This is a genomic window from Frankia sp. Mgl5, from assembly GCF_023242985.1.
In the GTDB taxonomy this organism is placed as follows: Bacteria; Actinomycetota; Actinomycetes; order Frankiales; family Frankiaceae; genus Parafrankia; species Parafrankia soli.
In genome coordinates this window covers 1-48,274 of the sequence record NZ_JALKFY010000638.1, presented here as the reverse complement: position 1 = coordinate 48,274, position 48,274 = coordinate 1, and the positions used below count along the sequence as shown (strand labels likewise).

General features: G+C 71.7%; 72 protein-coding genes. 60 read left to right on the top strand and 12 right to left on the bottom strand.

What is annotated here, in order from left to right; genetic code table 11:
• Window positions 1-147 precede the first annotated feature (147 nt).
• From MXD62_RS19610 to MXD62_RS19505, 22 genes are all read left to right on the top strand, one after another.
• Window positions 148-651, top strand: coding sequence for a hypothetical protein (locus MXD62_RS19610; protein WP_248830973.1), 504 nt, complete (start codon window positions 148-150; stop codon window positions 649-651).
• Between the two features lie 403 nt (window positions 652-1,054).
• Entirely contained in the window at window positions 1,055-2,170 is a 1,116-nt protein-coding gene (locus MXD62_RS19605; RefSeq protein ID WP_248830972.1) for a hypothetical protein, read from the top strand.
• Window positions 2,167-3,036: a hypothetical protein gene (locus MXD62_RS19600; protein WP_248830971.1), complete on the top strand. Its 870-nt coding sequence runs from the start codon at window positions 2,167-2,169 to the stop codon at window positions 3,034-3,036. Before MXD62_RS19605 ends, MXD62_RS19600 begins: the two co-directional genes overlap by 4 nt.
• Window positions 3,033-3,224 (top strand): hypothetical protein, encoded by a 192-nt coding sequence (locus tag MXD62_RS19595; RefSeq protein WP_248830970.1) that lies wholly within the window; start codon window positions 3,033-3,035, stop codon window positions 3,222-3,224. Before MXD62_RS19600 ends, MXD62_RS19595 begins: the two co-directional genes overlap by 4 nt.
• Complete coding sequence (locus MXD62_RS19590) at window positions 3,221-3,454, top strand: hypothetical protein (RefSeq protein WP_248830969.1); 234 nt, start codon at window positions 3,221-3,223, stop codon at window positions 3,452-3,454. Before MXD62_RS19595 ends, MXD62_RS19590 begins: the two co-directional genes overlap by 4 nt.
• Window positions 3,454-3,870: a hypothetical protein gene (locus tag MXD62_RS19585; RefSeq protein WP_248830968.1), complete on the top strand. Its 417-nt coding sequence runs from the start codon at window positions 3,454-3,456 to the stop codon at window positions 3,868-3,870. Before MXD62_RS19590 ends, MXD62_RS19585 begins: the two co-directional genes overlap by 1 nt.
• Window positions 3,871-3,922: 52 nt before the next feature.
• A complete protein-coding gene (locus tag MXD62_RS19580; protein ID WP_248830967.1) occupies window positions 3,923-4,366 on the top strand; it encodes a hypothetical protein in 444 nt (147 codons plus the stop codon).
• On the top strand, window positions 4,363-4,620 hold the full coding sequence (locus MXD62_RS19575; protein WP_248830966.1) for a helix-turn-helix domain-containing protein: 258 nt from the start codon (window positions 4,363-4,365) through the stop codon (window positions 4,618-4,620). Before MXD62_RS19580 ends, MXD62_RS19575 begins: the two co-directional genes overlap by 4 nt.
• Entirely contained in the window at window positions 4,617-4,877 is a 261-nt protein-coding gene (locus MXD62_RS19570; RefSeq protein ID WP_248830965.1) for a hypothetical protein, read from the top strand. The genes MXD62_RS19575 and MXD62_RS19570 overlap by 4 nt, the downstream gene beginning before the upstream one ends.
• The gene (locus MXD62_RS19565; RefSeq protein ID WP_248830964.1) at window positions 4,874-5,092 is read left to right on the top strand and encodes a hypothetical protein; all 219 of its coding nucleotides are present in this window, start codon (window positions 4,874-4,876) and stop codon (window positions 5,090-5,092) included. Before MXD62_RS19570 ends, MXD62_RS19565 begins: the two co-directional genes overlap by 4 nt.
• Entirely contained in the window at window positions 5,089-5,433 is a 345-nt protein-coding gene (locus MXD62_RS19560; RefSeq protein WP_248830963.1) for a hypothetical protein, read from the top strand. Before MXD62_RS19565 ends, MXD62_RS19560 begins: the two co-directional genes overlap by 4 nt.
• On the top strand, window positions 5,430-6,119 hold the full coding sequence (locus MXD62_RS19555; RefSeq protein WP_248830962.1) for a hypothetical protein: 690 nt from the start codon (window positions 5,430-5,432) through the stop codon (window positions 6,117-6,119). Before MXD62_RS19560 ends, MXD62_RS19555 begins: the two co-directional genes overlap by 4 nt.
• On the top strand, window positions 6,112-6,321 hold the full coding sequence (locus MXD62_RS19550; RefSeq protein ID WP_248830961.1) for a hypothetical protein: 210 nt from the start codon (window positions 6,112-6,114) through the stop codon (window positions 6,319-6,321). The genes MXD62_RS19555 and MXD62_RS19550 overlap by 8 nt, the downstream gene beginning before the upstream one ends.
• Window positions 6,314-6,535, top strand: coding sequence for a hypothetical protein (locus MXD62_RS19545; protein ID WP_248830960.1), 222 nt, complete (start codon window positions 6,314-6,316; stop codon window positions 6,533-6,535). Before MXD62_RS19550 ends, MXD62_RS19545 begins: the two co-directional genes overlap by 8 nt.
• Window positions 6,528-6,743 (top strand): hypothetical protein, encoded by a 216-nt coding sequence (locus MXD62_RS19540; protein ID WP_248830959.1) that lies wholly within the window; start codon window positions 6,528-6,530, stop codon window positions 6,741-6,743. The genes MXD62_RS19545 and MXD62_RS19540 overlap by 8 nt, the downstream gene beginning before the upstream one ends.
• Window positions 6,736-7,011: a hypothetical protein gene (locus MXD62_RS19535; protein WP_248830958.1), complete on the top strand. Its 276-nt coding sequence runs from the start codon at window positions 6,736-6,738 to the stop codon at window positions 7,009-7,011. Before MXD62_RS19540 ends, MXD62_RS19535 begins: the two co-directional genes overlap by 8 nt.
• On the top strand, window positions 7,008-7,277 hold the full coding sequence (locus MXD62_RS19530; protein ID WP_248830957.1) for a hypothetical protein: 270 nt from the start codon (window positions 7,008-7,010) through the stop codon (window positions 7,275-7,277). Before MXD62_RS19535 ends, MXD62_RS19530 begins: the two co-directional genes overlap by 4 nt.
• On the top strand, window positions 7,274-7,624 hold the full coding sequence (locus MXD62_RS19525) for a hypothetical protein (RefSeq protein ID WP_248830956.1): 351 nt from the start codon (window positions 7,274-7,276) through the stop codon (window positions 7,622-7,624). The genes MXD62_RS19530 and MXD62_RS19525 overlap by 4 nt, the downstream gene beginning before the upstream one ends.
• 3 nt (window positions 7,625-7,627) lie before the next feature.
• Window positions 7,628-8,008, top strand: a complete 381-nt coding sequence (locus tag MXD62_RS19520; RefSeq protein ID WP_248830955.1) for a hypothetical protein — start codon at window positions 7,628-7,630, stop codon at window positions 8,006-8,008.
• A gap of 163 nt (window positions 8,009-8,171) precedes the next feature.
• The gene (locus tag MXD62_RS19515; protein ID WP_248830954.1) at window positions 8,172-8,468 is read left to right on the top strand and encodes a hypothetical protein; all 297 of its coding nucleotides are present in this window, start codon (window positions 8,172-8,174) and stop codon (window positions 8,466-8,468) included.
• Window positions 8,455-8,964, top strand: coding sequence for a hypothetical protein (locus tag MXD62_RS19510; RefSeq protein ID WP_248830953.1), 510 nt, complete (start codon window positions 8,455-8,457; stop codon window positions 8,962-8,964). The genes MXD62_RS19515 and MXD62_RS19510 overlap by 14 nt, the downstream gene beginning before the upstream one ends.
• A gap of 147 nt (window positions 8,965-9,111) precedes the next feature.
• On the top strand, window positions 9,112-9,291 hold the full coding sequence (locus MXD62_RS19505) for a hypothetical protein (protein ID WP_248830952.1): 180 nt from the start codon (window positions 9,112-9,114) through the stop codon (window positions 9,289-9,291).
• A 52-nt stretch (window positions 9,292-9,343) separates the two neighbouring features.
• Here MXD62_RS19505 and MXD62_RS19500 read toward each other — a convergent pair whose 3' ends face one another.
• Together MXD62_RS19500 and MXD62_RS19495 are read right to left on the bottom strand one after the other, a co-directional pair.
• Complete coding sequence (locus tag MXD62_RS19500) at window positions 9,344-9,514, bottom strand: hypothetical protein (RefSeq protein WP_248830951.1); 171 nt, start codon at window positions 9,512-9,514, stop codon at window positions 9,344-9,346.
• A gap of 40 nt (window positions 9,515-9,554) precedes the next feature.
• On the bottom strand, window positions 9,555-9,941 hold the full coding sequence (locus MXD62_RS19495; RefSeq protein ID WP_248830950.1) for a DUF6011 domain-containing protein: 387 nt from the start codon (window positions 9,939-9,941) through the stop codon (window positions 9,555-9,557).
• Between the two features lie 132 nt (window positions 9,942-10,073).
• Between MXD62_RS19495 and MXD62_RS19490 the strand changes: the two genes are divergently transcribed.
• From MXD62_RS19490 to MXD62_RS19320, 35 genes are all read left to right on the top strand, one after another.
• Window positions 10,074-10,289 carry a DNA-binding protein gene (locus MXD62_RS19490; RefSeq protein ID WP_248830949.1) on the top strand — a complete coding sequence of 72 codons (216 nt, stop codon included), beginning with the start codon at window positions 10,074-10,076 and terminating at the stop codon, window positions 10,287-10,289.
• The gene (locus MXD62_RS19485; protein WP_248830948.1) at window positions 10,282-10,545 is read left to right on the top strand and encodes a hypothetical protein; all 264 of its coding nucleotides are present in this window, start codon (window positions 10,282-10,284) and stop codon (window positions 10,543-10,545) included. The genes MXD62_RS19490 and MXD62_RS19485 overlap by 8 nt, the downstream gene beginning before the upstream one ends.
• Entirely contained in the window at window positions 10,542-10,934 is a 393-nt protein-coding gene (locus MXD62_RS19480) for a hypothetical protein (protein WP_248830947.1), read from the top strand. The genes MXD62_RS19485 and MXD62_RS19480 overlap by 4 nt, the downstream gene beginning before the upstream one ends.
• Window positions 10,935-10,993: 59 nt before the next feature.
• Window positions 10,994-11,467: a hypothetical protein gene (locus tag MXD62_RS19475; protein ID WP_248830946.1), complete on the top strand. Its 474-nt coding sequence runs from the start codon at window positions 10,994-10,996 to the stop codon at window positions 11,465-11,467.
• Window positions 11,442-12,941, top strand: coding sequence for a terminase family protein (locus tag MXD62_RS19470; RefSeq protein ID WP_248830945.1), 1,500 nt, complete (start codon window positions 11,442-11,444; stop codon window positions 12,939-12,941). The genes MXD62_RS19475 and MXD62_RS19470 overlap by 26 nt, the downstream gene beginning before the upstream one ends.
• 151 nt (window positions 12,942-13,092) lie before the next feature.
• Window positions 13,093-14,859: a hypothetical protein gene (locus MXD62_RS19465; RefSeq protein WP_248830944.1), complete on the top strand. Its 1,767-nt coding sequence runs from the start codon at window positions 13,093-13,095 to the stop codon at window positions 14,857-14,859.
• Entirely contained in the window at window positions 14,856-15,524 is a 669-nt protein-coding gene (locus tag MXD62_RS19460) for a hypothetical protein (protein ID WP_248830943.1), read from the top strand. The genes MXD62_RS19465 and MXD62_RS19460 overlap by 4 nt, the downstream gene beginning before the upstream one ends.
• Before the next feature lie 65 nt (window positions 15,525-15,589).
• Window positions 15,590-16,111 carry a head decoration protein gene (locus MXD62_RS19455; RefSeq protein WP_248830942.1) on the top strand — a complete coding sequence of 174 codons (522 nt, stop codon included), beginning with the start codon at window positions 15,590-15,592 and terminating at the stop codon, window positions 16,109-16,111.
• A 3-nt stretch (window positions 16,112-16,114) separates the two neighbouring features.
• Window positions 16,115-17,170 carry a major capsid protein gene (locus MXD62_RS19450; RefSeq protein ID WP_248830941.1) on the top strand — a complete coding sequence of 352 codons (1,056 nt, stop codon included), beginning with the start codon at window positions 16,115-16,117 and terminating at the stop codon, window positions 17,168-17,170.
• A gap of 13 nt (window positions 17,171-17,183) precedes the next feature.
• Window positions 17,184-17,462, top strand: a complete 279-nt coding sequence (locus tag MXD62_RS19445) for a hypothetical protein (RefSeq protein WP_248830940.1) — start codon at window positions 17,184-17,186, stop codon at window positions 17,460-17,462.
• A gap of 1 nt (window position 17,463) precedes the next feature.
• Window positions 17,464-17,715, top strand: a complete 252-nt coding sequence (locus tag MXD62_RS19440) for a hypothetical protein (RefSeq protein ID WP_248830939.1) — start codon at window positions 17,464-17,466, stop codon at window positions 17,713-17,715.
• 74 nt (window positions 17,716-17,789) lie between these two features.
• Window positions 17,790-18,098: a hypothetical protein gene (locus tag MXD62_RS19435; RefSeq protein ID WP_248830938.1), complete on the top strand. Its 309-nt coding sequence runs from the start codon at window positions 17,790-17,792 to the stop codon at window positions 18,096-18,098.
• 3 nt (window positions 18,099-18,101) lie between these two features.
• The gene (locus MXD62_RS19430) at window positions 18,102-20,411 is read left to right on the top strand and encodes a hypothetical protein (protein WP_248830937.1); all 2,310 of its coding nucleotides are present in this window, start codon (window positions 18,102-18,104) and stop codon (window positions 20,409-20,411) included.
• Between the two features lies 1 nt (window position 20,412).
• A complete protein-coding gene (locus MXD62_RS19425) occupies window positions 20,413-20,577 on the top strand; it encodes a hypothetical protein (protein ID WP_248830936.1) in 165 nt (54 codons plus the stop codon).
• Window positions 20,577-21,530 carry a hypothetical protein gene (locus MXD62_RS19420; RefSeq protein ID WP_248830935.1) on the top strand — a complete coding sequence of 318 codons (954 nt, stop codon included), beginning with the start codon at window positions 20,577-20,579 and terminating at the stop codon, window positions 21,528-21,530. The genes MXD62_RS19425 and MXD62_RS19420 overlap by 1 nt, the downstream gene beginning before the upstream one ends.
• Entirely contained in the window at window positions 21,523-21,771 is a 249-nt protein-coding gene (locus MXD62_RS19415) for a hypothetical protein (protein ID WP_248830934.1), read from the top strand. Before MXD62_RS19420 ends, MXD62_RS19415 begins: the two co-directional genes overlap by 8 nt.
• Window positions 21,772-21,887: 116 nt before the next feature.
• Window positions 21,888-22,235 carry a hypothetical protein gene (locus tag MXD62_RS19410; protein ID WP_248830933.1) on the top strand — a complete coding sequence of 116 codons (348 nt, stop codon included), beginning with the start codon at window positions 21,888-21,890 and terminating at the stop codon, window positions 22,233-22,235.
• Window positions 22,228-22,677 carry a DUF6093 family protein gene (locus MXD62_RS19405; protein WP_248830932.1) on the top strand — a complete coding sequence of 150 codons (450 nt, stop codon included), beginning with the start codon at window positions 22,228-22,230 and terminating at the stop codon, window positions 22,675-22,677. The genes MXD62_RS19410 and MXD62_RS19405 overlap by 8 nt, the downstream gene beginning before the upstream one ends.
• Window positions 22,674-23,078, top strand: coding sequence for a hypothetical protein (locus MXD62_RS19400; protein WP_248830931.1), 405 nt, complete (start codon window positions 22,674-22,676; stop codon window positions 23,076-23,078). Before MXD62_RS19405 ends, MXD62_RS19400 begins: the two co-directional genes overlap by 4 nt.
• Complete coding sequence (locus MXD62_RS19395; RefSeq protein ID WP_248830930.1) at window positions 23,075-23,491, top strand: DUF3168 domain-containing protein; 417 nt, start codon at window positions 23,075-23,077, stop codon at window positions 23,489-23,491. Before MXD62_RS19400 ends, MXD62_RS19395 begins: the two co-directional genes overlap by 4 nt.
• Window positions 23,492-23,607: 116 nt before the next feature.
• On the top strand, window positions 23,608-23,931 hold the full coding sequence (locus MXD62_RS19390; RefSeq protein WP_248830929.1) for a hypothetical protein: 324 nt from the start codon (window positions 23,608-23,610) through the stop codon (window positions 23,929-23,931).
• A complete protein-coding gene (locus tag MXD62_RS19385) occupies window positions 23,931-24,236 on the top strand; it encodes a hypothetical protein (RefSeq protein WP_248830928.1) in 306 nt (101 codons plus the stop codon). The genes MXD62_RS19390 and MXD62_RS19385 overlap by 1 nt, the downstream gene beginning before the upstream one ends.
• Entirely contained in the window at window positions 24,236-24,715 is a 480-nt protein-coding gene (locus MXD62_RS19380) for a hypothetical protein (RefSeq protein ID WP_248830927.1), read from the top strand. Before MXD62_RS19385 ends, MXD62_RS19380 begins: the two co-directional genes overlap by 1 nt.
• Complete coding sequence (locus MXD62_RS19375) at window positions 24,715-25,275, top strand: hypothetical protein (protein ID WP_248830926.1); 561 nt, start codon at window positions 24,715-24,717, stop codon at window positions 25,273-25,275. Before MXD62_RS19380 ends, MXD62_RS19375 begins: the two co-directional genes overlap by 1 nt.
• Entirely contained in the window at window positions 25,272-25,652 is a 381-nt protein-coding gene (locus MXD62_RS19370) for a hypothetical protein (protein ID WP_248830925.1), read from the top strand. Before MXD62_RS19375 ends, MXD62_RS19370 begins: the two co-directional genes overlap by 4 nt.
• Window positions 25,652-30,829, top strand: coding sequence for a phage tail tape measure protein (locus MXD62_RS19365; RefSeq protein WP_248830924.1), 5,178 nt, complete (start codon window positions 25,652-25,654; stop codon window positions 30,827-30,829). The genes MXD62_RS19370 and MXD62_RS19365 overlap by 1 nt, the downstream gene beginning before the upstream one ends.
• A complete protein-coding gene (locus MXD62_RS19360; protein ID WP_248830923.1) occupies window positions 30,829-33,384 on the top strand; it encodes a hypothetical protein in 2,556 nt (851 codons plus the stop codon). Before MXD62_RS19365 ends, MXD62_RS19360 begins: the two co-directional genes overlap by 1 nt.
• On the top strand, window positions 33,384-34,520 hold the full coding sequence (locus MXD62_RS19355) for a DUF5047 domain-containing protein (RefSeq protein WP_248830922.1): 1,137 nt from the start codon (window positions 33,384-33,386) through the stop codon (window positions 34,518-34,520). The genes MXD62_RS19360 and MXD62_RS19355 overlap by 1 nt, the downstream gene beginning before the upstream one ends.
• Window positions 34,513-34,755, top strand: coding sequence for a hypothetical protein (locus tag MXD62_RS19350; protein ID WP_248830921.1), 243 nt, complete (start codon window positions 34,513-34,515; stop codon window positions 34,753-34,755). Before MXD62_RS19355 ends, MXD62_RS19350 begins: the two co-directional genes overlap by 8 nt.
• A 27-nt stretch (window positions 34,756-34,782) precedes the next feature.
• The gene (locus MXD62_RS19345; RefSeq protein WP_248830920.1) at window positions 34,783-35,049 is read left to right on the top strand and encodes a hypothetical protein; all 267 of its coding nucleotides are present in this window, start codon (window positions 34,783-34,785) and stop codon (window positions 35,047-35,049) included.
• Between the two features lie 19 nt (window positions 35,050-35,068).
• On the top strand, window positions 35,069-35,410 hold the full coding sequence (locus MXD62_RS19340; protein ID WP_248830919.1) for a hypothetical protein: 342 nt from the start codon (window positions 35,069-35,071) through the stop codon (window positions 35,408-35,410).
• Complete coding sequence (locus tag MXD62_RS19335) at window positions 35,407-35,637, top strand: hypothetical protein (RefSeq protein ID WP_248830918.1); 231 nt, start codon at window positions 35,407-35,409, stop codon at window positions 35,635-35,637. Before MXD62_RS19340 ends, MXD62_RS19335 begins: the two co-directional genes overlap by 4 nt.
• A 1-nt stretch (window position 35,638) precedes the next feature.
• Window positions 35,639-36,676, top strand: coding sequence for a glycoside hydrolase family 25 protein (locus tag MXD62_RS19330; RefSeq protein WP_248830917.1), 1,038 nt, complete (start codon window positions 35,639-35,641; stop codon window positions 36,674-36,676).
• A complete protein-coding gene (locus tag MXD62_RS19325; protein WP_248830916.1) occupies window positions 36,673-36,936 on the top strand; it encodes a hypothetical protein in 264 nt (87 codons plus the stop codon). The genes MXD62_RS19330 and MXD62_RS19325 overlap by 4 nt, the downstream gene beginning before the upstream one ends.
• 76 nt (window positions 36,937-37,012) lie before the next feature.
• Complete coding sequence (locus MXD62_RS19320; RefSeq protein WP_248830915.1) at window positions 37,013-37,234, top strand: hypothetical protein; 222 nt, start codon at window positions 37,013-37,015, stop codon at window positions 37,232-37,234.
• Window positions 37,235-37,293: 59 nt separating this feature from the next.
• On the opposite strand, the gene MXD62_RS19315 is transcribed toward MXD62_RS19320, so the two are convergent.
• The gene (locus tag MXD62_RS19315) at window positions 37,294-38,565 is read right to left on the bottom strand and encodes an XRE family transcriptional regulator (RefSeq protein ID WP_248830914.1); all 1,272 of its coding nucleotides are present in this window, start codon (window positions 38,563-38,565) and stop codon (window positions 37,294-37,296) included.
• Between the two features lie 426 nt (window positions 38,566-38,991).
• Here MXD62_RS19315 and MXD62_RS19310 point away from each other — a divergent pair, with 426 nt between their 5' ends.
• Genes MXD62_RS19310 through MXD62_RS19300 form a run of 3 tightly spaced genes read left to right on the top strand, consistent with a single transcriptional unit; the run spans window position 38,992 to window position 41,225 of the window.
• Complete coding sequence (locus MXD62_RS19310; RefSeq protein ID WP_248830913.1) at window positions 38,992-39,201, top strand: DUF397 domain-containing protein; 210 nt, start codon at window positions 38,992-38,994, stop codon at window positions 39,199-39,201.
• Between the two features lie 15 nt (window positions 39,202-39,216).
• Window positions 39,217-40,086, top strand: a complete 870-nt coding sequence (locus MXD62_RS19305) for a radical SAM/SPASM domain-containing protein (RefSeq protein ID WP_248830912.1) — start codon at window positions 39,217-39,219, stop codon at window positions 40,084-40,086.
• Window positions 40,086-41,225, top strand: a complete 1,140-nt coding sequence (locus MXD62_RS19300; RefSeq protein WP_248830911.1) for a methyltransferase domain-containing protein — start codon at window positions 40,086-40,088, stop codon at window positions 41,223-41,225. The genes MXD62_RS19305 and MXD62_RS19300 overlap by 1 nt, the downstream gene beginning before the upstream one ends.
• 153 nt (window positions 41,226-41,378) lie before the next feature.
• On the opposite strand, the gene MXD62_RS19295 is transcribed toward MXD62_RS19300, so the two are convergent.
• From MXD62_RS19295 to MXD62_RS19255, 9 genes are all read right to left on the bottom strand, one after another.
• On the bottom strand, window positions 41,379-43,508 hold the full coding sequence (locus MXD62_RS19295; RefSeq protein WP_248830910.1) for an ATP-binding protein: 2,130 nt from the start codon (window positions 43,506-43,508) through the stop codon (window positions 41,379-41,381).
• On the bottom strand, window positions 43,505-43,882 hold the full coding sequence (locus MXD62_RS19290) for a hypothetical protein (protein WP_248830909.1): 378 nt from the start codon (window positions 43,880-43,882) through the stop codon (window positions 43,505-43,507). Before MXD62_RS19290 ends, MXD62_RS19295 begins: the two co-directional genes overlap by 4 nt.
• A 903-nt stretch (window positions 43,883-44,785) precedes the next feature.
• Entirely contained in the window at window positions 44,786-45,778 is a 993-nt protein-coding gene (locus MXD62_RS19285; protein ID WP_248830908.1) for a hypothetical protein, read from the bottom strand.
• The gene (locus tag MXD62_RS19280; RefSeq protein WP_248830907.1) at window positions 45,775-45,939 is read right to left on the bottom strand and encodes a hypothetical protein; all 165 of its coding nucleotides are present in this window, start codon (window positions 45,937-45,939) and stop codon (window positions 45,775-45,777) included. The genes MXD62_RS19285 and MXD62_RS19280 overlap by 4 nt, the downstream gene beginning before the upstream one ends.
• Window positions 45,939-46,136, bottom strand: a complete 198-nt coding sequence (locus MXD62_RS19275; protein ID WP_248830906.1) for a hypothetical protein — start codon at window positions 46,134-46,136, stop codon at window positions 45,939-45,941. The genes MXD62_RS19280 and MXD62_RS19275 overlap by 1 nt, the downstream gene beginning before the upstream one ends.
• Before the next feature lie 80 nt (window positions 46,137-46,216).
• A complete protein-coding gene (locus tag MXD62_RS19270) occupies window positions 46,217-46,486 on the bottom strand; it encodes a hypothetical protein (protein ID WP_248830905.1) in 270 nt (89 codons plus the stop codon).
• Between the two features lie 233 nt (window positions 46,487-46,719).
• Window positions 46,720-47,661, bottom strand: a complete 942-nt coding sequence (locus MXD62_RS19265; protein ID WP_248830904.1) for a hypothetical protein — start codon at window positions 47,659-47,661, stop codon at window positions 46,720-46,722.
• On the bottom strand, window positions 47,658-48,032 hold the full coding sequence (locus MXD62_RS19260; protein ID WP_248830903.1) for a hypothetical protein: 375 nt from the start codon (window positions 48,030-48,032) through the stop codon (window positions 47,658-47,660). Before MXD62_RS19260 ends, MXD62_RS19265 begins: the two co-directional genes overlap by 4 nt.
• Window positions 48,029-48,274 (bottom strand): hypothetical protein (locus MXD62_RS19255; protein WP_248830902.1); only part of this gene is annotated, 246 nt, incomplete at its 5' end. The genes MXD62_RS19260 and MXD62_RS19255, both read right to left, overlap by 4 nt.

Here is a 48,274-nt window from a genome sequence, read left to right as displayed (position 1 = left end):
CCGGTTCGTGGCGGCCTGCTCCCGAGGCCGTCGAGTGGCTGATGGGGTTCCCGGAGGGCTGGACGGACGTCGAGTAGGGCGGCTGGGGAACGCGGTGGTGCCGCAGGTCGCCGAGCATGTTGGCCGGGTCCTCATGGCCGGTGCGGCGTGACCGCGGCTGCGCTGGGTCGCGTGGGCCAGGCCCTCGCCGACGCGCCCGGACGCACCCCCGACGAGCGGTTCGCCGTGCTCGACCGGGAGCTGGGCGCGGCGCTGGCGGCGGGCTGGCGGGTGCCGGGGCATGGCCGGCCGCGGGGACGGACCGCGTTCGTGGCGCAGCCGTGCGGGGCGTGTCCCGAGCCGGTGGAGCCGGGTGGGCATCGCCGTCCGGAGTTGACGTGGTGGCACGACACCCGGGTGTGCCGTCGGGAGCGGAACCGGCAGCGGTCGCAGCGGGCCCGGAACCGGGAGGCCGCGCTGGCGGCGGCGGTGGCGGCCTGGGCGGACACGCCGGAGGTGCAGGCGGCCCGCCGGGAGCTGCTCGAGCGGGAGCTGGCCGCGTACGAGCGGGACCGCCGCAGCCCGGGGCCCCGCCCGCGGCGTCAGCGGGCCCGTACGGGGCCGGCGGAATACCTGCGCCGGCTGGCCGAGGAACGGGCGGAGGTGGCCTGACGACTACTCGGGGGATATCGAGAAATGACCCAGGTGTTGTACATCCCCGGGTATTTGGAATGCCATTAAATGCCAGGTTCCGGTGCCCGAACAGGCTGGTAGGGCTGGTGTTGGGATGGTGCCGGTGTGCGGGCCGGAGTTCACAGGAAGGAACACGGGTGCACGCCGGGAATGACCCCGTACGGGGTAAGCTGTTGGAAGTCTTCGAGGTGTCCCACCGGGCAGTTAGAGCCTGCCCGGTGGGAACCCGCCTCGCGGCGATGCGCCATCCCGATTCCCGTCGGGTGACGCGCAGCACCACCCCTTTGATGCGACTCAGAAAGAGCGGTGCAATGCCGATTCTGCCATGCCGACGCGTCCGCAGACGCGCCGACGTCGACTCCGTCACCATCGGTGGCGTCGAGTGAGCATCGAAGCGATGAACTGGGTGCTCAACGACGCACCCGAAGTCCCCGCGTCCCTGGCCATGACCCTGATGGGCCTCGCCAACCACGCCGGCCCCGACGGCCGCGGCGCCTACCCGAAGGTCAAGACCCTCGCCCGGTACGCCCGCAAGACCGAACGGTCCATCGCGTGGGACCTCGACGACCTCCTCGACCTCGGGCTGATCCGCATGGGCGAGCAGGAGCTGGTCGACCACCTCCCCGAGGGCAAGCGGCCGAAGGTCTACACGCTCGCGCTGGAGAAGCGCCGTGACCCGAACAAGCCGGAGAAGCTCGCGCAGCGAAAGGGCCGGAAGGCCAGCCGGGAACGGACCGCGCAGAAGAAAGCCGAAGAGGCCGCAGCCACCCCTGACGCAGAGGACACCCCTGTCCCCGGGGACACCTCTCCGGACGATTTGACCTGTCCCCAGGGTCACCCCACCCCTGTCCCCGGGGACACCCCCACCCCTGTCCCCGGGGACGTAAGTGACCTGTCCCCGGGGACGCCGCCCCTTATAAGGAATGAACCACCCTTGAACCGTCCTGTTGAACCGTCCTTTGAACCGTCTATGGCGCGCGAGCACGCCGAGACACACACGGCGGACGACGACGGTCAGACCTCGCTGCTTCCCGACGAGCCCCCCGCGGCACCGCCGGTGCCGACCCCGAAGCCGAAGCGGCCCCGCCGCACCAAGGCCGAGCAGGCAGCCCGCGCCACCCGGATGCCCGAGGACTTCGCGCTCACCGACGGCCGCCGCAACTACGCGATCAAGAAGGGCGTTCCTCCCGCTGCGGTCGAAGACATGTTCGAGCACTTCAAGAACCACCACATCGGCAAGGGCACCCGCTGGGAGGTCTGGGACCGGGCGTGGATCACCTGGGTCCTGAACTCGCCGCGGTTCGGCGGCAGCCGGTCCGGCGGGCAGCAGGCCCGACCCGTGAGCGCCGCCGCCGAACGCCAAGCCGGATGGGCCGAACTCCGCGCCGACCTCGCAGCCAAGAACGGCACCACCCCGCCGCCGAACGCGGACCCCTACACGCAGACCAGCGTTTTCCCCTTCCCCGCCGACAAGATCGTCGAAGGACGGACGGCATGAACGACACCGACCTCGTCGAGCTCCTCGAACTGATCGACGCCTACTCGCCCGGGTTCGGGTCCAAGGACCGGCAGAAGGTCGTCTTCGCCGTCTGGGCCGTCCAGATGCAGGAGATCCCCACCCGCGTCGCCACCGACGCCGTGCACACCTACTACGCCACCGAAAGCCGGTGGATCACACCGGCGGATGTCCGCCGGTACGGCGCCGCCAGCGCCGGAGTTCTCCCGCCCGACACGGCCACGGCGCAGACCCAGGCCATCGAGCTGTGGAACTGGTACCAGCGCGCCCGGCCCGGGTGCCAGCCCGACCCGGACAGCCGACCGAAGATCCACCCGGCCACCGAGGCAACGATCAAAGCCGTTGGCGGCATCGAGAACGCGATCAACATCAACCGCTACGACTGGCGTGACGCCTACCGGGCGCAGGTCGCCGCCTTCGAACAGCGTGCCCTCGCCCCCGGCGGCATCCTCACCGCTCGCCGCGAGGTCACCGCGCTTCCTCCGGCACCCCGTCCGGCACTCGAAGCCGTCCCCGACCCGGAGGACGCCGAGACCTTCGAGCGGGCCGCCGAGCTCCGCGCCGCCCGCGGCGACAGCACGGCACGGCTCGACCAGGTGATCGCCGAACTCGGCGACGACGCCCGGTGGCTCCTGCCCCGCAACGCCCGGATCGAAAGCCGGTTCGGGCAGGCCGCGCTGCGCCACAAGCTCCGCGACTACGGCGCCGAGCAGGACCCGGACGAGGCGCTCCGTATCGCCCGGCTGGAGATCGCCCGCCATCCCGGTAGCGGCGAGGCCGTCAGCTCCGAGGCGACCAAGCAGGCCGCGCTCCGTGCCCTCGAATCGATGATGGCGGCCCAGCAGTGAGCCCCGAAGAGATCGCCGCCGACGAGCTCGCGTTCCACCAGGCCACGCACTTCGTGGGCCCGGAGATCGTCGACTTCTACGCGCAGAAGTACCTGCGCCGCCGGCTGGTCGACCTCACGTTCGACGAGGTCAAGGACCTCATGACGGTCCACCTCTTCGAGCTCGACCTGGCCGGGTGGCTGTCATGACCGCCGCCGCCACCGATGCCGCGGTTGAGCTGACCCGCTGGGCCGCGAACACCACCCCGACCAAGCCCCGGAAGCGGATCTACCAGCTCACGGACGAGGACGACTACGCCGCCTGGCTCGACCAGCTCGCCGCCCGCATGGCCGACGACCGCGCAGGCGCCGAGCGCGCCGTCCGCAAGCCGACGACGTGGCGGCCCCGGCCCGAGACCCGCGAGAGCGAGGCCGCCTGATGGCCACCTTCGGGAGCGCGGACGACTTCGACCCGCTCGACGCCCCCCTGCCCGGCCCGCACGACCGGCCCCGCCCGTTCGTCGCCAGCGCCGCCGTCTGGGACCCGGCCAACGTGCCCGACGGCAGCTCGACCCAGGTGAACCTCGAGACCGGCGAACTGATCCACATCCCGCCGTCCGAAACCCGCCGACGCCGGCTCGAAGCCCGCCAGCGGGTCCACGCGGCACGCCTCGAGGCCGAACGCAACGAGCAGGCAAACCGCAACCAGCGCGGTGCCGCTGCCGCACGGGACGCACTCCCGGCCCGGCCCACCCCGATCGGACTGATCCGCGACCACCGCCCGCTGTCGATCAAGCCCTCGGGCCCGGTCGGATTTATGAAACCCGCCACCGAAAGTGCAGGCCAGACCGCATGACCGCGACGGCCGGAAAATATTATTACCTTGATCGATTCGGGAGCTGTGGCGCATGACCACCATTGCCACGTCCCGCTGCCGGTCGTGCCAGGCCAAGATCCGATGGGCCCGCACCGAGACCGGCAAGGCCATCCCGATCGACGCCGAGCCCACTCCCGACGGGAACGTCACCCTTTCCGGCGGTGCCGCCATCCTCCGGGAAGCCGCGCCTGTCATCGCCACCGTGCACGCCGTCGGCACGCCGCTCGAGGGCCCGCGCTGGACGTCGCACTTCGCGACCTGCGCCCAGGCCGCCCAGCACCGGAAGCGCCCAGCCCCGGAGCCCGCGGCCACCCCGGCACCAGCCCTCGAGGCCGAGCCCGCCGAGCGCCGCCCCGACTGGGCGCCCTGCGCAGGCTGCGGGCACCGCGTGATCAACCCGGCCGTCGGCGAGCCGCGGTGCCCCGGCTGCCAGCCCGAGCTGCCCGCCGGCATCACCCGCGTGGACCAGCCATGAGCGCGCACCACTCCGACCCGAACGCGGACACGCTCCTCGACCAGCTCGCCCGCGCCGTCCAGCTCCGGATGGACCTCACCGGCGCATCGCTCCGCCAGGTCGCCCGCGAAACCGGCATGTCGGTCTCCACGGTCTCGCGGTTCCTCGCCGGCTCCACGATCACTCTCGACGGGACCTGCGCTCTCGCACGGTGGGTCGGCCGGGCGATCCGTCTCACGGATCCCGAGCGGGCACCCGAAGGGCCGTCGGCATGACCGGCCGCGACGAGCACCAGATGGGCCCGCCGCCCGGCTACGTCCCACGGAAGCTCCCGCCACCGCCACCCGCCGACGAGCGCACCCGGGACGCCGCCCTCCGCCGGCTCCGCGACCTCCTCGCCCCGCTCGGCACCCGCTGTGGTCGCGAGGGCTGCGACCACAGCACCACCGTCCACCGCCACCGCAACCCCAGCGCCGCCCACTGCGGGGTGCGCGACTGCGGCTGCACCAGCTACCAAGGAGCAAACCGATGACCGACCCCGCGCCGATCCGCGCAGACCTGTACATCCACGGCGACGTCTTCGGTGACGCCACCGTCTGGGCCCACGACACCACCGCCGACCTGTGGTGGGTCGCCGAAGCCGACGGCGACGAAGCCGGCTGGTCGCGCGGCCACGCACCGAACCGCGCGGAGCTGACCCCGCTGGGCACCGCCGAACTGCGCCGCGCGGCGATGGCGTCCCGGTGAGCCGGGGTCTGCCGGGCAGCGGCCGGCGCACCGTCCGCCGCGTCCGCATCGCACCCGCCGCCGAGCCGAAGGCCGACGGCAACCGGGCCGCCCGCCGCGCATGGAAGCGCTGGGAGGCCCGTAACGCCACGCAAGCCGCATTCCCACCCGAAGACACCAGCGACGCCGGAGAAGCCGCCCACGGGGCAGCTGGGCGGCACGGCGGCCCCGTCGTGCCGCACTGGCAGTACGCCGACCGCAATGAACCCGGCGACTGGTGCCCACTCCACGACGGCGACGACGGCCCCTGCTGGTGCCCCGACGACAACCCCGACACCACCGAGGAGACCGAGACCCCGTGACCGACCAGACCCAGACCAGCAACCCAGCCACCGCCGCAGCCCCCCGAGATGTGACCGCCACCGTCACCGTCGCCGGCTCGTTCGCCGCCAACTACGCCCACGTCGGGTTGGCCGCCGCGGTCGCCACGATCGCGTCCGAGATCGACGTCATCGACGCCGCCATCGAGATGCACCGCCGCGAACCGGCCAGCGAGCCCTACGGCCAGGCCCTCGCCCGGGAGATCATCGCCGAGCTGGACGCCCACGACCTCGCCCACCAGGTCGCCAGTCGCACCGCCGACTACCTGCACGTGATGGAGCAGGAGCGCGCCCGGCAGCAGGCCGCCGACGGCCTCGACGACCAGGACGGGCCCGTCACCCGCGCCGCCCTGTACGCCGCGCACACCCCCTGGCCGTTCATCACCGTCTGGGCCACCGACGGCGACCGCTGGTGGCAGGTCGCATACGACGGCGACGTGGACGGCATCGGCTGGACCGAGGTCCCCGTCCCGGACGACAAGGGCCTCCTCCGGATCCCGGGCTGGGTCGAGATCCCGCAGGCCACCACGGACGACACGACCACCCGCGCCGAACTCGAACGGGCGTGGATGGCCTGCCCAGTGATCCACGCGGAACTGCCGTGCGACACCTGCGGCTGGCCGGGCGCGGACGCCCTGGCCGCCAGCGAGGAGCAGACCAGTGCCTGACACCACCGACGCCGACCACGACATCGAGATCAGCCGTGACCAGTGGCTCCGCGTCAGCTGGCGCTGCGACACCTGCCGGTGGGTCGGCCACAACATCGGCAGCGAGATGACCGCCCGCGCCGAACACACGAAGATCGCCGCCGACATCGCCAGCGGCAAGCTCCGCCCGGCCGAGACCAGCGAGGAGCAGACCAGTGCCTGAGCAGGAGACCACCGTCCGCGCGGACCAGCTCCGCCCCGGCGACCGCATCGAGTACGCCGGCGCCTGGCGCACCGTGCACACGGCCACCACCGTCACCACCCTCCGCACCGAGGAGGGATGGCGGCTGGACTACGAGGCCGACCAGGAGCTGACCGTCCGCCGCCCGGAGCCCGCCCCGGCCGAGACCAGCGCCGAGGGAGACGGGCGTGGCTGAACTGCGCGTCGAAGGCGTCCGCACCTACACCGACACCAGCACCGGCGAACTCACCGCCGCCGAGATCACCATCCAGTGGTCCGCGATCACCCCCGGCGACCCGCAGGGCCACCGGGTCAGCCCCGACGAGATCCCCGCCGACGTCCGCCGCGCCCTGCTCCGCTGGCTCGGCCACGTCCCCGAAACGGAGGCGGAGCGCCGTGCCTGAGCACACCCTCGCCGTCACCCTCACCGCACCCACCGACGAGGCACTCGGCGCCGTCGACGCCCAAGTACAAGCCGCCCTGGCGTGGGGGATCTGCACCACCCCCGGCGCCACCGTCACCGTCGCCTGCGACTGCGACCAGACCGCCCTGGTCGCCGAGTCGAGCACCGGCGAGCTACGCACCGGCGTCGGCCTGTTCGGCACGGCCGTCTACCTGGCCGCCGCCGGCATCGTGCTCGTCGCCATCGCCCGAGGGGCAGGCATCCTGTGACCGGCCGCGCCCACCTCCGCCCCGTCGACACCCCGGCCCCGCAGCCCGAACCGATCGCCGAAGAGCGCATCGAGTGGGGCCACGTCCTCGGCGACTTTCCCGGCCGTGAGCAGTACGGCGACCGCGACGACATCCACCACTGCTGGGACCTCGACACCCGCGCGCCCAGGACAACCCCATGCGACCGGACGACGATGAACGGCTTCCCGATCCGCCACATCTGGCGCCGCGTGATCACCACCAAGTGGCAGGACGGACAGCCGTGAGCGCCACCGAGGGCACCATCCGCGCCTGCGACCACCCCGGATGCGACGCCACCTACGACGCCGCAGCCGTCATGGAGGGCAAGGCCAGCGCCACCGGATGGACCACGGACCCGTCCCGCGGGGAGCACTGGTGCCCCGCCCACCGCGACAACCCGCCCGCCGCCGCGCGGGACCGGCTGCGCTGGCAGTACGGACCTTGCTGGCACGAGGTCCTGGCCAGCCAGCCCGGACGGTGGGCACGGGAAGACCTGCGAGCCTTCCTGACCTGCCTGCCCACCACGTCCGGCATCTGGCGGCGCATGGCCGCCGAGGTGCTGGACGCGCTCGACACGACGGAACGGACCTGACCCATGCACAAGATTGCGAACTGCACCCCGCACGACATCCGCCTCATGTGGTCCGACACCCCCGACCAGATCGACGAGCACGACATCGACCAGTGGACCCGACACGTCATCCCCGCACCCGACGGACCACCCGCCCGCATCGGTGAGATCGACCTCGGCAGCCAGCCCTACGAGATCGACGGACTCGGAACCCTCCAGATCGAGCTCGTCGAGTACAGCCACGTCACCGACCTGCCCCCACAGCAGGAAGGCGTGCTCTATGTCGTCTCGCACATGCTCGCCGTGGGCATGCCGTCCCGCGGCGATCTGCTCGTCACGTACCGGGCGGTGCGCAACCGGAACATGACCACCATCGGGTGCCGGCTCCTCGCGAGGCCCGTGTGATCGCCTTCGTCGCCCGTGTCCGCCGCCCACGGCCAGCACCCGCAGCCACGCCCGTGTGCGACGGCACCCACCCGGCCGCCGCCCTCACCGCCACACCCGCCGGGCTCAGCCGCACGTGGGTCCAGCGGTGCCGGTGCGGCGCCGCGCTGGGAGTGCTGGAGCCATGAGCACCGCCACCCCGCCACAGGTCCGCCCCGGCGAAGAAGCACCACCCGCCGTCTGCAGCCGCTGGATAGGACCCGGACCCTGCGGAGCCGCCGCCACCAGCCACATCATCTGGAGCCCCGACGGACAGAACAGCGCCGTCTGTCCCACCCACACAACCGAAGCCCGCTACCACTGGGCCTACCTGAGCTCGCACCCCTACCGGCCCGCCTGCACCCACGGCACCGAGCACTACCAGCCCGACCTGGACCGGTGCGTCACGCCCGCCGAGGAGGCCACCCGTGCCGACACCTGAGCCGCGCGAGCCCGTGGTGGTCGTCATCGCCACCGACGAGATCCCCCGCGGCATGTACCACAGCCTCACAACCGCGCTGGCCGAAGCCGCCGCCGATCTCGGCATCGGCATCGGCTCCTACCTCCAGCCGGCCGACCAATACCGCAACGACTCCGCCGAGGCCAAGGTGCACCAGCTCCGCGCCCGGGTCGCCGACCTGAAGGGGCACGTCCGTCAGGCCGAGGTAGAACGGCAAGCCGCCTACCAGCTCGCCCAGGCAGCCGAGAAGCGCGCCGACGAGCTGCTGTGGATCGAATCCACCAGCTGCTGCGGCGACCAAGCCAACCAGTACGGCGTACGCGCACGCAACGCCGAGGCGGCCGTGGAACGGGTACGGCAGCTCGCCCGCGACCGGTGGCGGTACGTAAACCCAGACCAGCGCAAGATCGGCCCCGCCGAGCTGATCGCCCACCTCGACCGCGCCGGCGTGCCGGCCGAGACCAGCCCGAGCGACTGACCCCGGGCAAACACTCGCCCCGGACAGCCACGCGACGCCACACGGCAACACCCCAACAACACCCGGCAACCCCACCTGACAGCCCCCCCCACCAGGACGGAAGCTCCCCTACCACACCAGCGAACACAGCCACGTCCGGGGGGACACATGAACCGAAACCAGCTCACACTCGGCAACGCAGCACTACGCGTCCGAGTCGCACCCCGCGTCATCGTCGCGCTGATCGAAGGCCAGCTCCTCCCCGCACAGTGGACCCGACACGGCTGGATGATCAACCCTGACGACCTCGACACCATCATCAGCAAAGTGTGGAACTGGGCCGCCTGACCCGGACACGACGAAGCCCCCGCGCACGGCGGGGGCAAGTCGAGGCGGGACGTCAGGCGGCGAGCTGGTACAGCTCACCGGCCATCCCGATCAACCGGATCAGCTGCTCGTCGGTCATCACCACCACCGTGTCCCGGGCGGCCTCCCAGTCGTAGCGACGCCCCCCAGTAGCAAGCGCCGCGGTCAGCGTCTGGCGGTAGATCTCAACGAGGTGCTCGCGCATGATCATGTCCTCTCGTGGTGGGGATCGGTGGCCGGGCCGGTCAGGCAGCAGCGACGTAGGCGACGGTCGGCATCGGGACCGCGACCCGGCGGACAGGCCGCCGGCCACCGACCCGCAGAGCCACCGCCGCCGCGTGGTAGCAGCGACGACCGACCAGCCCGGCCGGGCAGTTGCATTGCCCGGTCACCGCGGTCCGGTAGACCTCGCCGCGGTGCCCGACCGTCAGCCACACGCGGCGGCCGCGCAGCGGGATGACGCCGCCGAGCTCGACCAGCTCGACCGCGTCCGCGACCTGCGTCGCGCTGTGCGTGGCCTCGATGGCCGCCTTGCGTGCGCAGGTGGGGCCGAAGCCGCGGGCGACAGACTCGGCGGTACGGAGCGCCCGACCGCAGCGACCGCAGGTGGTGTGAGCGGTGGTGGCGGTCATTTCGGCTCCCCGTGGTGTGGTCCGTCGTGCTGACACCTAGGACAGTAGTAGACGACCTGTCTTGTGGTCTACCTATCCACCACAACATGTGACCAACAGACAAGGAGACAGTTCGTCCACTAGACTGGACTCATGACCAAGCCCCTACGCCTCATGGCCGCAGGCGAAATCGCCACCGCGCTAGGAGTCGGCGCCGCCCGCGTCCACGCGATCATCAAGGACCCCAAGCTCGGCTTCCCTGACCCCGTCGACACACTGAAAGTCGGCAAGATCTGGCTCGCCGAAGACGTCGAAGAATGGATGCGCGCCCACGGCCGGACGCCCACCAAGGAGAAGACCGATGCCTGACCTGCGCGCCGCACTTTCCAGCCCCACAGCCCGCCAAGCCGTAGCCGACCAGCTCAACGAAGCCGCCGCCTGGATGCGCCTCATGAGCATCAGCGGCACCGCCGACAGCAAGCACATGACCGCGGCCGCCACCGAAGTCGAACGGCGCTGGGACCTCTACCGACAGCGCGCCCCCGCCCTGGCCCCGGTGCACCCGAACCCGCGACAGGTGATCATCGACAGCGTGTACCGCGACGTCCGGGACGGCCTGCTGTGACCGACCTGCGCGCGGCGATCCTCGAACGGGTCGACCAGCTCGAACGTGACGCCGAACTCGCCATCGGCATGATCCACGGCCGTCCCTACGACTTCGACGCAGACCCGCGCGCCCACTGGATCGCAGCTAAAGGCGACATCTGGTGGGCATCCCCACGTGGAGAGCTCATACCGGTCGCTGAGGTAACAGTCGGGTCCGGTAGGCCCAACCACATCGCCACCTGGGACCCGGCCGCCGTCCTCACGCTCTGCGCCGGCGCCCGGCAACTCCTCGACTGGGCATCCAGTGACGGAGCCACACTCGGCACTGCCTGCATCGCACCGGAGGACGCCGTGCTCGGCCACCTCGCCCGGATGCTCGGCATCGACCCGGACGGAGACCACGCCTGACCTGGCCATGTCAATATTGACCATGGATCGTTGACGGACCAGCAGGCCGGAGGTGCACGGTGGCGATGAGCGAGGAAGGCCAGCGACGCGCCGACGAGATCCTCCGGCTCCGCAACCAAGGCATGCCGTTTGCCACGATCGGCGACCGGTACGGGATCACCCGGCAGCGCGCACACCAGATCTGGCAACACGCCCTGGCCGCCATCCCGGCAGAGGCCGTGCACGAGGCGCGGGCGCAGCAGTCAGAGCGGCTCGACGGCCTACTCGTCACCGCCCATGAGGTTCTCGCCCGGGAGCACATCCATGTCTCCCAGGGCAAGGTCGTGCTCCACGATGGCGTGCCCGTCCGCGACGACGGGCCGACGCTGGCCGCCATCGGGATGATCGTCAGGATTGAGGAGCGGCGCGCTCGGCTCCTCGGTCTGGACGCCCCGACCAAATCCGAGGTACGGACGATCGGGCAGATCGAATCCGAGATCGCCGGCCTGGAGGCCCAGTTGGCCGCGAATGACCGAGCCGACCAGTCTGCTTGAGCGGCGCCTGGACCTGCTCCGCCGGGAACGGGAACTCCGCGCCCAGGTCGACGCCGCCGAGCAGGAGCGCCCCAAGACGGAAGACCCGTCACCCGGGGCCCTTGCCGCACGGATCACCCGCGGCAGGGAGATGCAGGCTCGTCACCTCGACCTCATCGACTCCGCGTTCGTCGACATCGCCGAAAGGCGCACAGACCGGGTAGCCCTCTTCATGCCACCTCGAAGAGGAAAGTCGAGACGGGCCGCGCGGTGGGGTGCGCTCTGGTATCTGCGCCGCTTCCCCGAACGCCGGGTCGTCATCGCCTCGTACGCGGCCGGTCTGGCGGAGGAGCACGGCCGGTGGATCCGAGACGAGCTCGCCAGCGGTGACCACGGCATCAAGCTGCGCCCGGGTTCCCGCGCGGCGAACCGGCTGGACATCGACGGGCAGGACGGCGGACTGGTCGCGGTCGGCATCGGCGGTGGACTGACCGGTAAGGGCGCAGACCTCCTGATCATCGACGACCCGGTGAAAGACCGGAAGGACGCAGACAGCCCGACGATCCGTAAGTCGACGTGGGAGTGGTTCACCGACGTAGCCAGTACCCGACTGCACCCCGGTGCCGCCGTGGTACTGATCCAGACACGCTGGCACGAAGATGATCTTGGTGGCCGGATCCTGGCCCGCGAGGCCGACGAGTGGCGGGTGCTCACCCTCCCCGAGCTCGCCGAGCGCGATGATGACCTGCTCGGCCGGCCGCGCGGTGAGCCGCTGTGGCCGGAGCGGTACGACCTGGCCGCAGACCTGCGTACCCGGAAGTCCCTCGGTGGCCGGTCGTGGAACGCGCTGTACCAGCAGCGGCCCGCAGCGCCGGAAGGAGCGGTGTTCAAACGGGCGTGGTTCCGCTGGTGCAACGAAGCCGACATGGGCACGCTCGGCGTGGTCGCCGTGTCCGTCGACCCTGCGATCACCGACGGGGACGATGCGGACGACACCGGCATCGTCGTCACCGCCCGCGGCACCGGCGACCGGCGAGACGACGCGTTCGTGCTCGCCGACCGGACCTGCCACGACACCCCCGCCGGATGGGGACGCGCGGCCTGCCTCGCCGCCATCGACCACCAGGCCGACGCGCTCGTCGTCGAGGACAACCAGGGTGGGCAGATGACAGCGTTCGTGCTCCGCACCGCATGGCAGGCGCTGGAGAAGGAACGGCGGACCCGCGGCATGTCGATGCCTGCCGTGGTGCGGGTGCACGCCCGGGACGGGAAACGGATCCGTGCCGAGCCGATCGCCGCTTTGTACGAGGCGGGTCGGGTGTGGCACCACGGCGAGCATGCCGACCTTGAAGATCAAATGTGTTCGTGGGTGGGAGACAAGGACAGCAGCCCCGACCGGATGGACGCCGTTGTGACGGGCATCTCATGGGTGCTCCGACTCGGGCATCAGGTGCGCAAGAGCAAGGTCGGGGACCGGCGTCTCGCGTCCCGCTGAACCGTCACGTTCCGGAACGCCACGTGTCCGTAACCTGTGGATAACCGCCGTTCTGGGGCCCGATAATGGAAGTGTATCGGGCGTTAAAGCCCAGGTTTAGGGTTACGCTACGATCATCCGCAGACGGACAGCAACCCGGGAGGCCGCGCGCGTGGGGATCGTCAAGGAACTGATCCTCGACGTCTGGTCCTTCCTCGGTTTCAAGCAGGCGATGGGCGACGGACTCGCCGCCCCCAAGTCCGCCGCCTGGCGCCCACCGCTGTGGACCGGCGAAGAAAACCACCGCCGCCTCACCGGCTACCACCTCCTCGAGGCGTACGACCGCAACACCGCCCGCCGCTTCCGCGAAGCCCTCGGCGGCGAGGTCAGCGACGTCCGCGAGTACGGAGACGCCCACCTCCTCAACCGGGTCGTCATGGCCGCAGTCCTCGGCGACAAGCAGACGATCATCGTCCCTGGTGCGGAGAAGAAGCCCACCGGGGACGACGACACCGACGCCACACGCGCCCAGCTCGAAGCAGCGCAGACTTGGTACCGGGACTGGTGGAAAGCCGAACGCGGCCCGCTCAAGCTCCACCGCACCGAGCGGCGCGCCGTCAAGCTCGGCAACGGGATCTACACCCTCGGCTGGGATCCGACCGCCACCCGGGTCCGGCTGCGCGATTACGACCCGGGCATGTACTTCCCTGCCTGGCGCGACGACGACGAAGAGTTCCCGTCCCGGGTGCACATCGCCTGGCAGATCGACGACCCGCAGAACCGGACGATCATCCGGCGGATCACGTGGGATCTGCGCGACGCAGACGACGGCGCCGAGCGCACCTACCCGTGGCGTGACCAGCCGACCCGAAAGATCTGCTACCTCACCGACGCCACGTTCACCCTGGACCGCGCCCGCGGGCAGACCATCGACGACCTCGACCCGGACACCGCGACCTACCGTGCTGACGACGACGGCCTCGTCAGGGACCGTGACCTCGGCATCGACTTCGTGCCGGTCGTGTCGATCACCAACACGATCGACGACGGCGACGGCTGGGGCGAACCCACCATCAGCGCCGTCGCGCAGGTCCTCGACGACCTGAGTCAGACCGACACCGACATCCAAGCCGCCGGCGCCACCGCCGCGAAACCCGTCGTCATCGTCTCCGGTGCCAGTCTCGGAGGGGAGCGCCTGGCCTACGCCCCCGGCGAAGTCCTCGAGGTCGGCGACGGCGCTGCCACCATCATCGACACCAGCCGCTCACTCGACGCGCTGATCAAACAGTCCGAGCGGCTCGAAGACCGCATGTCCGTCAACGCACGGACCCCGGCCGCGCTCCTCGGCAAGGTCGCCCCGTCCGACGTCCCATCCGGGATCACGCTCGCGCTCGGCATGGGCCCGCTCGGCCCGATGATCGAAGAGATGCGGCTCGCCCGCGGCGACAAGTACGAGCTCCTCTACACCTTCCAGCGCCGCATGTCCCTCGCCGGCGGGGCCAAAGGCGTCCCCGCAGTCGACGTCCCCGCACAGCTGGCGTTCGGCTCGTTCCTCCCGCAGGACAAGGCGGCCGCCGTCGACCTCGTCCGCAAGCTCATCGGTGGGCCCGGAGACACACCGCTCGTCCCGCTCGAGCTCGCCGCCGGGATCCTCATCGGCGCCGGGTTCGACGTCGACGACGCTCAGGAGATGGTCCGGCTCATCCGCCGCCAGGACTACGCCGCGGCGCTCCGCCTGCTCGACGCCACCGGCGATGAGGAAGCGGTGCGGGAGCTGCTGCACAGCGGCGACCTGCCTGACCTGTCCGGCCCGCCCCCTGAGCCCCCGCAGGGCATGCCCGCACCTGGCATGCCTCCGCAGCAGACACCGCCCGGTCAGCCCGGGCCGGCCACCAACCAGCCCCCGCAGAGTGCGGACAAGGGAGCGCAGCAGAAGTGACCGACGACCAGAGCACCGGCACCGACCAGGGCACCGCCGCCGGCAGCAGCGACGCGGGCCGCACGTTCACCCAGGCCGACCTCGACCGCATCGCCGCCCGCGAGAAGGCCCAGGGTCGGAAGGCGGCCGAGCAGGCGTTCGCCGACCAGCTCGGCGTGTCCGTCACCGAAGCCGCCGACATCATCAAGGCGCACCAGCAGCGCGCCGACGCCGACAAGAGCGAGATCCAGCGCGCGACCGAAGCCCGAGAGCAGGCCCTACGAGACGCGGACACCGCCCGCGCCGAAGCCACACAGGCCCGGCATGCCGCCGCTGTTGAGCGCGCCCTACTCGTCGCCGGTGTCGCCCTCCCCGAAGCGGAAGCCGACCGGGACACCGCGCTCGCCCGTGTGGCCCGCCTGGTCGACGCCGAGCCGGGCGCGGACACGGCCACCATCGCCGCGGCGGTCGCCGGCGTGAAGACGCAGTTCCCCGGCCTGTTCGGTCAGCGTGCCGCGGCTGGTGGCGCCGCCGGTGACCCCGGGCCCGGCCCGCGCGGTGGTGGGCAGGGTGGCGGGGGAGGCATCGCTGCCGGCATCGCCCGTGCCCAGCAGGCCGCCGAGAAGCGGCCCGCCGGCATGACCCTCGAAGGCACCCGACCCGTGTTCGACTACCGTCGCACCTGATCAGCTACTCTGATCGGGACACGGCCACCCAGGGCCTGAGCTGGGACTGAGGACCCGCCCTCCGCATGCGGGACGCGATGACCATCTACCGCGTCCCGGAGGGACCGTTGAACCTCAACCCCAACAGTCAGACGTTCAGCAAGCCCGAGGACCACTCCTGGCTCCGCTCCGCTGACGGCACCCAATACCCCATCTCGATCACGCTGGACTACAGCCTGTTCGGCAGCACCCCGTTCCCGGGGCTGATCGTGCGATCCGGCACCGTGCTCGGCAAGGTCACCGCCAGCGGCAAGTACGGGCCCTACAAAAGCGATGCCTCGGACGGCACACAGCTTCCCGTCGGGTTCCTACTGGCCACGATCGACCTGACCAACGGCGGCCTCGTCACCGCCGGCGCCGACTCCCCGGCTGCGCTGCTGTGGCGTGGCGCGATCGTCGCGGCTAAGGTCCCCCAGGGCACCGGCAGCTCCGCGACCACGCCCGGTGCGCTCGACTCCGTCGCGACCACGTTCCCGACGGACCTCACCGCCGTCTCCGCCGTAGAGGCCGCAGTCATCCAGTTCCTCTCCCACTTCAAGGTGCTGTGACCCATGGCGATCCTTCACGACCTGGTCGATCTCGCCGAAGTCACCGGCTACGCCCGCGGCGTCTTCATCGAAGCCGAGCGGAACCAGTGGGGTCTGCTCTCGCAGCTCCTCCCCACCCAGATGACCGTCGAGGTCGACCTCCGCGCGGTCATGGCCGACCTCACCGACGAAGACGAAGCGGTGATCCGAGCCTGGGACACGGAGTCTCAGATCGTCGGCCGTCAGGGTGCCCGTCGGGTCAGCTTCGAGATCCCGCCCATCTCCCGGAAGTCGCGGGTCGGCGAGGAGGAGCGGATCAAGGCCGTCGGTCTCGGCCGGGTCGGTGGCGACGCGCAGGTCATCATCGACGCGATCTACCGGGACGCCGAGCGGCACGCCCGCAGCATCGCCGCCCGGTGGGCGCGGCTGCGTGCCGACGCCCTGTGGGACGCGGCGATCACCATGACCGAGACCACGGACCGGGTGATCCAAACCGTGTCCTACGGCCGGGCCGGTGGGCACACTGTCACCGCTTCCACCCTGTGGACCTCGGCGAACGCTGCGACGGCCACGCCGATCGATGACCTGCTGACCTGGCAGGAGACCTACATCACCGATGTGGGTGTGGCCCCCGCCGGGATCATCGCCACGTCCAAGGTGCTCGGTGGCCTGCTGGTCAACAACCAGATCAAGAGCGTGCTCCAGATGCCGTCCGGTGGGCCGGCGCGGGTCACGATCGACGGCCTGCAGTCCGCGCTGGCCAGCTACGGTCTGCCGCCGCTGATCACGTTCGACTCGCAGACCCGCCGCGCCGGGACGAAGACCCGGCTCACGAACGCGAACAAGATCCTGTTCGTGCCGCCTGCCGACGAGCCGCTCGGGAACTTCTTTGTCGGGCCCACGGCCGAGTCCCTCGAGCTCGTCGAAGCCGGGACCATCGCCGGTCCGGACGCCCCCGGCCTGGCCGTGGTCGTCGACAAGACCACCGACCCGGTCGCGATCTGGACCAAGGTCGCCGGCGTCGGGTTCCCGTGGATCGCGAACCCCGACCTGACGTTCCTCGCCACGGTCACGAGCTGACGGAGGTCTGAGCATGGCGACCAGCAGCAAGCCCACCACCCCATCCCGGGCCCGGCGGAAGCTCGCGGCCAACGTCTACATCCGCGACGAGGACGGGGCCGGCGGGCAGTGGTACGGCCCGTCCTACCCGGAAGCCGGAGACCCGCCCGCCGAAGCTGCGGCCGGCCTGCCTGACTCGGCGTTCGACGTCCGGGCCACCTGGCCGACGCCGGACGACGCGGCCCGGGTCGGCCTCGATTACGGCGGCGGCCCCGACGTGTCCCGGGTCCACCGCGACGACGAGGGGGCCTGACATGGCCACTCGTAGCAGGCCGGGGCGTCGTGGCCGGGGCCTGGCCCAGGGTGACGCGAACCAGCTCCGCGCGGCATCCGGCACCCGTACCGGCCGCAGGGTCGCGAACGCCTCCCTGACCGCGTCGGGTACCCGCCGCAGTGGTGGCGGGCTGGTGTCCGGTGACGGCGTCATCGCCTACGTCGGCGCCCGGCAGCGTGCCACCCCGGCCGAGCAGGTCGCGATCACCGAGGCCCGTACCCGGCTGGGCTGACCGGCCCCGTAGATCTCCCGCCGCCCGGCCCGCACGCCGGGCGGCGGGATCACACCCGCCGAGAGGGGTGACCGGTGGCGCTGACCGCCGACCAGCGTGCGTTCGCTGAGACCTACCTCGGCAGCACCTTCAACGAACCCACCCTTGAGGCACGGCTCGCCCGCCTCGGGGACATCGGGTATGCGGTCCGCGAGCAAGTACAGGTCCAGCTTGCGACGTTCAACAACCAGCCCGACAGCATCAGCATCCCGGGCGAGTACGCGCAGACCATCGGCGGTAGCCGCGCCGGCCTCGAGGCTGCTCTCTCCGACCTTCCCGTCCCGCCCGGTGCGCCCGGTGGGGCGCGGGTGATCCCCCCTGACATGTCCCGTTGGAGGCGCTGACCGATGGCCCGCCGGATCTTCCCTGACAGCGGTGACCGGCTGACCTATCAGACGTTGGACGAGTCGTTCCGGCCCGTCCCTGCGGGCATGGCTGTGGCGGTCTACACCGACCCTGCCGGGACGATCGCCGCGGACTGTCTGCACGCCAACGGCGACCCGGTCGACGTCGGACATCCGCTGGTCGTCGACGCCTACAGCCGCCTGCCGCTGTGGCAGGGCCCGGCCGATGGCACGGACACGTTGTACGTGATCGTAGCCGGCGGGGTGCCAACCGCCGTGTACGCCAGGGTGGACGACCGGATCGACGCGCTCACCGTCGACGTGGCGGACGTCGTCTCCCGGATGGACACGTACGGCGTGGTGGTGCCGTGGGCGGCCGGCGACATGCTCGCCACGATCCAGGCGGCGATCACCGAGCGGGACGAGTCCGGCGGCGGCAGCGTCCGGCTGGGCCCGCACGACTACCAGATCAGCGGCACGCTCGACGTCCCCAACGGGGTCGTGCTCGTCGGCGACAGCGACATCGGCGGGACCACGATCACGTGCACCGGGTCGAACATCCCGATCGTCACGCTGGTGTCCGGGTACAACGGCGTGGTCGACATGCGGATCCGCTACCAGACCTCACAGGTGGTCGGGAACACGGCGGCGATCGCGATCCGCCTGCACAACGCGTTCAAGACGAGGATCGAGCGGGTCACGATCCTTGGCGCCTACAAGGGCATCGGTCTCGCCACCACGCTCGGCTCCACCTACCTGGCGTCCTGCTCGTTCCGGGATATCGAGGTGCTCGGCTGGACGGGGTGGGCGATCCACCTCAACGCCATCACGAACACCTCGACCGGCAGCCGGTTCGACAACATCTACCTGCACAACAACCCGTCCGGTGGCCGCGACCAGGCGCAGGGCGGGATCTTCTTCGGCAACATGAGCGACACCACGATGTCGACGATCAACGTGGAGCACTCGAAGCTCTCCGATCCGGCGCTCGCACTGTCCAGCGTCGAGAACATCGTGGTGGACGGGCTGCACCTGGAGGGCCTGGAGCCGAACGCCGACTTCGCCGGGCTGATCGGCCTGTTCGGGAACACCACCTCGGTCGTGTTCCACCAGGTCATCAGCACGTTCTCGTACATGTTGGATGCCAACTTCGGCAACAGCATGCCGTTCTTCAAGATCGACAATGGGGTGCGGCTGCAGGTCTACGGCCTCAAACAGCGAAGCTGGACCATCGAGACCAGGGCGCTTCCGCTGGTCTACGGCACCGCCGATCTCACCACCGCCAACGTGTGGATGCGCGACGTCTCCTACACGGCGTTCACGACCACCCTCGCCGGCTCGACCACGAACCCGTACCGGGAGTACAACGAGCGACTGCCGACGGTCCGCATGGGCGCACTGACCGGGAACTACGGCCTGCTCGCCGTCGGCGGTTCCAACCAGGCGCAGTACACGCCTCCGGGAGGGAGCCCGACTGACCTGCTCGTCGCGTCCGGCCTGTCCTCGGCCAGCCCCGCCGCGCTCGGCTCGGCCACCGCCGGCAGCTCGGTCGCCCCGGCCCGCGGGGACCACGTCCACCCCACGACGGGCCTACTCCTCACCTCGAACCTGTCCGGGTCGGCCGCGCTCGCGCTCGCCGCGTCCGCATCGGCCGGATCGTCCGGGGACACCTCCCGCACAGACCACGTGCACCCGACTACGGGCCTGCTGCTCACCAGCGCGCTCGGCGCATCCAACGCCGTCGCCCTCGGCACCGCAGGGCCCGGCGTGGCCACCGCGGTCTCTCGCGAGGACCACATCCACCCAACGACCGGGCTCCTACTCACCGGCGCGCTGTCCTCGGCCACACCGGGAGCGATCGCCACAGCCGGCGCGGCGGGCAGCTCCTCGAACGTCTCCCGCGCCGACCACGTCCACCCATCCGGCGGCGGGGACTGGACCGCCTACACCCCCACCCTCGGCAACGTCACGGTCGGGAACGGCACGTCGGCCGGCAGGTACAAGCTCCTCGACGCCAAGACGATGGCTTTCCGGACGATCTTCACGTTCGGATCCACATCCGCGTTCACTGGCAACGTTTCCGTCGGCCTACCCGGCGGCGTCACCGCAGAGACCGGCACGCTCCAGCGGTGTAGCGCGCGAGCTTTCGACTCGTCCCCGACCGCGATCTACTACGGCATCGCGACGGTGAACGCCACATCGGTGGCGTCGATCATCGTCACGTCGGGTGGTACCGACGTGAACGCCACGACGCCGATCACCTGGGCGACGGGCGACACGCTGTCGGTCTGGGGAATCGTGGAGCTGGTCTGACATGCCCGTACCCAGCGGCGGAGTACCGCCCGACAGCCTCAACGACCTCGGGAGCTGGGTCGAGGTCGGGCACCCGGACACCTACGCGACGACGACCATGCTCCGCGCGACGTGGGTGCAGTTCTGGGCGTCCAAGGGCTGGTTCCTGGTCGCGAGCCTGCCCTGATGCCGCAGCCACCCGAGAACGCCGCCGACGCCGCCGCGCTGATCGCCGCCTACGAGGCCGCGCAGCGCGTCATCGACAGCGCCGTCCGCGCGCTGCGGGACCGGCCGACCGCCGCGCAGTCCCGCCGCCAGCACCCCGAGATCCGCATCGGGGTCGACGTCGTGCTCGACGCGATCGGCGTGCGCACCAGCGAGTGGGCGGCCGAGCGGCTGCCCGCGGTCGCCGCCCGCGGCGCGGCTGCTGCGGTGGCAGTCCTGCCCGACGTCGCCGAAACGGGGATCGATCCGGCTGCGGTCGTGGCCGATGTCGCCGACGAGCTCGTCCAGGCCCTCGCGCGCGCCACCGACACGGTCCGGACCAGCCTCGCCGCGATGCTCCGCGCGGTCGCCACCGATCCGCAGCTCGCCGCCGCGGTGCGCGTCCGCGACGTGGCCCCTGCGCTGCGACGCCTCGAGCAGCTCGCCGACGGGGTGTACGCCGTCCGGTACGCCAACGGCACGCGGATGCCGCTCGGGGCGTACGCCGACATGCTGATCCGCACCATCACCGCCAGGGCGTACAACGCCGGCACGCTCGAGGCCGCCCGCGCGCACGGCGTCGGCGCGGTGCAGGTCGCCGACGGGCTCGGCTGCCCGTGGCCCGGCGGCGGCCACGGCATGCCGCCCACGGCGGACGGGCTGGTCGTCTCGGTCGCGCTCGCGGAAGAGCACCCGATTGCTCACCCGAACTGCCAAAGATCGTTTACCTTGCTGCCGGACATCACGGACCAGTCCGCGCTCGACGACGGCGAGCTCGACACCGTCGAGCCGGTCGACCCCACGCCGGTGGACACGGCCGGCCAGGCCGCCGCCCGGGCGGTCGTCCGGACCACCGTGGCCCGGTACCGGGCCCGGCTCGAAGCACGCGCACGCCGACTCGCGGCCCGCCGAACCCGAAGGAGCACCAATGTCTGAGCAGGACCCCACCGCCCCGATCCCCGTCCCCGGCGAGTTCGACGGCCGCCACCCCGGGACTCTCGGCCTGCTGCGCTTCTTCACCTGGGCGCACCTGCCCGCGCACCTGCAGGACGTCTCCCGGCCCGTCGGTGAGCTCGCCGAGCAGATGGTCCGGACCCTGCCCGACGGGCCCGAGCTGACCGCCGGCCTGCGGAAGCTGCTGGAGGCGAAGGACTGCTTCGTCCGGGCGCGACTCTGACGTGGCTGCCGAGCAGGTGACCGATCTGGGCGAGGTTCCCCAGGGCGACACCTCGACCTACTACAACGACGACCCCGATACCTCTATCTGGATCACGCCCGAGCAGAGGAGCTGACGTGCGCCAGTTCGAGATCGACGCCACCAACCCTGTTCAGCCACGGGTGACCGTGGACGGTGTCGAGCAGACCGGCCTCACCCGGATCAGCGTCGACATCCCCGAGCTCGGGAACTACGTCCCGCAGCTGTACCTGACGTATGCCCGGGGTGGGAAGTTCGTCGGCTCGGGCGATGTCACCGTCACGAGCGCAGGCCCGGACGCGATCCGAGCATGGCTGACTACGGTCAACCCGTCCGCGCTGGAAGACGCCGCGCTTGCCGCCGAGCAGGCGTCCGGCGGGCCGATGAGCCCCGGGGCGATGTTCAAGGCCGGGATGCTCGCGCTGCTGGAGGCCCAGAGTGGTTGACGTCGCCGCGCCCCTCGAGGCCGCACGGCTCGAGGTCGAGAGCCTGATGACGGACGCCTGCCGGATCACTCGGCAGATCGACGGGGTGCGTGACGACGCGCTCGACCCGACCACGCTCGAGCTGGTGCCGCCGGTGCCTGACGTGATTGAGATCTACGTCGGGCCGTGCGGGGTGTCCGCGCGGAACCCGTCCGGGCAGAGCACGCAGAGCCTCACCGAGGACGCGGGGGATCGGGAGTGGGCGGCCAGGTACACCCTCAAGACACCTGTCGCCGCCGATGTCCCCCAGCCGGGGGACACGGTCGAGATCACAGCATGCGTGCGAGATCCGCACCTGGTGGGCTGGACGTTCCGGGTGATCGCATCGACCGGCGGCACATTCAAACTCAGCAGGAAGACGGAGATCGAGCTGAGGCAGACGCCACCGGGGGGTGACGGGTGAACATCATCATGCGGGTACTCGGCGCCGATGCCGCCGCCGCGCAGCTCCTCGCCGCCGCGGCGAAGGTCGAGGTGGGGATCGGCGAGGTGGTCGCCAGCCAGGGCGCGGAGCTGCAGACCGCCATCAAGGCGGCGGCCAGCGGGAGGCCCGGACCCAACGTGATCACGGATGCGTTCCGGTCCGGGATCACCCTCGAGGTCGAGCGCGGGCCTGGGCACGCGCAGGCCGAGGTGTCGTCCGCCAGCCCGCAGGCGAACCGGTTGGAGTTCGGGTTCAACGGGACCGACAGCCTCGGGCGCCGGTACAACCAGCCGCCCTACCCGTCGTTTGGCCCGGGGTTCGACGCGGCCACGCCCGGGTTCACCGCGGCGGTCACGGCCATGGTCCGGGCGGCACTGTGACCGTCCAGGTGGCGCCCCTGCAGCTCATGGCCACCGCGGTCGTTGACGCCCTGCGCGCCGTCTCCGGTGGGATCCGGGTGTACGACAGCGTCACCTACGGCACTGTCACCTACCCGTACGTCGTCGTGCACCAGCTCAACACGCCGCTGTCCGGGCCGCCTCTGCTCGGCGGGGAGACCGACGCGACCCAGCAGATCCAGGTGGACGCGGTCGGCCGGCGGCGGGACCAGGCGCAGGCGCTCGCGGACCGGGCTCGCGGCTGGGTGCTCGCCGTGCCGCTGTCGGTGGACGGCTGGACGTGTGCGTATCGGGAGACGCAGACGATCGCCCCCGTCGTGCCCGAGGGCCAGCCGGAGCATGAGCTGTGGACCGCGCCGGTGCGGTACGGGCTGACCTGGACGCCTTCGCCCTGACCGGTATCGCCTGACAGGCCCGGACTCAGCTATTCTGAGCACACCTCAGTGCGGTGAGGTGGCGGGTGCGGCCGTCGAACGCTCTACCAGCGATCGACCAGCCGCACGGAGGCCCCATGGCGCTCGTCCCCACCCAGCAGCTCACCGCCGCCGGACTTACACCGACCTACGCGGCAGCTGCCAACGGTGACACCCTCGTCCCGGACGACCGGACCTCTCTGCGGCTCAGGAACAGCACCGGTTCGATCATCACCGGTTCGATCACCGGCGTGGCCCCCTGCTCGCAGGGCGGCACCCACAACCGACCGTTCTCCGTCCCGGCCAACGGCGACGTCGAGGTGCCCACGGGCCCGGCGACGCAGTTTGCGGGTGTGAACGGTCAGGCCGCGATCACCTACTCGACGCCGACCGGGCTGACCCGCGCGGTGGTGCGGATCTGATGGCCAAGACGTGGATCACCCATCCGGAAACGGGTGGGGTGCAGCTCGTCACCGATGAGGCGCAGGCCGAAGTGTGGGGCCCCCGCGACTGGATCCCGGTCGTCGTCGATTACGCCGCGGCATCCGCAGCGGTCGGCGCGCCGGTCGTCCGCCCCGAGCAGCTCACGCCGGCCTACGTCCGTGAGCGGGCCACCGAGCAGCTCGCCGCGGCCACCGAAGCCGAGCACGCCCCGGCGCCCGAGCCGGTCGAGACCACCACCAGCGTGCGGCGTGCGGGCCGCAAGACCGGCGAGGAGACCGCCTGATGGCCCGCTTCTTCATCCGTAAGACGGACCAGAGCACCTGGGTGTTCGTGCCCGCGATCGCGAACACTGCGGCCCCGACCGCCGCCGAGATCAACGCCGGGGTTCTCCTGACTCCCCACATCGCGGAGATCTCCGGGTTCAACTTCAAGAACGAGAAGATCGACACGCCGGACCTGGCGGACAACTTCGTCGGCAGCATCCCGGGCGAGGACGTCACCGACGACTCCAGCCTGAACTTCTACCTCGACGACACCAGCACCACGCTGTGGACGGCGCTCGCCCAGGGCACCAGCGGCTTCATGGTGATGAACTGGTTCGCGCGGACCGCCGCGTCGAAGACCCGCGTCTGGCCGGTGGTCAGCGCCGGTCGGAACGATGTCATCACGTTGGACGCGGACGCCGCGAAGTTCATGGTGGACTTCACCATCCCGTCGCGGCCGGAGCTGGACGCGGTGTGGCCGGCCGGGGTGACGCTCTGATGACGACCCCTGCCACGAAGAGCGCCCGGACCAGGGCGGCGGCGCACGGCGATGCCGACGCCGCGGCCCGGCTCCGGGCGCGCCGGCCGGCGGAGAAGACGCTGGTCCTGGCCGAGGACAACGAGCTCGGCGCCGAACTGGCAGCCGCTGTGGAAGCCGAGCGTGCGATGCGGTTCTCCGGCGACGAGACGGCGAAGGCGGAGGCATCCGCCCGGCTGGAGACGGCGCGGGCGGCGGTCGCCGACGATGCGATCACGATCCGGCTCCGCAGCATCGGCCGGGCGGCGTACGCGAAGCTCCAGGCCGACCACGTACCGGACGACACGGACCACCAGGCGTGGGCTCGGGACATCGGCCAGCCCGGAGCCAAGACCAGGTTCGCCCGGTCGCTCCGGCCGGCGCTGGTAGCGGCGTGCATGGTCGACCCGGCCGGGATCGGCGTCGACGAGCTGACGGACATGCTCGACGATGGCCGGCTGTCCGACGGTGAGATCGCGGCCCTGTTCGGTGCGGCGGTCGAGCTGCACGAGGGAAGCCGGGTCGCCGACCTGGGGAAATGATCAGGGCGGATCCGCGTCTCCGGGAGGAGCTGCGGCTCTGCCTGCAGATGGGGATCCCGCACTCCCGCTTCCTCGGCTGGGATGAGCTGGACCAGGACAAGGCAATCGCCTACGCGGCCTACGAGCGTGAGGCGTGCCCGAACTGCGGCACCCGTGCAGACGAATGGGATCCCAAGCAGGGTGGGGACGCCAGCGCCTACGAGGCCGCGGTGCACACCTGCCCCGGGTGCAACATCCGCGGGGGCACGGAGCGGCAGATCCGGGAAGGTGACGAGTCTCCGGGCCGGTATGTGGTGTTGATTCCGCGTGCGGTGGCGGAGGACCGGAGACGTGAGCGTGACCGGCTGTTGGCCGGGCTGATGGCGGCGGGTGCCTGATGCCGATCAAGAGCCTGAGCGTCGTCATCACGGGCAACGCGTCCGGGCTGACGACCGCGCTCAAGGGCGCGTCGGCGCAGCTCACGGCGTTCGACCGGTCTGTTGCTGCGGCTGCTGCTGGTGCGGGCCGGCTCGACGCGGCGTCGGCTGCGTCGGCGACCGCGCTGGGCCGGCTGGACGGTGCGGCGGCGACGAGTGCCGCGGCGCTGGTCCGGCTTGATGCTGCTGCGGCTACCGGTGCGGCGTCTCTCGGCCGGCTGGACGCCGCCGCGGTGGCGAGCGCGACGGCTCTTGCCAGGCTGGACGCTGCGGCGACGGCGGGCGCGGTTGGGGTCGAGCGGATCGCGGCTGGTACGACGACGGCCGGGGCGGGTCTGGCGCGGCTCGACGCTTCCGTCACGACCACGGCCGGGGCGATCGCCCGGCTGGACGCGGCGAGTGCCGGGCTGGCCAGCCTGGGTGCGGCGGCAACATCGATGGGCGAGCTCGGCGTGGCCTCCCAGCTCGCGGCGACCGAGACGACGCGGCTGCAGGCAGCGGCGACCACCACGGCGGCGGCAGTCACACGGCTGGACGCGGCGGCGGTCACGGCCGGCGCGGCGATCCTCGAGCTCGGTGTGGCGTCGGGCATGGCGGCGCCCGAGGTGGCCGCGCTGCGGACAGCGTCCGCGACGGCGGCAACCGCGATGACGCGGCTGACGACATCAGCAACGGCCGCGTCGGCGGCCTCGGCCGGGCTGGGTACGGCTGGGGCTGCGGGCGCTGCGGGCGCGAGCAGGCTGAGTGCCGGTGCCGCGGGGAGTGCCGCTGCGGCGAGCAGGCTCGGCGCGTCGTCGACGGCAGCCACGGCCGGGGTCACCCGGCTCGGCACGGCGGCGAACGCTGCCGGCGCCCCGGTGGGGCGGATCGCCACGGGTGCGGCCGGCGCGACTTCGGCTGTGAGCACGCTGTCGAGCTCGGCATCGACCGCAGCGAAGGGCGGCGTGCTGGTTCTGGGCGTCGCCCTGGCCGCGGCAGCCGTAGGAGCGGTGCGGTTCGAGGCATCGATGAGGAACGTCGCGTCGATCGACGCGACGGTTGAGCAGAATTTCGCGGCCGTTTCTCAGTCCGTGTTGAACATGGCTAAGACGGTGCCGCAGTCAGCGCAAACCCTCGCCGATGGCCTGTACAACGTCGCGGGCAGTGGTTTTTACGGTGCTGACGCGATGCACATTCTGGAGACGTCGGCGATCGCCGCATCCGCCGGGCTCACCAACACGGATACGGCGTCGAAGGCGATCGTGGCGTCGCTGAACGCCTACGGGCTGGAGGCGAGCGACGCCGGTCGGGTCTCCGACGCCCTGTTCAGCACCGTCAACTACGGTGTCATTTCGTTCGAGGCGCTCACGGGGGCGGTTGCCAACTCTGTCGGTAACGCCGCGAAGGCTGGCGTCTCAATCGAGGAACTCGGCGCGGCACTGGCGACCATGACCCTGTCGGGTATGACCGCCAGCAACGCCGGTGTGTCGCTGAACAACATGATCAGCAAGCTGGTCAAGCCGAGTAAGGCGCTTAGTGCGGCGGCGCAAGAACTTGGGATCAACCTGCAGCAGGATCTGGCGAACCCGGCGATTGGCCTCCACGGGGTCATGGAGAAGCTGCGGGTGGCCAGCGAAGGCAACGTCACGACGCTGCTCAAGTGGTTCCCGGAGATCCGCGCTGCCCGTGGCGCGATGGCCCTCATGGCTGCGGACGGACAGAGCTACGCCCGGGTCATCGACGAAATGGGCACCTCCCAGAAGACCGCTGGCGAGACCGCCCGGGTGTTCGCGGTTCAGGCGCAGAGCGTCCAGCACCAGCTTCAGATGCTCGGGAACCAGGTTGCGGTCACCGGGATCGAGCTCGGCACGAAGATGCTGCCCTACCTGGAGAAGGCTGTTGCCGGGCTGACCTCGTTCGGCGCGACGGTGAAGGACATCGGCGGGCAGATAGGCACGGCGGCCCGTCCCGGGGTGGACGCGCTCGTCGGGTCGATCAAGTCGCTCGCCGAAGTCGTCCAGGATCTGGAGCTGGACACGCTGGCGGCCGGTCTGGCGAAGCTGGGTGTCGGCGCCGCGGTGACCGGGTTCAACGCGCTCGCCACGGTGCTGGGGACGACGACCGGGCTTCTGGCGAGCAACACAACCGCAGTGGAGGCGCTGGTCGCGGCGTGGCTGCTGTTCAAGACGGAGGCCATCGTCCGTGGCATCCAGCTCATCGCCGTCACGATCGCCTCGACGCTGGTTAACGCGCTCGTCGCTGGGATCGCCGCGATCGACACGATGATCGCCCGGCTGACGGTGATGGGTGGCGGGAACCTGTGGCGGGGCATGGCCGCCGGGGCGCTGGCGTTCGGTGGGGCGCTGGCGGTAGCGACCGCCGGTATCGGCATCCTCGTCGCGGAGATGAAGCGGATATCGGACGCCAAGGCCGACATCAAGAACGCGCAGCTCAGCATCAACGACATCCTCGGCCAGGCGCCGGGCGGTGCGGCGGCCGCCATCGGCCAAGTCGCCGACAAGATCGAAGAGGTCGGGCCGAAGTCTCAGAAGAGCTTCGAGCAGGCACGCGCCGAACTGAACAAGATGACCGAGGAGGCCCGGAAGAGCCTCGCCGTGTGGGATACGAAAAGCGCGGGGATCTTCTCGGCGGACTACTGGACGGAGGGTAACTGGAAAGACGCCTGGAAGATCTGGGAGCGGCCAGGGCGGGAGGCCGACAAGTACCGGGAGATCCTCGGGAAACTCGGCGAGGCTCAGGCGCAGCTGGACGCCCGGCAGGAGCTGTACCGGGGGAACCTGACCGCACTGGCGAACGTGTACGGGATCACCGAAGCGACCGTGGCCAGCCTCGCGGACAAGTACGGGATCGATCTGGTCACGTCGCTGGATGCGGCAGGCGCGTCGGGCGAGTCGGCCCGGTGGCAGTTCCAGGAGATCGCTGGGAGTCTCGTCGGGGCCGACGCATCCGCCCAGCAGGCCGGGGCCGGGCTGGCTGCGCTTGACATCGCGGCTGGTGGTGCGGACCAGGCTGTCAAGGATCTGAATACGACGCTGGCGGTGCTCGCTGGTAACGGGATCTCCGCGCAGCAGGCCGCGGACGCTGTCGCAACCTCGATCAACGACATTGCGGCCAACACTCGAGGCGCCCAGACCGCTACCGGCGGATACACGCAGACCCTCACCGGGAACAGCGCGGCGGCGATCGCGAACCGCGCCGAGATCCTCAACGCGATGTCCGCTGCTATGCAGCACGCCCAGGCGGTCACGAAACTGACCGGGGACACCTCGGCGGGTACGGCGGCGTTCGAGGCGCACAAGGCGGCGATCATCGATGCTGCGGTGGCGGCCGGCCGGGATCGCACCGAAGTCGAGAACCTGATCGGCAGCTTGAACATGATGCCGGCCTCAGTGTCGACGGATGTTCAGGTCCCGGGGGTGACTGATCGGACCGCCGAGGTTGTGGCGCTGACCGCTGCGATCAACTCAATCCCGCTGAGCCGGACGAGCACGATCACGATGCGGCAGCAGTGGATCGGCGCGGCGACGTCGCCGACTGGCCCGCAGGACCGTTACCTGGCGTCGACGATCCCGCGGGCGTCTGGTGGTCCGATCTACGGGCCGGGTGGGCCCACGTCGGACTCGATCCCGGCGATGTTGTCGAACGGCGAGTGGGTGATCCGCGCCAACTCGGCGGCGCAGTACGGCCCCGAGGCCATGGCCGCGATCAACGCAGGCAAGGCCCGGATCATCGTCCCGCAGGGCTACGCCGCCGGCGGTCCGGTGCGGCCGGCTCCGACCCGCGCGGCCGCCGCTGGCGCTGGTGCGGCGCCGTCGAGCGGGACGACCGGTGCCATCCAGCAGATCGCCAGCGGGGCGGCGAGCCTGGCCGATGTCTACCAGGCCACCACCCAGGGCGTGATCGGGACTGCGCGGGCGCTGCGCGAGGTGGTCCCGCGGATGTGGCGGGCCGACCAGCAGTCCAGTTCCCTCGCGGCGTCGACGGCCGGTGCCGACGGGCAGATGGGCCACTGGCGGGACACGCTCGTCGACACCACGGGCCGGGTGGATCTGCACCGGGATGGGCTGCGGCTCCTGGGCCTGCAGATGGGTGCGGCGTCCACCCAGCAGTATCCGGCGTTGACGGCGGCCGTGGACGTGCAGACGACGTCCCGGGTGGCGGAGACGGCGGCGCAGACGCTGCATCAGCAGGGCCTGGTGCTGCTCGGGACGACGATGGACACGGCGTCCGGGGTGCAGCTCCCGGCGCTCACTGGGTCCACGGACCTGCAGACGACGGCCACTGACCTGCTGACGGCCGCTGTCGATCTGGGGACGCAGGCGTACGGCCTGGCGACCGAGGCGACCGGGTTGGACACGGACACCCGGGACGTGTGGACCGTCGCGACCGACCTCGGGACCGCGGCCACCGATCTGCTCACGGCGGCGGTGGATCTAGCGACGGTGGCGACCGGCGAGCAGACCGGGGCCACCACCACCCAGACGACCGCGACGAACACCCAGACCACGGCGACGGGCGTGGCCAACACGGCGACGACGACGTTCACCGGCACGGTGAACACGAACACCACCAGCCTGAACCAGAACGCGGCGAGCGCGACCGCTGCGGCGGCTGCGGTCCGCGAGTACGTCGCCGCCGTGAACTCCATCCCGGCGGCGAAGAGCACGACGGTCACGACGAACTACGTGACGAACGGGGCGCCGGCTGGCGGCGCTGGGTTCGCGACGGGTGGGCGGATCGCTGGGCCGGGCACGCGGACGTCGGACTCGATCCCGGCGATGCTCAGCCGCGACGAGTACGTGATCCGTGCTGCGGCGGCCTCGAGGTACGGGTACGCGGCGATGGACGCGGTCAACTCCGGTACGGCGCGGATCGTGACCGGGACGGCGGCTGGTTTCGCGTCGGGTGGGCTTGTGGGCGGGTACGCGCAGGGCGGCATGGTCCGCGGGTCGTGGGCGCCGTCCGGCGGCGGCACGACGGTCAACATCAGTGCCCCGGTGAGCCTGACCATCCAGGGCGGCGACAACCGGGCGTCGACGGTGCGTGCGGCCGAGAACGCCGCGCAGATGGTCGTCGACAAGGCGTTCGGGAAACTCGCCGCTCGGATCGGCGCCCGGCCGGGGCGGGGGCGCGGCTAATGGCGCTGATCACTCTGCGGCCGAGTGCGGTTGTCAGCTCGGGCTCGTGGACGAACACGGGCGGCGGCATCGTCGCTGTGCTCTCCGACGACTCGGACAGCTCGTACGCGCTCCCGCCGGCGGCCGGCAGCAACATCACGCTCGCCATCGCCGACCTGACGACGCTGCCTCTCGGCGCGCGCATCACCTCGGTGTCCTTCCGGATCCGGCGGAGCGGCGCGGATGACGCCACGTTCTCCGTGCTGGCGGTGTACAACTCGGCCGTCCAGTACCTCGCCAACAGCGAGGAACCCGGGTCGATCGAGACGGCGACGTACCCGCCGATGGCCTCGGCGCCGGGCGGGGCGGCCTGGAGCACGACCACGGTCAACGGCCTGCAGCTCAGGCTGTATGGCTCGTCGAACTCGATCCACGTCCATGAGGTCTACTGCGACGTCACGTACGACCAGGCGCCGACGGTCACCCTGCTGACGCCGACGGGGACGGTGGCGACGCCGTACCCGGTACACACGTGGGCGTACGCGGACGCCGAGGGCGGGCAGCAGGGCGCCTACCAGATCGGCATCTGGCCGCGTGCGACCGCCGAGGGCTCGGGGTTCAACCCGGAAGTCGCCCCGGGCATCAACGGCGTAACCGGCCATGGTGGCGACAACACGTGGACGCCGTCGTGGCCGCCGGTCTCCCTCGATGCCGAGTACACCACTGGCATCCGGGTGGCCGAGGTCGGCTCGACCGTGTGGGGCCCGTGGTCGTACTCGAACTGGGTCTACGCGGGCGACGCGCCGAACCCGCCGACACTGATCGCGACGGCCGACGACGCGAACCGGCGGATCCGCCTGGACCTCGAGCAGCAGGACAACCTGTTGGGCTACCGGCAGGCCAGCGCGGAGACGACGACGCCGACGGATCACGCCGGCTGGTACCCGGCCGGGAACTGCACGATGACCACGGGCGCGACGACCGCGGCGGGGGCGCAGGGCGGGTCGGTGCACATCATGACCACCGTCGCGGCCGGGATCGCGAAGGCCCGTGGTGGTGGGGCGTGGACGCTTGAGGACGGGTCTCTCGCGCTGCAGGCGATCCCGGTCAAGCCGCTGATCACGCGCACGGTGGCTGCGCGGGTGTGGCAGGCCGCCAACGCTGCTCGGCAGGCGCGGATCGACTGGGAGTGGCGGGACGCGGACGGCGTCTACCTCGGTGAGACCGCGGGCACCGTGGTCACGACGTTGACGAACACGACCATGCAGACGATCAGCCAGGACGTCACCCCACCGTCCGGGGCGGTCGCGGCGATCCCGATCCTGGTGGCGGTCAACCCGGCCGCGGCGTCCGAGGCGTTCCACTGGGATGCGATCGGCCTGATGCCGCAGGGCATGCCGTACGCCCGCGGCGGGCTGACGATCACGAACCAGCTCAGCGCCAACGTCGGCTCCGCTGACGCCGCCCTGGGGACGTGGAACAACGCCACGGGCGGCACAGTCAGCCGGGTCACCGGTGAGGCCACGCCGTCCGGGGCGGCGATCCAGGTGACGCTGACCGGGGCGTCGAGCGAGCCGGATACGGACCCGTTCCCGGTGTCGGCGCAGGACCAGATCACGATCTACGGCCAGTGTCGGATGTCCGAGGCGGTCGACGGCGAAGGCCGTGTGGTGATCGTGTTCTACAAGGACGCAGCCGGCACCGAGTTCTCGCAGTACAACGCCACCCCGGCCGTCACGCCGACGACGCTTGCGAACCGCTGGTCACACACCTCGGTGACGCTGTACCCGCCAGCGGACGCCGTGTCCGCGCGGATCCGGACGCGGTCGGCGATGAACTCGACGACGGTCGGCCGGTGGGTGCGCTGGTCTCGGATCGGCTGGATCATCGGCCCGGCGGCGCCGATAGCGCACCAGCCGGGGCCGCGGGTGATCGCCCGCCCGGTGGTGGAGTTCAGCGACGACGGCGGCGAGACGTGGGACTTCGTCCGCGGCGCGGTGGACACAAGATTTTTGCCGGACGGCACGCTGACCGCCTACGACTACGAAGCTCCGGGCGGGGCGCCGCGGCAGTACAGGGCAAGCACTGCGGCCACCGACTACGTGCTGTCGGCCGCCGGGGCAGAGCTCGTCTCCGAGCCGTCCGCGGTGGTGGCCGCGACGCAGCAGGCTGACGGCTGGTGGCTGAAGGACCCGTCGACTCCGGGCAGTCGGCTGCGGTTGCAGGTGGCGGGGAGCGTCACGAGCACCTCGCCGGTGCCGGCCACGGAGTACAGCCCGATCGGCCGCTCCCGGAAGGTCGTCCTGAGCGATGTCCCGCTCGGCGAGGAACTCGACCTCCAGTTGGTGATCCGCGGGTTCGACGACTGGGCGACGTTCGAGACGCTGCGGAACCGGTCGACACCGCTGCTGCTGCAGAGCGATTTCGGCCGGCAGTGGTACGTCAGCCTGTTCGACCGTGAGGTGACCCTCCACAGCTCGATCACGCGCCGGGTGGACCCGACCCGCACGGTCACGGTCCGCGCCGTCGAGGTCGACCGGCCGCCGGACATCTCCCGGTACCAGGGGCTGATCTGATGTACCCGGTATCAGCGCGCTGGCAGGCCGCGGTCGTCCACTCGCACCGCGTCGTCTCGCGCGCCGAGCTCCGGTCCGGAGACGTCGTGGTGGCGGACTCGTCCCGACTGACGGTGCTGTCGGGCTCGGTGAAGATCGACCAGACGGCCGCCGTGAGGAGAACCTGCGAGGTCGAGCTGCAGGCCCCCGTGGACCTCGTGCCCACCTTCATCAGGAGAACCGCGCTCGACCCGTTCGGGAACGAGATCCGGTTGTGGCGCGGGATCGACTACAGGTTGGCGGGGACGGCCGGGCCGGAGCTGGTCCCGCTGGGCGCGTTCCGGGTCGAGGTCACCAGCGTGACGGACGGGCCGGCCGGGGACTACGTCGTCACGCTCTCCGGCTATGACCGGTCGGACGCGATCTCACGGTCGAGCTACGAGCGGCCGTACGCCATTGCGAGCGGCACGAATCTGGTGGATGCCGCGGCGGCGATCGTGGCCGACCGGTCCAGCCTGCCGACCACGCCGCAGATGCTACTGACAGCGGTCACCGAGACGACGCCCCTTCACCTGCTGGAGGAGGGCGCCGATCCGTGGTCGGACGGGGTGCAGCAGCTCGCGATCGCCGCCGGTGCTGAGGCGTTCTTCGACGTGACGGGCACGTTCGTGATGCGCCCGGAGCCGTTGCTGGTGGACCCGGCGGCGCTGGTCCTGTCCGAGGGCCCGGAGTGCGTGATCCTCGAGATCGACCGGGAGTACAACCCCGGGTTCAACGGCGTGATCATCACCGGTGAGGGTGCGCAGGCCGGTCCGACCCGCGGCGAGGCGTTCGATTTGAACCCGTCGAGCCCGACCTACTGGCACGGCAGGTATGGCCGCCGGCCGAAGTGGGAGACGCACCCGCTCGCGATCACGACGCCGATCGCTACCCGGATCGCGCGCACTCGGCTGCTGCAGCTCTCCGGGGCCGGCGAGCAAGTCAACTTGTCGATGATCCCTAACGCGGCGTTGGCCGAGGGCGACATCGTCCGCGTGCAGCGCGCCCGCAGCGGATTGGACGACTTGCTCATGTTCGAGAGCGGCGAGATCCCGCTGACCCACGACAACCCGATGCCGTTGGTGTTCCGGGACCGGCGGGTGATCACCGGTGGCTGACGCGGTGGATGTGGTGGCGGCGGCGATCGCCGCAGCGCCGGTGCTGTCGGACCGGGGGGCGCACCGCCGGTGGGGCACGGTCACCGCGGTCGGCACGGGGACGGTCGATGTGGACATCGGCGGGAGCCCCGTGCCCGGGATCCCGCATCTGACGTCGTACGCGCCGGAGACAGGAGACCGGGTGCTGGTGCTCGTCGAGGACGGAGACGTGGTCGTGCTGGGAGCGGTCGCATGACGCTGCACATAGATCGGACGAGGGGACATGCGCCGATGGAGTACGGGGCGGCTGGGCGCGCTGCGCGACTGGGTCCTGTTCGCGGCCGGCCTGGCGGGCGTGGCCCACGAAACCCTCCTGCGGGACGTGGACAGACCCGCCCTGCTGCTGCTGTATGCCGCGATGCTCGGCCTGCCCTACGCCCTCGGCGCGGACCGGCCAGCCGAGCCGCCGCCGCCCTCGCCGCCGCTGCCGCCGAGCTCGGGCGGCGCCGACCCGTCCTCGTCGCCTACGTCATCGGCTTCGCCGTCTTGATCGGGGTGGTGATGTGGCTGTGCTGACCCGTCCGAAGCGGCTGGCGTTGCTGTCGGTGCTGGTGCTGCTGGTCGGCCTGGCGGCTTGGTATGTGCGGGACACGCAACAGGCCCTCGGCGCGAACCAGCGTGCGCTCGTCGGGACCGAGCGTGCTCTCGTCGAGCTGGGCAGGGAGGTCCGCGCTGACTGCGCGTTCAAACGGGACATCGCCGCGGTCGCAGACGAGGTGACGACCGCGGGGCCGGTGACGTTGACGTTGAGCTGGGACGCCTACGACGCCTATGTGATCAAGGGCTGTGTGGGTGAGCTCGGGGCCATCCCGGAGCCGTCGCGTCCTCGACCGCCGGCGGACCGACCATGACCGGCCGATGGGACGAGTTGGGGCCGGGCGGCCATCCGTCGCGGGCGATCGACCGGGACGCGTGGGCGCCGGAGCTGGCCCGGGCGGCTGCCCGCCGGCTGGAGGCGGATGCGCTGGCCGCCGAACTGGCCGAGCGGGCGCGGGCGGTCCGGTTCTGGGTGGGCCTCGCGCTGGGCCTGGCCGTGTCGGGCGGGCTGCTGCTCTGGTCGCTGCGGACGGGAGGCTGACGTGGACTTCGCGGATATCTCGAGTTATCAGGCCGGTGCGGATCTGGCCGCGTACGCGCGGGCCGGGCACGACCGGATCCTGATCAAGGCCAGTCAGGGGACCGGCTACGCCAATCCGCACTTCGGCGGCTGGTGGAGGTCGGCGGGTCAGGCCGGGTTGGCGCGGGGGGCCTACCACTACGCGACGCCGTCTACCGGGTCGACGGGCCAGGCCGAGGCCGACCAGTTCGACCGGACGCTGCGGGCGGCCGGCGGGCTGGGTCCGCGGGACTGGGTGTGCCTGGACGTCGAGGACCCGAAGGAACGCGGACCGGCGGCGGCCAAGCATGCCGCGGCGTTCTGCGTCCGGATGGTCGAGCTGGGCTACGCGGGTGGGGTCATTTACTCGGGCACCTGGTACCTGCAGCCGGCCGGGCTCAAGGCCGGGGACTTGCCGGCCCGGTGGCAGTGGCTGCACCTGGCGAATTACACGTCGACGCCCGACGAGGCGCTGCCGTTGCCGTCGGGCTGGAGCCGTCAGCAGGTGCTGGCCCGGCAGTACTCCGAGACCGCCAGCCAGCCGGGGATCCCTGGCAAATCTGACCGTAACCGGATCTTGCGCGAGTGGCTGCCGGCCTCGGCCGCCGCCGCGCTCGAGGAGGACGACATGCCATCCGCCGACGAGGTCGCCGACGCCGTCCTGACCCGGCTGTCCACGCAGATGCGGGCCCTGGTCACGACCGACCCGGACACCCAGCAGCAGGAACGGATGGCCGATGTGCGGCTGGCCGGGATCGGGGATGCGATCGGCCTGCTGGTGCTGCGCAGCAGTTTCGGGATGCGCCGGGATGCGGCGCTCGGCGCGGCGCTGACGGAGCTGCTCGGCGCTGACCATCCTGCGGCGGCTGCGCTGGCGCAGGCGTCTGCCCCGCCGCGGGTCACGGTCGCCGAGCTGGTCGCCCTGGCCCCGCAGGTCACCCCGGCGGATGCGGCGCTGGTCGTGGCCGCCTACGCAACCCGACTCGTCCCACCCACCCCTCCGAAGGAGACCACCCCGTGACCCTCAACCCCGTCATCCGCGCCTACGCCAAGGACCTGATCGAGCGGGTGCTGCGGACCTTCGCGTGGGCCTTCGGTGCCCAGCTCATCGCCTCGGGCTGGTTCTCCGTCGATGCGATCACCGACCTGTCGATCCTCGCTCGGGCTGGGGTCGCCGGTGTGGCTGCCGTCCTCGCGCTGCTCGGCGGGCTGGTCGTGAAGGCGCTGAAGGTCGGCAACCCGGCGACGGCCGGGATCGTCACCAGCCCCTCAGCCCGGTAGGCGCGCCGTGCGTCTGCCGTCATGGCTGCCGGCATCCCGCCGGGCGGTCGCTCGTCTCGAGAGAAAGGTGTGCCAGGTGGCCACTGCACAGGAGAAGCTCGACGAGGCCGTGGGCCTGATCGGCGAGGACATCACCGCGATCGCGGAGGAGATCGCCCGGCTGAAGGGGCAGGCGCCGCCGGAGCTGGACTTCTCCCGGCTCGACGAGCTCGTCGGCCGGGTGGACGCGGTCGCGCACCCGGTGGCCGAGCCGGAGACGCCGGCCGAGCCGACCCCGGAGGAGCCGACCGGCTTCTGACGCACCACCAACAGCGCCGCTCACCCTCACGGGTGGGCGGCGCTTCGTCGTGTCCGGGGTCAGACGTCAGCAGGGGGCAGTGCGCGCCGCTCGGCCGCGCCGACGAGCTGCCCGAGCTCACGGACCGGTTCGAGGGCAGGCCACTGGGCGTCCATCTGCCGCCACATCTGCGCGGAGACGTCGACAACCCAGCTTGTGCGCTGGTCTCCGACGGCGGCGAGCGCGGATTGCGCGGCGGCCGCGGCGCCCTCCGGGTCGGGTTCGGGTCGGCGTAGGTAGGTGCGGGCGAGCGCGTTGTACGAGCCGCCCAGCATGCCGGCCTGTTCGGTCTGGGTGTAGACGTCGATGGCGCGGCGGGCGTGTTCCTCGGCGGCGGGATCGGCGAGGGTGGAGAGGATCGCCGCGGTCTGCGCGCGGGCCAGGTCCTCGCCGACGGGGACGGTGCCGGGGAGGGTGCCGCCGGTCCACAGGTGTGCCCACACGTCCTCGAGCGCGCGGCGGGCGGCTGGGGCGTCTCCGGTTCGGGCTGCGGCGCGGGACTCGCAGACGGCGAGCATGGGCCGGGCGTAGGGGTGGGCATCTGCGCGCCGCTCGGCGGCGGCGTGCTGCGCCCTGCTGGGTTGGTTGCGGAAGAACGCGAACGAGCTGTCGAGGATCGCAACGCAGTCGGCAAGGAGCCGGTCCCCGGCTTCGTCGGCGTGCTGGCCGGCCAGGTCGAGATAGGTGTCGGCGGCGGCGTGGTGGCCGAGGTCGTTGGCCGTGAGCGCGAGGTAGAGGGCGTATTGGCCGGCGCGTAGGTCGAGGACGGTGCGGGTCCGGCCGCGGACTCTCCCGTCGAGGAGCCGTTCCGCGTCGATCCAGCCCTCTTCCACGCGGGGTGCCAGGGCTGCGGCGGGGCTGGTGGGGTAGGCGGCGGCGATCTGCTGCACGTCCCATTCGATCTCGCGGAGGGTGCGCGGGGCGACGGCGGCGTCGGCGATGCGGTCCGAGATCGCGGCTGCGGTCGCGGCGGTGGCGAACAGGCCACCGCCGATGAGGGTGCGTCGACTGGTGGGGCTCATCGGGTCTACCTCCTCGACCGGGGGAACCGGCCAGCCGGCCCGGAGGGCTTCTACCCGGCGGCGGCGGCGCTCGATCTCACCTCCGGTCTCACAGTAGGCATCGATCGCTTCGGCCATGGACTGCGAGATCGGAACCTTGCCTTGCTCGACTCTGATCAGGGTCGGACGGTCGATCTTCGCGGCCTGCGTGAACGGTAGCTTTCCCTGCTCGCCGCGGAGCTCGGTGATACGGGCCGCGAGCGCCAGCATCTCGCGCTTCCACGGCTCCATCCGGACGCCCCCCTCATGCCGGGTGTGGTGTGGCGACCACACCACACCACCACACATTGTGGCCGGTCTGCTACCTCCGCAGACTCCTACATGCCGGCACGGTAGCCGGCAATTCACCCCGAGCGCAGGAGGAGGAGCCGATGACGTCTCCCCAGGACTGCGTCGGGGAGGGTCGCGACCAGGCGCCCGGATCGCGGCGGGGGAAGCCGCCGCGATCCGTGGGCGACGGTCCGGCCGGCCTCGGGCGGTGGCCTCCGCGCTGCCGGCCAGCCGCTCGAGGCCACTACCCCACCCCACCCGCGGCGAGTAACGCCCTGCGTCAGGGCTTGCGTGACCACGCTGCGAGTGGGGTGGACCCTGAACGCCGCCTGTCCTGGTGCCGACCAGGTCCGCCAGGGCAGGCGGCCCCCTACGAGAGGACCCGCCGTGCACCTCCCGGTTCCCGTCGCGGCTGTCGATTCGTGGAAGGCGCCGAGCACCACGACGCCAGGAGCTGTGGATGTGGTGTGGGTGGCGCGCGGGCCGTTCATGGTGCTCGTCCGGTCTTCGCTGAGCCGACCGATCCCGATCACCCCGGCGGCCTGGGGTGACTTCATCGCCGCTGTCAAAGCCGGCGAGTACGACGACACGATCTGACCGAGAGGAACTGCCTTGTCCACTGCAACCATCACGCCCGCGCAGATCACGGGGGTCCCGGCGACCCTCTCGTTGGAGCTCACCGGCCGGTGCCAGCTCGAGTGCCGTCACTGTTTCGCGTCGTCGGGGCCGACCGGTGATCACGGGACGATGACCATGGACGACTGGCGCGAGGTGATCGACCTCGCGACCGTGGTCGGAGTACGGAAGATCCAGTTCATCGGCGGGGATCCGACCACCCACCCCGGTCTGCCCGACCTGATCGTGCACGCGCTCGCTGCCGGACTGAAGGTCCGCGTGTTCACGAACCTGGTGGCCGTGCCGGAGCGGCTGTGGGATGCGCTCACCCTGCCTGGGGTGACAGTGGCCACCAGCTACTACACGCCCGACCCGGTCCGCCACGACGAGATCACCGGCCGGAAGGGCTCCCATGCCCGGACCCGGAGGAACATTGTCGAGGCGCTGCGCCGCGAGGTGCCGCTGCATGTGGCGCTGCTCGACACCGGATCGGAGGCCGACGTGAACGCCGCGCACGCCGAGCTCCTCGCCCTGGGCGTGACCGACATCGGCCGGGACCGGGTCCGCCCCCTCGGCCGGGCCGCCGCCGGGGCCGAGCCGGACCCGGCGGCGCTGTGCGGCCGGTGCGGGATCACGCAGGCGGTGGTCCTGCCGGACGGAACACTCGCCCCGTGTGGGATGGGCCGCTGGCTGGCTGCGGGGAACGTGCGGACCACGCCGCTGGACGAACTGCTCGCCGGCGAGCGGTGGCGGTCCGCGCTGGCCGCTGTTCCCCGCCAGAACGCCGACGGATGCAACCCGGACGCGGACGGGGAGGACTGCTCGCCGGCGGAGCGGCCTCCCTGCCAGCCGGAATGGGACGCCTGATGGGCGCGGAGTCGTGGCGGGCGCATGCCCGTGCCCTGGCCGACCAGGTGACCCATCCTGGTTCCCGCTGGTATCGGGTGCTCGCTGAGACTCCGCGGCATCTGCTGGTGCCTGCCTGGTGGGAGCGTGCCGGCGCCGGGTGGGCGGTGCGCCGGGGGGTGCTGGCCGGCGCCTACTCGGATCAGTCGCTGGTGACTCGGGTCGGCGCGCTGCACGCCGACCTGGCCGAGGATGACGACCGGCCGCAGGGCAGGCCGACGTCGTCGTCGACCGCGCCGTCGCTGGTCGTGAACATGTACCGGTACGGGCACCTGGACATTGGCCAGCAGATCGCCGACATCGGCACCGGGTCCGGCTACGGAACGGCGCTACTCGCCCGCCGGTACGGCTCCGAGCGCATCACGACCGTAGACGTTGATCCGTACCTGGTGTCCGCCGCTGCGGGGCGGCTGGCCGAGCTGGGCCTGTATCCGACGGCGCTGACGGTGGATGTCACCGGCCCGCTACCCAGCACCTACGACCGGATCGTCTCCATGGTCTCGGTCCCGTCGATTCCGCCGAGTTGGTTGGCGGCGCTGCGGCCCGGTGGCCGGTTGGTCACCACCATCAGCGGCACGTGGATCATCCTCACGGCGACGAAAACCCCCGACGGGGTGTTCGGGCAGGTGGAGCGGGACTGGGCCGGGTTCATGGATGTCCGCAGCGGACCGGACTACCCGCCGGCCACCAGCCTGGACGTTGAGGCGCTCGCCGGCCGGGGCGGCGAGCAGGTGGCGGTCGGCCGGTATCCGGTGCTGCACATCGCCGATGCGTGGGAGCTGTCGACGATGCTCACGTTGGCGGTGCCGGGGATCGAGCACGCCTACCGCCACGGGCCGGACGGCCAGCACACGGCGTTCCTGGCCCATGCTGACGGCTCGTGGGCGTGGGCGACGGCGGTGGGCGCCGAGCCGCCGATGGTGCACCAGGGTGGGCCGCGGCGGCTGTGGGATGCGCTGGACGCGGTCCGGGATGACTGGCTGCGTCTTGGGTGGGCGCCGTTCCTGGGTGCCCGCGCGATGGTCCGGGAGGACGGGTCGATCCGGCTGATGCGCGGTACGTGGCGGGCGACGATCCCGGCCGCCGATCACCTGGTGTAACAGCCGGGCTGTCCTGTTGCCTGTCGTCCGGGCTGTCCCGTCCTGTCCTGTCGCCTGTCGTCCCCCGCCAGAACCACTGCCAGGGGGCAGAGGCGACAGCCTCGGGGGGCAGGACAGGACAGGCGACAGGACAGAGGACAGCCCCCGGGACAGCTACTCTCCGTCGCCGCCGTTGGGGTCGACGGCGTCCGCTGGGCGGGGCAGCTCGCCGTGCACGTAGATCCCGTCGCGGCCCTGCCTCCGCCACACCGTCCGGGCATGCCACCAGCCGACCAGCCACTCGGCGAGCGTCGACCGGGACGTCGGCGGCGTGGTGTCCCCTGCGGCGGCGATCGTCGCGACGAGGCGGGGGTGCAGCGTGCTCGCGCCGGCGCCGGTCTGATCGTGGTCCAGGAGGAGTTCGAGGGCGGCGCCGCGGCGGTCACCGGCGCGGGCGAGGCGCACGGCGGCGGACTCCCGCTCCTCGGTCGCGGCGAGGATCCCGGCGAGCACGTCGTCGTCGGCCGGGCCGGCCGGTTCCGCGGCGGTCTGGCCTTCGGCGGCGTCGCTGTCCGCGCGGAGCCGGGCGGCGGTGTTCTGCATCTGGGCGAGCGCGGACCCGAGGTCGACCGGCTCTTCGGTGTCATCCCTGGCGCTGGGACCGGTCGGGCTGGTGGCCGGACCGGGCCCAGCCGGCTTGCCGGGGTTGAGGAGCCAGCCGATCCGGTCGGGATCCCAGCGGCGGGCGTAGGCCTCGCCGCCGATCGCGGCGGACGGCGCGTCGAGGGCGGGCCGCCGGTCGGCGACGGCGATGGACACGCGGCGGATGGCCTGCGGGGTGAGGTCGGGTGCCCGGAACGGGCGGGGCGGGTGCTCGCCGATGGCGATCAGGCCGGTTCCCTGCCACGGGGCGTCGTCCGCGCGGGCGCCGCGGGCGTGGGAGAACAGTTTGTCGATCTCCTCTTCCTTCGGCCGCATCATGACGAGGATGTCGGATTGGACTCGGGCGTCGATCCCGCCGAGCGCGTCGCCGGTGGGCCGGAGGTTGGAGCGGGCGACGTCTCCGCCTTCGTTGCGGCCCTCTTCCTGGACGTCGAGGAGGGTCTTTGCGAGGACGGCACGGTCTCGGGCGGCACCGTCGCCGGTGATGGCTTTGCCTTCATCGACCACGATCGTGATCTTCGGGAGGGTGGCGGAGATCGGCAACAGGCTGCTGTTCGCTTCCATCCGCAGGTCGGCGTAGAGGGCCTTGCGTTCGCGGACGATGGCGAGCAGGACTTCGGCCATCACGAGTGCTTCGGGGACGGTGGCGGCAGCCCAGTCGATCGCCCGCCGGTCGACTTCCCCGGCGAGCCAGGCGTCCAGCCACGGCCGGGCCAGGCCGCCGCCGTTGAGGTCGATCACCCAGATCAGATGGTCGACCTGCTCGGTCCAGCCGGCGATGAGCGTGTGCAGGAAGGTCGTTTTCCCGGATCCCTTGGGGCCGACGACGAGCACGGACGATTCGCGGGTGTTGATCTCCACGTCGGTGCTGGAGCGATGCCAGCCGACCGGGAGCGGTTCGTTGACGGTCCGCAGCGGGTGGTTTTCCGGGTAGGGCCGTTTGATAGCGAGGGTGTCGACGAGGGAGACACCCATGATCGCGCGGCTGCGGTCGATGCCGGGGGTGACCTCGACGCCGCAGCCGTGGGGGAGCCGGGCGTCGGAGGCGAGCCGGGCGGCGTGGCCGGCCAGGTCCTCCCAGGTGGTTCCGCCTTCGGGGAGCTGGACATCGAGGTCGAAGCCGGGGACGACCGGCCGGCCGTCGATGTCGACGGTGGGCCAGTCCTCGTCGGTGACGATGCCAACGTCGATGCGGCTGACGCGGCCGATGCGGGCCTTCCACTCTGCGAGCCGGCCCGCACGGACCTTCTCCTCGACCGTGATGGCGGCGGCCGCGGCGTGGGCCTGGTCGCGGCGGCTGAGGGAGGGCGCACCGACGGCGGCGGCGACGCCGACGATGAGGAGCGACACAGCCACGTCCAGCCGCCAGGGGGTGCCGGCGAGGGCGAGCCAGAGCCACACCCCGCCGGCGAGCCAGAGCAGGATCCGGATGGTCAGGGAGGTGCGGGACAGCTCCCGGCCGCGCAGGGCTAGGAGCGCGCCGGCGGCGGTGAGGCCGGCGGCGGGCAGCGCCCAGAGCGGGCTCAGGTCGGCGTAGTGGCCGAGGGCGCCGGCGAGGAACAGGCCGGCGGTGATGTTCGCGGCGGCGAGGGGCGGGGAGAACTGCCAGTCGTCGCGGGTGGTGGGCAAGCGCAGGGTCACGGCGCGTTCCACAGGCGCTCGTTGCGACGCGGCCTCTCGAGGCGCTCGAGGTCGGTGCGGTGCTTGACCTTGGCGCCGCGGGGGACTTCCTCGGCGACCTTGGCGACGGTTCCCTGAACGCGGGCGACGTCGGTGAGCAGGTCGGAGACACCCGGGTTGGTGGGCAGCTCCTCCTCTGCGAGTCGCGCGAGCACCTTGAAGATCTTCTGAAAGTCCTCGACCATGCCGGGCACCGACTCGAGGTCCTTGATGAACACGTCCATGTGCCCTGGCTTGTAGGTGCTCGCGGCGTGGGCGGCGTCTTCGATCAGGGCGGCGACGGTCCACCGGCGGCCGAGGTCGCGGCCGGTGGGGCCGGGCGGGGGTGCGGTCACAGCGGGCCTCCTGGCGGGCAGTGGGGTCGGGGGTGCGGGTCGGGCGACGGGCCGGCCGGCGGTACGGCGGGTGGCTACGGGTCGGGTGGGGTCGGGGGGTCGGGCGACGGTGGGTCGGACGACCGGGATCCGGGTCGGGATGCGCCGTCGCCGGAGCCGGCGAAGGCGAAGACGAAGGGGCCCGGCGAGCCGGCCGAGCGCGGGGACGGCGCGGCGGATCCGTCCTGCCGCGCGGGGCCTCGAGGTCGACCCGACGCCCGACCCGGTGCCGGGTCGGCGACGGAGGGGCCGGGGCAAGCCGAGGGCGAGACGGGGCAGGCGGGGTCGACCCGCGCCGGGTCGACCTGACCGGCCCACACGGGTCGGGAGGCCGAGGCGGGGTCGACCCGAAGCCGCGCCCGGTCGACCGGTGCGACTGGGTGTCCCGGTCGCGGCGGGTCGGGTCCGGCCCAGGCCCGGGAGCCGGGTCGCGGTCCGGCCCGTTCCGGACCCGCGCGGGGTCGACCCAGCCCGACCTGACCCGGCCAGGGGTCGACCTGACTGCGCCCGGGGTCGACCTGCTCTGGCGGACGTCCGGCGGGTCGGGCCCGAGCTGGTGCCGGCGCGGCTGGTGCGGGTCCGGCCGGCGCGCCGGTAGGCGGCGACACCACCGGCGCCGGCCGCGGTGGCTCCGATGGCGGCAGCCGCGGCGATGGGGCCGGCTGCGGTCATCACGCCGACGCCGGCGGCGCCGAGGGCCTGGCCGATGAGGAGGTAGGCGGGGCCGAGTGCGACCGGACCGCCCTCCCCGGGGTCGGGTCTGGTGGGCGGGTCGGTGGGTGTGGGGTCCACTGGTCTGGTCTCCTGACGCGTCGACCCCGGGCCGCGCGGTGGCGGTCCCGGGGCGGGTCGAGGTCGGGTCGGTCAGGCGGTGCGGCGGGCCGGGTCGGCCTCTTCGGTCTGGATCGCGAGCCAGAGCGCGCGGGCCCGGTCGCGGCCGATCCCCATGCGCTTCCGGATCTGCTCGGTACTCGGGGCGACCTGGTCGCGGCGCAGGTCGGCGACGACCTGACGGGCCCGGTCGAGGTTGTCCGGGTCGACCTGGTCGGGGACGGCGTGTAGGTCGGGTCGACCTGGGGTCGGGGTCGGGTCGACCTGCCGGGTCGACCTGGGGTCGACCTGCGGGGGGCTGACCTGGGCGGTCGTGGCCGGGCCGGGCCGTGCCGGGGTCGACTCCAGCGCTGGGGCCGGGTCGACCTGGGGCGGGTCGAGGTCGACCTGGGTCGACCCGCGGGGCCGGTCCGGGTCGGGAGGGGCCGACCCGGTCAGCGCGGCGACACGGGCCTCTTCCCGGGCGACCTGGAGCTCCATCACGACGAGCGCGCGCCGCGTGGCGAGCTGAGAGAGACGGGCGGCGAGCCACTGCCGGTCGAGGTCGGCGAGGGGTGCGCGGGTGACCCGGTCGAGTGACCACCACAGGGCCTTGGCGATGAGGGAGACGGCGGCGCCGGCTGCGGCGCGGTCGGGCCCACCGGTTTGCCAGCCCTCGACGGCGAGCGTGGCGACGGTGACGGCGACGAGGACCCATCCGACCCAGTCGACGGTGCGGCGGCGGTCGGGCCGATGGCGGACGAGGTACGCCATCCCAAGGGTGATGATCCACGCGGCGTCGAACACCAGGGCGGCGAGGTAGCCGATCGGGCCGCCACCGAGCAGGCGGGCGATCGACGAGGTCGACCAGGCCACGGCGAACAGGGTGAGTGCGACGACGAGTCCGGTGACGGCGCGCAGGGCGATGGCGTCCCAGTCGCGGGGCGGTACCGGCTCGGTGATCTGCTGGGTGCGGATGACGGGGGCGGTGATCCCGTTGACGGTGTGGGTGCCGGGGACGTGCACGGTCCGGGTGCGGGTCCTCATCGCGTGCCTCCACCGGTGCCGGGGTGGTTGATCCGCATGTGCATGTCGGTGTTGGCCGCGACCTGGCCGGGGGTCTCCCCGCTGACGGTGAGGGGGCAGCCGGCGGCTGGGCAGGGCTGGCCGTGGACGAGCTTGGGGCTCTGGCTGGTGAGCGCGGCCATCAGCGGGCCACCGTCACCGCAGCGGTCGGGGCCTGGACGTCCATGTACGGGACCTGGGCGACGGCGACGAACAGGACGGCGATCCCGATGCGGACGAGCAGCATGGGCGCGCCGCCGCTGCGGGCGATGCCGAGGGCGGCTATGCAGGTGAGGGTGGTCGGGGGACGTGTGTGGGTCAGGTGCGACAGGATGCGCATGGTCCAGCTCCCGGTGAGATCGGGTGGTTGGGCTGCACGGCCCCGGCCGGGATGGGCGTCCCGGCCGGTGGCCGCGCCGGTCAGGTGGTGAGGGACTCGGTGGCCTCCGCCGCGGCGGGCACTTCCAGGACGACCAGCGGCCGGGCGGACGCGAAGGCGTAGGCCACCAGCGATCCGTCGCCTGTCTTCCCGAGGATGTGTGCGCTGCCGGCGACGATGCGGATGTCGGTGACGTAAATGCGATCGCCGGTGACGGTGAGGCGGTGCGTGGCCGGGTCGCTGTCGGGAACGGCGACGACCATGCCGGGGGTGACCTGGTCGGCGAAGACGACGGCCGGAAGGTTGTCCATGGCTCTCCCGTCAGGGCGTGGGCAGGTTGATGTAGATGCCGGCGCAGACGAGGCCGACGACGATCAGGACGATTACGGCGAGGGCGATGGCCCACCACGGGTTGTCCTGGTGGTCGCTCATCGGGCGGCCAGCGTGAGGCCGAGGGCGAGGCCGATCCGGCGGAGCAGGGTCCGCTCGGGGGCCGACCAGGCCGCTGTGGCGAGCCGGTGGGGCAGCGTCGGGTCGAGGTCGATCACACGGCACCGCCCGTCCGGCGGACCGGCTCGACGATCCCCGTACCCGCGCAATGACCACACGGCGTCTCGGTCGCCAGCGCGGCCACGTCCTCGACGATCTGCGCCGTCATCTGGGACAGCTTGCGCACCGCGTCGGCGAGGTTGTCGCCGGTGATGCTGTGCCCGAGCTGGATCGTGGCGCGTCGGGTGCGGGTTTCCTCCTGCTGCTCGACGCGGGGCCGGCGGGCGCGGGGGCTGGCGACGTTGACCGCCGTCGTGCGCGCCGGGCTGTATCGCTGAGTGGCGACGATCTTCATCTCGCCGTGCTGGTGCCAGCTGACGTCTACGCCGGGCACGGCCTGGCGGACCTGGTCGACGATGCCGCGCTGGTAGTAGGTGAGGTCCCCCGGGAAGAAGATCACATACTCGGATCGCTGGGACAGCGCGACAGGCAGGCTGGCCTTCCACACGCAGCCGGCCGGTACGGCGGGCATATCACCGTCGAGGTCCAGCCAGCCGTCGATGTGGACCTCGACGCGGGCGCCGGGGATCTCTTCGTGGACGGTCTCGTACAGGCTGCTGATAGCCGGGTCGTAGGAGTCGTTGTCGTCGTCGGTCCGCTCCTCGTACTCGGCGATGGTGAGCCGTGCCGGGTAGGCGTCGCTGGCGGCGCCGGGGTTGCGGAGCTGCCAGCCGATGGTTCGGCTGGTTGGTGCGAGGGTGGCGATCAGGGGGCCTGTGATGGTGGTGGGTCCGGCCCACCATCCGCGCTCGTTCAGCCCGGCCAATGGGGTGCCGTCGGTGGCGGCCCAGGACGTGATGCCTTGGTAGCCCCGGGGGCCTTCGGGGAGGATTCCGCCGTACGCGGGCAGGCTGTCGGCATACCAGGGCAGGTGGTAGGCGGTGCGCCCGTCGGGCAGTCGGACCTTGTACCGCTCGGCGGCGGTTGGGGCGGTCACAGGGCACCGCCGGTGGCGATCTGCGCCTGCGCGGACAGCTCGGCGAGCTGTCGCATGGTGGCGTCCGGGTCCTCGGCCGGCTCGGTGTCCACGGCCAGCACCGCCGCCCGACGGGCGTTGAGCGCCGCGTCCAGCTCGGCGCGCCGCTCGACGTAGGCACGCCGCACGGCGAGCATCTCCCGCACCCGCGCCGTCACGACGCGCATGTCGCCGGCGGCCAGCGCGACGGCCAGGGCCTCGACGTGCACGGTGGAGATGGACAGCTCGGCGGCGGCCGCGGTGTAGTCGGCGCAGGCGGCGAAGTCTCGGCGAGCGCGGGCGATCTGCTCGGCGGTCGGCTCGAGGTCGGCGGCGGGGACGAGGGCGGTCACTGGCCGGGCTCCGTCCATCCGGCGCGGCACACGCAGTCGGCTCGGCACTCGTCGCCGTCCGGGCCGGCGGTCTCGCCCTGGCCGTCGCCGGTGACGAACGGGCTGGCGGATGCCCGGCCGGCGAGGATCCGGTTCACGACGCGGACCGCGGCGTCGGCCATCCCACGGGGCGAGTAGTCGCCGTCGCCGATGGCGGTGACGAGGGCGGTGGCGATGGCGTCCCGGTCGGTGTCGCCGAGCGT

Coding starts and splice junctions, on each gene's coding strand:
- MXD62_RS19600 (WP_248830971.1), top strand. CDS start 2,167: ATGAACGACACCGACCTCGTCGAGCTCCTCGAACTGATCGACGCCTAC.
- MXD62_RS19590 (WP_248830969.1), top strand. CDS start 3,221: ATGACCGCCGCCGCCACCGATGCCGCGGTTGAGCTGACCCGCTGGGCC.
- MXD62_RS19585 (WP_248830968.1), top strand. CDS start 3,454: ATGGCCACCTTCGGGAGCGCGGACGACTTCGACCCGCTCGACGCCCCC.
- MXD62_RS19580 (WP_248830967.1), top strand. CDS start 3,923: ATGACCACCATTGCCACGTCCCGCTGCCGGTCGTGCCAGGCCAAGATC.
- MXD62_RS19575 (WP_248830966.1), top strand. CDS start 4,363: ATGAGCGCGCACCACTCCGACCCGAACGCGGACACGCTCCTCGACCAG.
- MXD62_RS19570 (WP_248830965.1), top strand. CDS start 4,617: ATGACCGGCCGCGACGAGCACCAGATGGGCCCGCCGCCCGGCTACGTC.
- MXD62_RS19565 (WP_248830964.1), top strand. CDS start 4,874: ATGACCGACCCCGCGCCGATCCGCGCAGACCTGTACATCCACGGCGAC.
- MXD62_RS19520 (WP_248830955.1), top strand. CDS start 7,628: ATGCACAAGATTGCGAACTGCACCCCGCACGACATCCGCCTCATGTGG.
- MXD62_RS19515 (WP_248830954.1), top strand. CDS start 8,172: ATGAGCACCGCCACCCCGCCACAGGTCCGCCCCGGCGAAGAAGCACCA.
- MXD62_RS19505 (WP_248830952.1), top strand. CDS start 9,112: ATGAACCGAAACCAGCTCACACTCGGCAACGCAGCACTACGCGTCCGA.
- MXD62_RS19500 (WP_248830951.1), bottom strand. CDS start 9,514: ATGCGCGAGCACCTCGTTGAGATCTACCGCCAGACGCTGACCGCGGCG.
- MXD62_RS19495 (WP_248830950.1), bottom strand. CDS start 9,941: ATGACCGCCACCACCGCTCACACCACCTGCGGTCGCTGCGGTCGGGCG.
- MXD62_RS19490 (WP_248830949.1), top strand. CDS start 10,074: ATGACCAAGCCCCTACGCCTCATGGCCGCAGGCGAAATCGCCACCGCG.
- MXD62_RS19485 (WP_248830948.1), top strand. CDS start 10,282: ATGCCTGACCTGCGCGCCGCACTTTCCAGCCCCACAGCCCGCCAAGCC.
- MXD62_RS19470 (WP_248830945.1), top strand. CDS start 11,442: ATGACCGAGCCGACCAGTCTGCTTGAGCGGCGCCTGGACCTGCTCCGC.
- MXD62_RS19455 (WP_248830942.1), top strand. CDS start 15,590: ATGCGGGACGCGATGACCATCTACCGCGTCCCGGAGGGACCGTTGAAC.
- MXD62_RS19450 (WP_248830941.1), top strand. CDS start 16,115: ATGGCGATCCTTCACGACCTGGTCGATCTCGCCGAAGTCACCGGCTAC.
- MXD62_RS19445 (WP_248830940.1), top strand. CDS start 17,184: ATGGCGACCAGCAGCAAGCCCACCACCCCATCCCGGGCCCGGCGGAAG.
- MXD62_RS19440 (WP_248830939.1), top strand. CDS start 17,464: ATGGCCACTCGTAGCAGGCCGGGGCGTCGTGGCCGGGGCCTGGCCCAG.
- MXD62_RS19430 (WP_248830937.1), top strand. CDS start 18,102: ATGGCCCGCCGGATCTTCCCTGACAGCGGTGACCGGCTGACCTATCAG.
- MXD62_RS19425 (WP_248830936.1), top strand. CDS start 20,413: ATGCCCGTACCCAGCGGCGGAGTACCGCCCGACAGCCTCAACGACCTC.
- MXD62_RS19420 (WP_248830935.1), top strand. CDS start 20,577: ATGCCGCAGCCACCCGAGAACGCCGCCGACGCCGCCGCGCTGATCGCC.
- MXD62_RS19415 (WP_248830934.1), top strand. CDS start 21,523: ATGTCTGAGCAGGACCCCACCGCCCCGATCCCCGTCCCCGGCGAGTTC.
- MXD62_RS19390 (WP_248830929.1), top strand. CDS start 23,608: ATGGCGCTCGTCCCCACCCAGCAGCTCACCGCCGCCGGACTTACACCG.
- MXD62_RS19385 (WP_248830928.1), top strand. CDS start 23,931: ATGGCCAAGACGTGGATCACCCATCCGGAAACGGGTGGGGTGCAGCTC.
- MXD62_RS19380 (WP_248830927.1), top strand. CDS start 24,236: ATGGCCCGCTTCTTCATCCGTAAGACGGACCAGAGCACCTGGGTGTTC.
- MXD62_RS19375 (WP_248830926.1), top strand. CDS start 24,715: ATGACGACCCCTGCCACGAAGAGCGCCCGGACCAGGGCGGCGGCGCAC.
- MXD62_RS19370 (WP_248830925.1), top strand. CDS start 25,272: ATGATCAGGGCGGATCCGCGTCTCCGGGAGGAGCTGCGGCTCTGCCTG.
- MXD62_RS19365 (WP_248830924.1), top strand. CDS start 25,652: ATGCCGATCAAGAGCCTGAGCGTCGTCATCACGGGCAACGCGTCCGGG.
- MXD62_RS19360 (WP_248830923.1), top strand. CDS start 30,829: ATGGCGCTGATCACTCTGCGGCCGAGTGCGGTTGTCAGCTCGGGCTCG.
- MXD62_RS19355 (WP_248830922.1), top strand. CDS start 33,384: ATGTACCCGGTATCAGCGCGCTGGCAGGCCGCGGTCGTCCACTCGCAC.
- MXD62_RS19345 (WP_248830920.1), top strand. CDS start 34,783: ATGCGCCGATGGAGTACGGGGCGGCTGGGCGCGCTGCGCGACTGGGTC.
- MXD62_RS19335 (WP_248830918.1), top strand. CDS start 35,407: ATGACCGGCCGATGGGACGAGTTGGGGCCGGGCGGCCATCCGTCGCGG.
- MXD62_RS19315 (WP_248830914.1), bottom strand. CDS start 38,565: ATGGAGCCGTGGAAGCGCGAGATGCTGGCGCTCGCGGCCCGTATCACC.
- MXD62_RS19300 (WP_248830911.1), top strand. CDS start 40,086: ATGGGCGCGGAGTCGTGGCGGGCGCATGCCCGTGCCCTGGCCGACCAG.
- MXD62_RS19285 (WP_248830908.1), bottom strand. CDS start 45,778: ATGAGGACCCGCACCCGGACCGTGCACGTCCCCGGCACCCACACCGTC.
- MXD62_RS19280 (WP_248830907.1), bottom strand. CDS start 45,939: ATGGCCGCGCTCACCAGCCAGAGCCCCAAGCTCGTCCACGGCCAGCCC.
- MXD62_RS19275 (WP_248830906.1), bottom strand. CDS start 46,136: ATGCGCATCCTGTCGCACCTGACCCACACACGTCCCCCGACCACCCTC.
- MXD62_RS19270 (WP_248830905.1), bottom strand. CDS start 46,486: ATGGACAACCTTCCGGCCGTCGTCTTCGCCGACCAGGTCACCCCCGGC.